We start from the raw sequence: 57,171 nt of genomic DNA, 5'->3' as shown, positions 1-57,171 counted from the left end.
TGCGACGTGTCACAGCCGACATGGGTGCCGGTGAGGCGCAGATTCTCGCGCAGGAACTGCACCAGCAGCGTCCGCGGGTCGACGTTCGCCGTGACGGGATTACCGTTCACAATCATGGAAATCTTGGCCATTCAGGACTCTCTATTATCCGCGCGACAGCGTTGCACTGCAGCGCAGCCCAGCAAAATCAGTCGAAAACCATCATATGGGCGCTCCCGGCGGCGGGCAACCTCGCCCCCGGCCGCGCATGGGTCGGTTGCGGTCAGCCTTGAACGGCCTTGGCGAAGTTGGCGAAGAATTCGTCGGCGAGTTTCTTTGCGGTGCCGTTGATCAGCCGCTGGCCGAGCTGCGCCAGCTTGCCGCCGATCTGTGCCTCGACATTGTAGGTCAACAGCGTGCCACCGTCCTTGTCCGCCAGCGCAACGACCGCACCGCCCTTGGCGAATCCCGCGACGCCGCCCTCACCTTCGCCGGAGATCTTGTAGCCGTTCGGCGGATCGAGATCGCTCAAGGTGACCTTGCCCTTGAAGCGCGCGGAGACCGGTCCGACCTTCATCTTGGCGACGGCGCGGAAGCCACCGTCCTCGGTCTTCTCCAGTTCCTCGCAGCCGGGAATGCAGGCCTTGAGCACCTCCGGATCGTTCAGCTTGGCCCAGACCTGCTCTCGCGGAGCGGCCAGCTGGACCTCGCCCGTCATCGTCATTGCCATGTGCATCTCCCCCGATTGGCGCGGTTAGAGGCATTCAAGTAAAGCACCGAACGTCCAAAAGGAAGGGCGAGCAGCGACCGGAAGCGTTGCAGAAAAGCCGGAGCACCGCAGCAATCCGGATCTCGCCGCCGTTGGGTTTTGATTGGCAGACGGCGATGGGGGTGGTTAGTTCGCCATCGAATCTGCACGATTCCTCCGGCGGCGCGGCCGCCTGCGACAAGGATTCCGCTCATGCCGATGATCGATGCCGACGGCTGTCTGTTGAATGTCACCGTCGAGGGCCGCGACGGCGGACCGACCCTGATGCTCTCGAACTCGCTCGGCTCGACGCTGCAGATGTGGGAGCCGCAGATGCGCGCCTTCACGCAGGTGTTCCGCGTGATCCGCTATGACCGGCGCGGTCATGGCAAGTCGCAAGTGCCGCCCGGGCCCTACTCGATCGAGCGATTCGGCCGCGATGCGCTGGCGATTCTCGATGACCTCAACATCGAGAAGGTGCACTGGTGCGGCGTGTCGATGGGCGGCATGGTCGGGCAGTGGCTCGCGGCCCACGCTCCTGAACGTGTAGGCAAGCTCGTGCTCGCCAACACCACCTGCTACTACCCCGATCCGGCAATCTGGGACGCCCGCATCAAGGCGGTCGAGGACAGCGGACTCGCTGGAATCGCCGACACGGTCATCGCCGGCTGGCTGACTCAGGAGTTTCGTGATCACAATCCCGACGTTGCCGACCGGATGAAGGCAATGCTCGTGGCCACCCCGGTCGAGGGCTATCTCGCTTGCTGCAAAGCACTGCGGGCGCTGGACCTGCGCGAGGACCTGCCGGCCATCAAAAGCCCAACCCTCGTCGTGGCCGGCCGCTACGACAAGTCGACGCCGATCGCGATGGCGGAAGCGATCCGCAGCCGGATCCCCGGCGCCAGCATGACCATCGTCGATGCCGCGCACATCTCGAATGTCGAAGCGGCGGGCCAGTTCAACGATGCCGTGCTGGGCTTTCTGACCCAGCGCTGACGCACCGCGATGGATCAGGGCGTTACGCCTGCTGCGGCGCCGGCGTCGCCGTGGGCCCCATCTTCGGCGGAGCGGATGCGGAGGACGGCGAGGCTTGCGTCGACGGCTTCTCCACCAGCATGACGATGGCCGTGCCGAGCAGCATCAGGAGTTCCGTGGCATGCAAACGCAGTGCCTGGGGCTCCCCGAATTTGGCGGCCATGATCATGCTGAAGAAGGCGAGCATGCTGCCGAAAGCGAGCCCGATCGACAGCGCCTCGACATAGCCGGCCACCTTTCGCACCCGCGGAACCAGGATCAGGACCAGAAACATCGCGAAGAAGCCTGCGACCGTCAGTCGCGCCAGCGCAAGCAGCCAGGCGGCGCGGACGGTCTCGATGCCCGACAACTGCAGGTAGTCGCTGATGAACAAGGCCACCGCAATATTGGGCCGCGCGAACAGCCCCTGGATCGGCGACACCATGATCTGAAACGCGATGATGGTCCAGGCGGGCACGAAGTAGAGCGCCAGCAGCACACCGTTGACGCAACTGAGCCGCCAATTCCTGATCACGCAATCCTTGATCATGTCACGCCCACCTTTCCATCCCACAAACCGCCCGTCCGGCCGACTTCCAGACGAGCTAACGCGCGGCAAACGCGCCCGGCAATTTAAACCATTCGTTTACCTTAACAGGGTGGCGACGGGCGCGAGAGCCATCAACGGTCACCGTCCAAGAGACCCTGCCGGTGACCTCGCCGATCAGGCCTCGACTTCCCGCGTGACAACGGCCTTCCCGGCCATCAACGCCTCCACGAACATCTGCATCGCATCCGACATTGCGCGCCCGCTTCGTCTTCAGCACCGCGATGCGGCTGCTCCGCTGAATGATCGCCGTAACCGACGCCTGCATCGGGGTCACGATCGATGCGCCGGCAGTCCGATCGCGTCGATGGCCGCTGCACCGCAATTATGTGCGCCGCGCCATCATTGCTTTTGACTAGCGTCAAAGTAGCTAGACAATGTGATACTATCTTAAGACGAGCGCTGCTGCGTTTCGCACAGCTCGATCGTGATGCGGCAAGCAGCCGCCGAGCGGGAGTACTGCATGAGACTGGCTCGGATCTTCATCGGCATCCTCCTGCTGGCCGGCGGCCTCTACATCCTGGTCGGCGAGCATTTCGCCGGAACTTCAGGCGACGCGACCGTCAATGCCCGGCTTTACGTCGTGCGCGCGCCGATCGAAGGCCGCGTGACGCTGGGGGTGAGCCATATCGGCGTCAGGGTCAACGCCGGGGAACTCATGGCCGAGATCGTCGACGACCGGTTCGACACCACGCGCCTGCTCAATCTCGAGCGCGACCGTGACGAGCAGAAGATCGCGCTCAAGCGGGTTCCGGCGCAGCGTTCGGCGCTCGAGCAAGCGCGGGCCGCCTTCGCGGCCCAGTCGGCCAACTACAAGACCGGCCGCGTCCGCCAGATCGCGGCACGCATCGCCGAGGCCAAGGCGGCGGAGGATGCCGCGGCCGCCCGGCTGAAGCTCGCTGATCTCACCTTCACGCGGGCCAACGAGCTGAAGGAACGCGGGGTCCAGACGGTCGCCGGCCTCGACCAGGCCAGCGCCTCGCTCGATATCGCCAAGCAGGATTTGGAAAGCGCGAAACAGCGCACCAACTATGTCGAGACCGAGCTCGGCTCCGCGCAATCGGGGGTCTTCATAGGCGACTCCTACAACGACGTGCCGTTCTCGATGCAGCGCATTCACGAGCTCGACCTGCGCCTCGCCGAACTTGCCGTGGACGAGCAGCAGATCCAATCCCGCCTGGTCCAATACGAGCAGCAGATCAACGCCGAACGCGTCCGGATCAACCGACTGACCTCGGCGACGCTGAGGGCCCGCGTCCCGGGCATGGCCTGGGATTTCCTCGTCGACGACGGCGAATATGCCCGTCGCGGTCAGGATCTCGCCAAGCTGGTGGACTGCAACAGTCTCGTGGTGACCGCGAGCGTTCCCGAAAGTCTCTACGCCAGCCTGTCGATCGGCGCCCCGGTGCAGTTCCGTCTGTTCGGAGACGACCGGATATTCGATGGGACGGTGACACGTCTCGGCGGCTCGGGCGCCTCGCAACTCTACGCCAATCTCGCCGTCGGCCCGACGCCGCAGCACTTGCAGCGCTTCGACGTCACCGTTGCGGTGCCAGATCTCGCCAAGCAGCCGGATCTGTCCTGCGCCATCGGGCGCACCGGCCGGGTGATCTTCACCAGCGGACCGATCGCGGCATTGCGCGGCTTCGTCGCCCGGTACGGCTACTGATGCCGACGCTGTCACCATTCCTGTCCGCGTTCGCAGTCGTTGCGATCATCGTAGGGCTGCGCGTCCTGGTGTTGCCCCTCCTGGACCCGAAGATATGGTACTGGCGGACCCTGCTCCTCAGCGGCTCGATCCTGCTGGCCTGGCGCTATGTCGCCTGGCGCTTCACCGAGACCCTTGCTCCGCCCGGCCTCACGCCGGATGGGATCCTCAGCTGGGGCTTCGCCGTTCTCGAAGCGCTCACCGTTGTTTCGTCGTCCTTCGCCTTCCTGATCCTGACCAGGACCAAGGAGCGGACGACGGAGGCTGATCGCCATGCCGGCTGGTGGCTTCCGAGGCCGCCGCCTCGTGTCGACATCTTCATCACCACCTACAACGAGCAGCTCGAGGTCCTGGAGCGAACCATCGTCGGCGCCAAGGCGATCACCTATGCGGCATTGCGCGTCTTCGTCCTCGACGACGGCAGCCGGGCCTGGCTCCGGGATTACTGCACCGAGCACGGCATCGGCTATGTCGCCCGTACCGACAAGTCGCACGCCAAGGCCGGCAACATCAACAATGCCTTGCGGCTGCGCGCGGCGGATGCGGACCGGCCGGATTTCGTCGCCGTTCTCGACGCCGACTTCGTGCCTCATCTTGACTTCGTCGAGCGGACGCTCGCGTTGTTCCACGATCCGGCTGTCGGCCTCGTACAGACACCCCAGCACTTCTTCAACCCGGACCCGATCCAGCACAATCTCGGCATCGGCGCGTCCTATCCCGACGAGCAGCGCCACTTCTTCGACAACGTCGAGCCGGCGCGCGACGCCTGGGGCATCGCAATGTGCTGCGGCACCTCCTCGATATTCCGCGTCTACGCCGTAGAGATGATCGGCGGCGTGCCGACCGAGAGCGTCACCGAGGATTTCCTGCTCACGCTGCGCCTGTCCGCGCACGGCTACCAGACCGTCTACCTGAACGAGGCGTTGTCGGAGGGATTGGCGCCGGAAGGCCTTGCGGAATACGTCACGCAGCGCGGCCGCTGGTGCCTCGGCCTCATGCAGATCGTGCGCAACGTCTACAATCCATTCGGCTCCCATGGTCTCGACTTCTTCCACCGGCTCAGCGTGCTCGACTCGCTGCTTTACTGGACGTCGACCTATCCGTTCCGCCTCGCCGCGCTGATCTGTCCACTGCTCTACTGGTGGGGCGGGGTGACCGTGGTGAACGCCTCGATCGCCGACATCATCCGGTATTACGGCCCCTATTATCTCTCGATCATGTACACGCTGAACTGGCTGTCCAAGGGACTGTTCATTCCGATCGTCAACGATGTCTCGCAGATCGTCGCCGCCTGGCCCGTGCTCCGCGCCGCCGCTCTCGGCCTGCTCTCCCCCGGTCCGCACAAATTCTCGGTGACCGCCAAGGGCGGCGATCGCGCCAAGATCATCGTCCAATGGCCGCTGATGCGGCCCTTCCTGATCCTGATGGCGCTGACGATCGGTGGCATGATCGTGTCGCTGACGTCCGATTTTGTCTTCAATACCACGGGGACCGCGGGAGACGGCGTCATCGTCGTGATGTTCTGGACGATCTACAACGTTCTGGTGCTGTCGGTGGCGATCGCCGTGTGCATCGACCGTCCACGCTACAACCGGCCGCAACGCCAGATCGTCGAGCCGATAACCCTGACGGTCGACGGCGAGCCGCAACGCGGCTGGATCGTCAATCTCGGCCCCGGCGGCGCACGCGTCAGCGGTCCGGTCGGCCTTGCGACCGGCGCCATCGGCACGCTCACTTTGCCCCTGATCGGCGATATCCCGACCAAGGTCGCGGCTCCGACGAACGACGGCTACCGGCTCATATTTACGGTGACGCCGCAGCAGCGCGCCCAGATCATCGAGCGGCTGCACACCGCGAGCGGAGTGCCCGGCGCCGACAGCGGCGATCTCGGCCGCATGCTGAAAGAACTCGCGCGAGCCGTGGCCGATTGAGGAGAAGACGATGACGAGGCGACGGTGGAGCTTACAGACAGCGGTGTTCCTCGGCGGCACGACACTGATCGTCGTGACGGCGCTGGCCGTTGCCATCCTCTATTCGGCGTCGCTGCAGCGGCGCGGCGAGGAGCTCGCGATCGAGCAGCTGAGGACGCGCGGTGAGCTCAGCGCAAACCTGCTGGCGCGACAGATGTACGGCACGTGGATCGACGTGTCGCGGCTCGCCGCGATCATCGACCCCGCCGACGTCGCCGAGGCGCGCCGACAGATCCAGTTCGTGAGCCAGTTCCAGCCGCGCTATGCCTGGCTCGGCATCGCCGACCCAGGCGGCAAGGTCATCGCGAGCAAGGACCGGATGCTGGAGGGACAAAGCGTCGCCGACCTGCGCTGGTTCCGGCATGGACTCGGGGTGCCGACGGCGGTCGATGATCGCGAACCAGAGACCCTGGGCCGGATGTTGCAGGCCGCTTCGGGACCGGACCGCTTGATCGCCATGTCGGCTCCGCTCGTGCACGACGGGGCCCCGACCGGCGTCATCGGGGCCCAAATCGATTGGAAATGGGTGATCGAATCCGTCGCGGCGCTGGCGTCGCGCGACATCGATCTGGTGTTGCTGTCGCGCGAGAGCATCGTGCTGTTCGGCCCGCCGGATCTCGTCGGCAAGCAGTTGACGATCGGCTCGGCGCAGGCCGCAAGCCGCGGGGCCCCGGTCGCGCTCATCGAGCGATGGCCCGACGGCAAGGACTATTTCACCGTCACGTTCCCCACCGTGAAGTACGCCGATCTGCCGAGCTTCGGCTGGTCCCTTCTGATCCGGCAGGACGCCGTTGCCGCGATGCTGCCGACCCGCCAGCTTGTGCGCTCGTTTTGGTTCAACGTTGCCGGTGGCGTGTTCTCGATCTTGGTGCTGCTCAATTTCGCCGCGAAATGGGTGGCGACGCCGATGCGCCGTCTTGCCCAGGCCGCCGAAACCATGGTGAAAGATCCGTTTTCCGGCATGGTGGCTCGGGAAACCCGGTACGATGAGGCGACGCGGCTGCGCGACGCCTTGGTCAGGCTCCAGTCGAAGCTGATGGCAAAAGTGCCTGGTCCGACGGAAGACAGCGGTAGCGGCATATGAGCGGCGCCAGCGACACGATCAGCTCGATGCGCTCGACGCCGAAGGTCGCGGCCCTCGTCGCTCGCGCCTCCTTCGCCATCATTGGCCTCAGCGGCTAGCCCGAGCGGCGGCGAGAGAATCCGAGCTGAAAGCGAATCCTCCAGTGTCCACGCCAACGAGCGGTCCTGCAGACGCGGGTCCTGGTATTGCTGGCCGGGACGCGGGCTGCCCCTCCGTGTCCCTCATCTTGCCGGTTCGGTCTCCCGGCCGGACTTTGGTGCCCCTGGTTCTCGTCCGCCAGCCTGCTCATGGGGTTCTCGCTTCGCTACCGCGCGCAACCAGTGCGAGAGCACCTCCTTCGGCGGTAGGTGCTGCGTTCCGCGGTGGTCATTTGATGGCGATGGCCGGACCCGAGAAAGGCACGGGAACCGCGCCGTCAAAGGAGGCGGGATAAGCCCGCAATTGTGGCACTGCACGCTGTTGCGGCACCCGGTTCCTAGCTGTTAGTACTGGCCCACGCGTCGCCTTGGGCGCGGGTGCGATCTCCAGGCATACCAGCACCTGCTCTGCAAGGCCCCCGCCGCGTTGCGAACCGATATCGGCAGTCTCACTCACGGCAGTTCATGGATTATTTCGCGCAACAGCTCATCAATGGCCTCGTCCTTGGCTCGATCTACGGCCTGATCGCCATCGGCTACACCATGGTCTATGGCATCGTCGGCATGATCAATTTCGCCCATGGCGACATCTTCATGATCGGCGGCTTCATCGCGCTGATCTCGTTCCTGGTCCTGGTGTCGCTGGGCCTGACTGCGGTTCCGGTAATTCTGCTGATCGTGCTGCTGGTCTCGATGGCCATCACGGCGCTCTATGGCTGGACCGTCGAACGCATCGCCTACCGCCCGCTGCGGCACTCGTTCCGCCTGGCGCCGATGCTGTCCGCCATCGGCATGTCGTTCGTGCTCACCAACTATTCGCAGGTGTCGCAGGGCGCGCGCGTCAAGCCGGTGCCGCCGATCATCACCGGCGGCTATACCCTGCACGAGGGTGCGGGCGGCTTCGTCGTCCAGCTCTCCAACATCCAGATCGTGGTGGTCATCACCACCATCGTTCTGCTCGCGCTGTTCACCTGGCTGGTATCCCGCACCCGGCTCGGGCGCGACATGCGCGCCTGCGAGCAGGATCAGACCATGGCGGCACTGCTCGGCGTCGACGTCGACCGCACCATCTCGATGACCTTCGTGATCGGTGCGGCGCTCGCTGCCGTCGCCGGCATGATGTACCTGCTGTATTACGGTCTGGTCGATTTCTTCATGGGCTTCGTCGCCGGCATCAAGGCGTTCACGGCGGCGGTACTCGGCGGCATCGGCTCGCTGCCGGGCGCGATGCTCGGAGGCCTCGCGATCGGACTGATCGAGACGTTCTGGTCGGCCTATTTTTCCGTGGAGTACAAGGACGTCGCGGCATTCTCGATCCTCATCGTCGTGCTGATTTTCCTGCCGACCGGCCTGCTCGGCCGGCCCGAAGTCGAAAAAGTCTGAAGATGGAGTCCGCGTGAGCGCGTCCCTTCCCGCCTCGTCGAAAGGCTCCGAACCGGTCGGAACCGCCTTCATCCTCAAGAAGGCCTTTCTCAGTGCGCTGGTCGCTCTCGGTCTGTTCTCCCTGATGGTCGGCGTCCGCACCGAAGCGGGCCAGAGCGGCCAGCTCGTATACTGGACCCGCTTCGGCGACCTCGCCAGCCTGGTTGCGGCGGTGTTCGTCGGCTCGATCGCGGTCGAGCTGCTGCGGCTGTGGCTCGGACCGCGCGGCGGCCTCGGCAGCTTCGTGCCGCCGTCCGTGCAGAGCGGCATGTCGGTAGCCGGCCGCTATCTCGCGCCGGCGCTGCTGATCTTCACTTTCCTGGTGCCGGTGATCTTCTACAATCAGCGCTATATTCTCGACCTCGGCATCCTGGTCCTCACCTACGTCATGCTGGGCTGGGGCCTCAACGTCGTGGTCGGTCTCGCCGGCCTGCTCGACCTCGGCTACGTCGCGTTCTACGCGGTCGGCGCCTATTCCTACGGCCTGCTCTCGACCACCTTCGGCCTGTCGTTCTGGATCTGCCTGCCGCTCGCCGGTATTCTCGCCGCATTCTGGGGCGTGCTGCTCGGCTTTCCGGTGCTGCGGCTACGCGGTGACTACCTCGCCATCGTCACTCTGGCCTTTGGCGAGATCATCCGCCTCGTCCTCATCAACTGGCAGGACGTGACCGGCGGTCCCAACGGCGTCTCCGGGATTCCGCGACCGACGTTGTTCGGCATTCCGCTCACACCGGGCGAAGGCGGCCTTGCATCGATGCTCGGCATCCCGTTCTCGCCGACGCATCGCATCGTGTTTCTGTTCTATCTGATCCTGGCGCTGGCACTCTTGACCAACTGGGTCACCATCCGGCTGCGCCGGCTGCCGATCGGCCGGGCCTGGGAAGCGCTGCGCGAGGACGAGGTCGCCTGCCGCGCGCTCGGCATCAACATCACCACCACCAAGCTGACCGCATTTGCGACCGGCGCGATGTTCGGCGGTTTCGCCGGCGCCTTCTTCGCCACGCGCCAGGGCTTCATCAGCCCGGAATCCTTCACCTTCCAGGAATCGGCGCTGGTACTCGCCATCGTCGTGCTCGGCGGCATGGGGTCGCAGCTCGGCGTGGCGCTGGCGGCGCTCGCCATGATCGGCGGCTTCGAGCTGTTCAGAAGCCTCGAGGGCTACCGCATGCTGGTGTTCGGTCTCGCCATGGTGCTCGTGATGATCTGGCGGCCGCGCGGCATTGTCGGCCATCGCGCGCCAACCGTATTCCTGGAAAAATCCAAGAGCATCTCTTCGGACCTCGTCAAGGAAGGCCACGGATGAGCTCCGCTCCCATTCTCGCACTTGAAAACCTCACCATGCGCTTCGGCGGCATCGTCGCCGTCAATGCGCTGTCGTTCACCGCGCAACGCACGCAGATCACGGCCCTGATCGGCCCCAACGGCGCCGGCAAGACCACCGTGTTCAACTGCATCACCGGCTTCTACAAGCCGACCTCCGGCGTCATCCGCCTGACCCATGATGACGGCGCGCAGTTCGAGATGCAGAAGCTGAAGGACTTCAACATCTCCAAGCAGGCCAAGGTGGCGCGGACGTTCCAGAACATCCGGCTGTTTCCGGGCATGACGGCGCTCGAGAACCTGATGGTCGCGCAGCACAACGCGCTGATGCGCGCGTCCGGCATGACGGTGCTCGGGCTGCTCGGCGTGCCCTCGTGGCGCGCGGCCGAGCGGAACGCGATCGATGCGGCCGTGTTCTGGCTGAAGCGCGTCGGGCTGATCGACCGCGCCGACGACGCGGCCGGCAATCTCGCCTATGGCGACCAGCGCCGGCTGGAGATCGCGCGCGCGATGTGCACCTCGCCGGCCCTGCTCTGCCTCGACGAACCGGCCGCCGGCCTCAACGCGCGCGAGAGTGCGGCCCTCAGCGAGCTGCTGCTGTCGATCCGAGCCGATCACGCCACGTCGATCCTGCTGATCGAGCACGACATGAGCGTCGTGATGGAAATCTCCGACCGGATCGTCGTGATGGACTACGGCGTCAAGATCGCGGAAGGCACGCCGCGCGAGATCAGGGATGATCCCAAGGTCATCGCGGCCTATCTCGGCACCGACGAGGAAGAGGCCGCAGCCGTGATGGAGGCCGAGGCGTGAGCGCGTCCCTCCTCGCAATCCGCAGCCTGCGTGCCTCCTACGGCAAGATCGAAGCGCTCAAGGGCGTCGATCTCGACATCAAGCCCGGCGAGATCGTCGCGCTGATCGGCGCCAACGGCGCCGGCAAGTCGACCCTGATGATGTCGATCTTCGGGCGGCCGCGCGCGAGCTCCGGCAACATCGTCTACGACGGCAACGACATCACACAGGTGCCGACGCATCAGATCGCGCAGCTGCGCATCGCGCAGTCGCCGGAGGGACGCCGCATCTTTCCGCGCATGAGCGTCGCGGAAAACCTGCAGATGGGCGCCGACGCCGGCGAGACGACCGACGCGGAGCGGGCCAGCATGCTGGAGCGGGTATTCGCGCTGTTCCCGCGCCTGAAGGAGCGCATCGACCAGCGCGGCGGCACGCTGTCCGGCGGCGAGCAGCAGATGCTGGCGATCGGGCGCGCGCTGATGAGCCGGCCGCGGCTGCTGCTGCTGGACGAGCCCTCGCTCGGCTTGGCGCCGCTGATCGCTCGCCAGATTTTCGACGCCATTCGGACACTCAACCGCCAAGACGGTCTGACCGTGCTGATCGTTGAGCAGAACGCCAATCACGCGCTGAAGCTCGCCCATCGCGGCTACGTGCTGGTCAACGGCCTGATTACGCTGTCGGGCACCGGCACCGAGCTGCTGCAGCGGCCGGAGATCCGCGCTGCCTATCTGGAGGGCGGCCGCCACTGAGGCGGAGCCCTCAAAATCCGGCCGAAATGACATTAGTCCTTCGTAGGTGTCGTCGAAAATTGCCGGTGACTTCGCCGTAAAATCAGCCACAATGCGCGCGGTCTGCGGCCCGCCGTTCGGGCCGTTCCGTGTCGACCTACCCCCCGCGAGGATTTCTCATGAAACCACTCAAACTCATCGGCTTGGCTCTGGGCGCATCGCTGGCGCTCTCGACCGCTGCTTTCGCCGAAGACATCAACATCGCCGTGGCCGGCCCCATGACCGGCAGTGAATCGGCCTTCGGCCGCCAAATGCAGAACGGCGCCGAGATGGCGGTAGCCGACCTCAATGCTGCCGGCGGCGTGCTCGGCAAAAAGCTCGCACTGCAGGTGGGTGACGATGCCTGCGATCCGAAGCAGGCGCGTTCGGTTGCCGAAAAGCTCGCCGGCTCCGGCATTCCGTTCGTCGCCGGCCATTTCTGCTCGTCGTCGTCGATCCCGGCCTCCGAGGCCTATGCCGACAGCAACGTCCTGCAGATCACGCCCGCGTCGACCAACCCGCTGTTCACCGAGCGCAAGCTGTGGAACGTGGCGCGCGTCTGCGGCCGCGACGACCAGCAGGGTCTCGTCGCCGCCAACTACATCGCGAAGAACTTCAAGGGCAAGAACATCGCGATCCTCAACGACAAGACCACCTACGGCAAGGGTCTCGCCGACGAGACCAAGAAGGCGCTCAACAAGGCCGGCGTCACCGAGAAGATGTTCGAGTCCTACAACAAGGGCGACAAGGACTTCAACGCGATCGTCTCCCGCCTGAAGCGTGACAACATCGATCTCGTCTATGTCGGCGGCTATCATCAGGAAGCCGGCCTCATCCTGCGCCAGATGCGCGACCAGGGTCTCAAGACCATCCTGATGGCGGGCGACGCGATGAACGATAAGGAGTTCGCCTCGATCACCGGCCCGGCCGCGGAAGGCACGCTGTTCACCTTCGGCCCCGAGCCGCGCAACAAGCCGACCGCGAAGGCGATCGTGGACAAGTTCAAGGCCAAGAACATCGATCCCGAGGGCTACACGCTCTACACCTACGCCGCGATCCAGGTCTGGTCGCAGGCGGTGAAGAAGGCCAACACCACTGACGCCAAGAAGGTGATGGACACCATCAAGGCCGGCGAGTGGGACACCGTTCTCGGCAAGCTCGGCTTCGACGCCAAGGGCGACATCAAGCAGATCGACTACGTCGTCTACAAGTGGGACGCCAAGGGCGGCTACGCCGAGCTCGGCGGCAAGGGCTCCTGATCGAACTCCTGATCCGCTTCGATCATCATCAGCAAAATGCAAACGCCCCGGTCCTGGACCGGGGCGTTCTGCTGAGAGCTTGGTTCGTCGTTGAAGCGCCTGCAGGACAGTCGTACGGAGAGTAAGTAACAGGCCGGCTCAGCCGGCACAGGCCGAAAGCGATGGGGCTCCCTTCGCCGCCACTGCCGCACGGGCCGTTTCGACGGCACGCATCAGTTCGGTCGGGCGGAACGGTTTCTGCAGGTAAACGACACGGGTCAGCTCGTCCGACATCGACGCGCCATCGAAGGCGGTCATGCCGGAGACTGCGACCACCGGCACGTCGGGAACCAGCGCGCGCATACTGCTGACCAGATCGAGCCCGTTGGAATCATCGAGATAGATGTCGACGATGACGGCATCGAACGCCTGGTCGCGGAACAACTGCAGTCCGGACGCAGCAGTTCCCGCTTCGACCACGTCGAACTGATTGACGCGCAGCACCATACAGATCATGGCGCGCACATCCTTCTGATCGTCGACCACCAGAATCCGTGGCATCAACTTCTCCAGAATTTTCCGTTGGACAACCTACAACCTAGAAGGAAATCGAACACAACTACCGGTATATTTATCCCATTGGGGTAAAGGTGCAGTTACTTTAACTATCGACTCATTCTACAGAACGTCGCGATCTGGTACCATACAACCTTTATTAGAAAATAGAAACTTTTCGCGCGCCAGTCACCGACTCCTTGTTTTTGCATGTTGGCTCCCGTTGCGCAGGATTCCCGGAGATGCAGAGCATCGAGGATCACCGCGAAGTCCTGCTGTCGACGTCCACCGCGACGCGCCGAGACCAGATCGCAGCACTCGCTGCGGTTGCGATCTCGACCTTGCTGTTTGCCGCCGCCGCTCCCTTTGCCAAGGTGGAGTTGCCGGCGGTGCCTGCGTTCGTCGCGAGCTACCAGTCGGCGCTGGCGCTGAACGATCTCATCACCGCGTTCCTGCTGTTCTCGCAGTTCGTGCTGCTGCGTTCGCGACCGCTGCTGTGGTTGGCCTCGGGTTACCTGTTCACCGCGCCGGCCTCGCTACTGCACACGCTGGTGTTCCCAGGCCTGTATTCTCAGACCGGCCTGCTCGATGCAGGTCCGCAGACCGCAGTCTGGATCTACATGATCTGGCACGGCGCGTTCCCCCTGTTCGTTCTGGCCTATGCGCTGGACGACCGTCGCCGTCCGACGCCCGTTGGGTCGGTTGCGCTGTCGCTATCGGTCGCCGTGCTCGGCGTGGCGATTGCACTTGCGGCGCTCACCTGGGCGGTGATCGCCCATGATACGGCGCTGCCCGCGCTCGTCCGCGATGACGCTGCCACGCCGGCTTTGAAAGTCGTGGTCGGCGCCATCTGGTGCGTGACATCGGCTGCCCTGCTCGTCCTGGCGCTGCGCAGGCCGCACAGCATTCTCGACCTCTGGGTCATGGTGGTGCTGTGCGCCTGGCTGTTCGACCTCTCGCTCACCTCGTTGTTCAACGCCGCCCGGTTCGACCTCGGCTACTACGCGGGCCGCATCTATGGCTTGCTGGCCGCGAGCTTCGTACTCGGCGTCCTGCTCGCCGACAATGTCAGCCTGCAGGCGAGGCTCACGTGGCTGTTGCAGCAGCAGCGCCGGCAGAGCGAAAGCGAGCGGACACGCTTCATCGCGCGGGAGCGGCTGTTCAGCGCCGTCGTGGAATCCTCCAACGACGCCATCATCACGCTGACCCTGCAAGGCAAGATCACGTCCTGGAATCGCGCCGCCGAACACCTGTTCGGATACGGCGCAGACGAGGCGCTTGGCAACGACATCGGCCTGATCGTGCCCGCCGAACGGCGCAGCGAGGTCGATCGCATCCTGAGCCGGATCGGCGGCGGCGAGAAGATCGAGCATCACGAGACGATCCGCCGCCACAAGGACGGCCGCGAGATCGAAGTATCGCTCGGCGTGTCGCCGATCCTCGACGCGCATGGTGTGGTCATCGGCGCCTCGAAGGTGGCGCGCGACATCACCGAGAGCAAGCGCACCCGAACCGCCCTGACCCGTGAGACCGAGGAGCGCCGCCGCATCTTCGAGACCTCGCAGGACCTGATCCTGGTTGCCAACTCCTACGGACAATTGATGCAGGTCAGCCCGAGCGCGGTGGACGTGCTCGGCTACCGGCCGGAGGAGATGGTCGGCCGCAATGCCAGCGACTTCGTCTATCCGCCCGAGCTCGAGGCGGTCCGTAGCCAGATGCGCGCCTGCCGCCGCGGCCGCGACGTCCACAATTTCGAGGCGCAGCTGTTGCACAAGGAAGGCCGCGGCGTCGTCCTGAACTGGATGGCGAGCTGGTCGGACCCGGTGCAGCGCCACTTCTTCGTCGGCCGCGACCTCACCGAGAAGCGCGCCGCCGAGGCGCAATTCCGCCAGGCGCAGAAGATGGAGGCGGTCGGGCAGCTCACCGGCGGCGTCGCCCACGACTTCAACAACATCCTCACCGTCATCACCGGCAGCATCGGCATTCTTGCCGACGCCGTGTCCGACCGGCCGGAGCTCGCCTCCGTCGCCAAGCTGATCGACGACTCCGCCGACCGCGGCGCGCAGCTCACGCGGCAGTTGCTAGCCTTCGCCCGCAAGCAGCCGCTGCAGCCGACCGATCTCGACATCAATGCGCTGTTGAACGAGACCGCAGCCTTGCTGCGGCCGACGCTCGGCGCGCAGATCGAGATCGAGCGCATCCTCGGCGCCGATCCCTGCATCGCGCTCGCCGATCCGAACCAGCTCGCCACGGCGGTCATCAATCTCGCGCTCAATGCGCGTGATGCGATGCCGCAGGGCGGCAAGCTCACGCTGGAGACCGCGAACGTCACGCTCGACCAAGACTATGCCGACGCCCATAGCGAGGTCATCGTCGGTGACTACGTGATGATCGCCGTCAGCGACACCGGCTGTGGCATTCCGCCGGCCTATCTCGAGAAGGTGTTCGATCCGTTCTTCTCGACCAAGGGCACCGGCAAGGGCACGGGGCTCGGCCTCAGCATGGTATTCGGCTTCGTCAAGCAGTCGGGCGGCCACATCCAGATCTACAGCGAGGTCGGCCACGGCACCTCGATCAAGCTGTATCTGCCGCGCTCGGCGTCCGCTCCGGCGGCCAGCGCGGGCTTGCAGGCGCCGGACGCGCGCGGCGGCAATGAGACGATCCTGGTCGTGGAGGATGATCTGCTGGTACGCCAGCACGTGATCGCCCAGGTCGCCGGCCTCGGCTACACCACGCTGGCCGCCGCCAATGCCGCCGAGGCGCTCGACGTGCTAGAGCGCCATCCGGAGATCGACCTGCTGTTCACCGACGTCATCATGCCCGGCGCCATGAACGGCCGCCAGCTCGCCGACGCCGCACGGGTGCGGCGGCCGGCGCTGCGGACGTTGTTCACCTCGGGCTACACCGAGAACGCGATCGTTCACCACGGCCGACTCGACGCCGGCGTGCTGCTGCTGCCCAAGCCTTACCGCAAGCCGGAACTGGCCCGCATGATCCGCATTGCGCTGGAGGCGTGAGGCTGTAGCCCGGGTGTTGCATTGAGCCCTCGCGCCAGCCGCGCTATCCATCCAGCATCATCACCTGCCGCGAGGGCGACCGTGCAAAACCTCCTCACCGACATCGCGGGTGTACGCGTGGGCCATGCCCAGGACGCAGCGCTCGCGTCCGGCGTGACCGCGATCCTGTTCGATCAGCCGGCGGTGGCCGCGATCGACATCCGGGGCGGCGGACCCGGCGTGCGCGAGGATGCGCTGCTCGATCCTGCGAATACGGTGGAACGGGTCGACGGCATCGCCCTGTCCGGCGGCTCGGCGTTCGGGCTGGAGGCCGCGAGCGGTATCCAGGCCTGGCTGGCGGAACAGGGCCGCGGCTTTGCCGTGCGCGACGCGCTGATCCCGATCGTCCCCGGCGCGATCGTGTTCGACCTCTTGAACGGTGGCAACAAGGCCTGGGGCCGCTACGCGCCCTATCGCGAGCTCGGCTATGCGGCCGCAGCGGCCGCCGATACCAGCTTCGCGCTCGGCAGCGTCGGTGCCGGGCTCGGCGCCACCACGGCCAACCTGCAGGGCGGGCTCGGCTCGGCGGCGGCGACGACGACAGGCGGGATCAAGGTCGCTGCCATCGCGGTGGTCAATGCCGTCGGCAGCGTCACGGTCGGCGACGGCCCGTGGTTCTGGGCGGCACCGTACGAGGTCGACGGCGAGTTCGGCGGCCGCGGCCTGCCGGCCGCGTTCACGCCGGACATGCTGGCGATGCGCATCAAGGGCGGCCCGGCGGCGTCAGCCTCCGAGAACACGACCATCAGCCTCGTCGTGACCGACGCCGTCTTGACCAAGGCGCAGGCCAAGCGGCTCGCGATGATGGCGCAGACCGGCATGGCGCGCGCGATCTATCCGGTGCATCTGCCGCTCGACGGCGACATCGTGTTCGCGGCGGCGACTTGCGCCAAGCCGATCGAGCCGCTGGTCGAGCTGAGCGAGCTCGGCATGGTCGCGGCCAATGTGCTGGCCCGCGCGATCGCACGCGGCGTCTATCACGCGCGACCGCTGTCGTTCGCCGGCGCGCTGCCGTCCTGGCAAGGCCGCTTCGGCGGCTGAGCCTAGGCGCTCACCGCGGTCGTGGAGGACGTCGAGGCCGACAGCATCTTCGACTGCCGCTGGATCAGCTTCTCGATCAGATTGTAGGACGACGTGGCGGCGTTCGACGCGGTGGTAGCCGCTGGCGTCGTCAGCGTCACCTTGGAGCCGTCGGCATAGGTGATGGTGGTCGTCGTCGAGCCGTCGCTGTTGGTCGACGAGGAGCTCGACGCGCCCGACATTGCCTGCATCAGCGCGTCCGCCCCTGCCCCTGACGAATTGCCGGAGCTGCCAGCCTCCCCGGCTCCAGCACGATGATGATGACCACGGCGGCCGCGCGCGCCCTGCAGCGCCGATGTCAGTTCGTCCATGCTGACATTGCCGTCGCTGTTGCTGTCGAGCTTGCCGAACACCTTGTCGGCATTGGCGAGGTTGGTGCCGCCGGCGCCGAGCGCGGTCTCGAATTCGGACTTTGTGATCTTGCCGTCACCGTCGCCGTCGATCTGCGAGAACAGGTCCTGCAGCGGGCTGGTCGAGGCGTTCGCACCCGACGTGCCGGACTGGCTCTGCGCTGCGAGCAGCGCGTTCATCGTCTCCGGCGCGATCTGCCCCGAACTGCTGCTGCCGGAGCTCGACCACGGGCTGAAATTGCCGGAGCTGCTCGAGCTGCCGCCGTTCAGACTGAACACGCCGCCGCCGGCGTTGCCCGATTTGCCGGAACCGGACTTCGTCGACCCAAGCGACTGCAGGGCTTCCAGGGCCGATGAGGCGGCCCCCAATGCAAACCACATGGCGAAACTCCGAGGTGGCCGCAATGCGCGGCGAAACAACGTCGGATCTCTCCGTCGCAATCCCCGTGCCAGCGCCAAACCGCTGATATGTCCGGATATTTCGAGATGTTGCGGATGCCCAAACCCGGCAGTTCATGCCGCGCTCGGCAGATTTTTCCCGCTCGCGTTGCCGCAACCGCGCCCGCATGATACGGCGACAATCCCGATCGCACTGGAACAGCCGCCCATGACACAGTTCTTCACGCCGCGCCCGCTCGTCATTGCGCCGTCGATCCTGGCGTCGGATTTCTCCAAGCTCGGCGAGGAGGTGCGCGCCGTCGATGCCGCCGGCGCCGACTGGATCCATCTCGACGTGATGGACGGCCACTTCGTGCCGAACATCTCCTACGGGCCCGACGTCATCAAGGCGCTGCGCCCCCACACGACCAAGATCTTCGACGCGCATCTGATGATCACGCCGTGCGATCCCTATCTCGAAGCCTTCGCCAAGGCCGGCTGCGACCACATCACGGTGCATGCGGAGGCCGGTCCGCACTTGCATCGCTCGCTGCAGGCGATCCGCGCGCTCGGCAAGAAGGCCGGCGTCTCGCTCAATCCCTCGACCCCGCTCAGCGTGATCGAATACGTGCTCGACCTCGTCGACCTCGTGCTGATCATGTCGGTCAATCCCGGCTTCGGCGGCCAGGCCTTCATCCCTTCCGCGATCGGCAAGATCCAGGATCTGCGCGCGATGACCGCGGGCCGGCCGATCGATATCGAGGTCGATGGCGGCGTCGGCCGCGACAATGCCGGCGCGCTGGCCGCGGCCGGTGCCAACGCCTTCGTCGCAGGATCTGCGGTGTTCAAGGGCGGCACGACGGAGGCCTACCGCAGCAACATCTCCGCGATCCGCAGCGCCGCCGCGTCGGCGCGCGGCGAAGCGATCTGAGGCACGCGGGGCGGGATGCACACGCTCACGCCGCAGCCGCTGACCAAGGCGGCCTTTGCTGATTTCGGCGACGTCGTCGAGACCGACGGCGCCCAACCCATCGAGATCAACCAGGGCTTCGCCCGCCGCTGCAACGGCCTCGCCGCGATCGACGTGACGTCGGGCGGCGCAGACGTGAACATCAGCCTGTTCGAGGCCAAGCCGCGGCCGCAGCCGATCGAGATCAAGCTGATGGAGCGGCATCCGCTCGGCAGCCAGCTGTTCATGCCGCTGCAGGACCGGCCCTGGCTGGTGCTGGTCTGCGACGACCCGCGTGATCCCGCGAGCTACCATGCCTTCACGGCCAGCGGACGCCAGGGCGTCAATTACGCCCGCAACGTCTGGCACCATCCGCTGCTGGTGTTCGATGAGGGCTCGCGCTTCGTGGTGATCGACCGCATCAGCCCCGACAATCTCGAGGAGCTGTGGCTCGAGCAGCCGCTGTTTCTAAGCATCCCCTGAATGGTGGCGCGCGCAGGCTGATCCGTGCGCAGGAGAGACGACGATGGACAAGCCGAACTACTTCGTGCCGCAGGGCGGCCACCCGCCGCAGACCGACCTGCTCACCGGGCGCGCCGTGTTCACTGAAGCCTACGCGGTCATTCCCAAGGGCGTGATGCGCGACATCGTCACCTCGGCGCTGCCGTTCTGGGACAAGACCCGGACCTGGGTGATCGCGCGCCCCCTGTCGGGCTTCTCGGAGACGTTCTCGCAATACATCGTCGAGGTCTCGCCCGGCGGCGGCAGCTCCCAGCCCGAGCCCGATCCCGACGCCGAGGGCGTGCTGTTCGTGGTCGGCGGCGAGATCCTGCTCACCATCGCCGGCAAAGAGCATCCCCTGGGCCATGGCGGCTACGCCTTCCTGCCGCCGGCCTGCAAATGGACGCTGCGCAACGACAGCCCGGCGCCCGCGACCTTCCACTGGATCCGCAAGGCCTATGAGGCCGTTCCCGGCATCCCCGTGCCCGAGGCTTTCGTCACCAACGAGGCGACGATCGCCCCTGCCGCGATGCCGGAGACGCAGGGCCGCTGGGCCACCACGCGCTTCGTCGATCCGCTCGACGTCCGCCACGATATGCACGTCAACATCGTCACCTTCGAGCCCGGCGCCGTGATCCCGTTCCTGGAGACGCATGTGATGGAGCACGGCCTCTATGTGCTCGAGGGCAAGGCGGTCTACAAGCTCAACCGCGACTGGGTCGAGGTCGAGGCCGGCGACTTCATGTGGCTGCGCGCCTTCTGCCCGCAGGCCTGCTACGCCGGCGGCCCCGGCCGCTTCCGCTACCTGCTCTACAAGGACGCCAACCGGCACATGAAGCTGCGACCGTTCAGGTGAGAGGCGCGGTCGCGCAATCGGACCCGGACTTCAATCTCAACTCTAACGTCTCACGTCCCCGACACGACCTTCGCCGGCGCGTCGTCATCCTCCTCATCCGCCTCGCGCACCACGTGGCGTGTGCGCACCACCGTGACGGTGCAGCCCGCCTCCGCGGCGACCTTCGCCGAGACGCTGCCGAGCAGTGAGCGCAGTACGGAATCGCGGCGGGCGCCGATGATGATGTGGTCGACCTGGTTGGCCTCGGCGAACTCGATGATGGCGGCGGCCGGATCGACGGCCTCCAGCACGTGCACCGTCAGCCGGCTGGCGTCGAGCTTGAGCGGCGTCGCCCAGTGCTTCAGCGCGACCATGCGGTCGATGTGCTTGTTGTTGCCCTCCTCGTCCAGGGTGCGATCGATCGTGAGGCGCCCGAGCTTCAGCACGTTGACGCAGGCGAGCCGCGCCGCGGGCAAGGTGGCGAGGATGCGCTGCGCCGTCAGCCGCAGCGCGCCGTTGAGCTCCTCGCCGCCTTCCACGGTGTCGATCGCGACCGCCACGATCGGGCTGGAGGCGATCTGCACCGCGACGTCGGATGATTTCTGTTCCGGCTGCACCAGGCCGCGGTTGAAGCGGCGGCGCCACACCGTGGTGATCGGATCGCGCGTCACCTTCGCCGAACGCGCCGTGAGCTTGACCTGGTCGGGATGGCCGAGATCGAAGGCGAGTTGCGCCGCGGTCGGATAACGCCACACCGGCTCGATCTCCAGGCAGCGCAGCACGATCTCCTGCAGCCAGGGCGGATAGTCCGGCTTCAATTGTCGCGGCGGATAGGGATCGCGCCAGAGACGCCGGCGCATGCCGCGCAGGGTCTCGCTCTCGCCGAACGGCCGCACGCCGGTGGTGAAGAAATAGAGCAGCACGCCGAGTGAAAAAATGTCGCTGCGCGGATCGCTGCGCGTCCCCATCATGCGCTCGGGCGCCATGTAGGGCGCGGTGCCGTAAGGCAGGCGGAATTCCTCCTGCAACAGATCCGGCAGGTGCCTATGGCAGGACAGGCCGTAGTCGATCAGCACCGCCTCCCCTGACGGCCGGAACATGATGCTCGATGGCTTGATGTCGTGATGGATCACGTGCTGCCGGTGAATGTCGGCGAGCGCCGTCGCGATCTTCGCGACCAGCACCCGCGTCTCCTCGTAAGCCAGTGGCAGCTCGGGCAGCCGCTTGTACAGCGTCTCGCCCGGAATTTGCTCGATCACCACATAGGCCTGGGTGGCGAAATCGCCGGTGCCGAAACAGGCCGGCACGTGCGGTCCCGACAGTCTTGGCAGGATCATCTGCTCCATCTCGAAGCTGACGATCGCCGCGGGGTCCTCGCCCTCGGAGACGCGCGGCACCTTCATCAGGATCGGCCGGTCGATATCCGGACGGGTGACGCTCCACAACGTCGCCATGCCGCCGGAATGCACGCATTCGCCGACCGTGAAGCCGTCGATCACGACGCCCGGCTGAAGCTTTGACCTCGGCATGTTCTATCGCCCCATCGAGAGCCGCTGCGCCAGCCAGGGCGGCAGGCCGTTGTCGCGAATGCGCTGCGCCGCAGCCTCGACGTCATAGGGCACACGGCAATAGGTCAGCTCGCGGGTCTTGGTGTCGAAGGTCACGAACGACGCGGCAGGATCACCGTCGCGCGGCTGGCCGACCGAGCCGACCACGGCCAGCCATTGCCGGCCGCGCAACAGCTGAATGGGCATGTTGGCGGTCGGGGTGAAGCTCGTCATCTTCGCGGTCGCGGACATCGAATACAGCGCGGGACGATGGATGTGGCCACAGAACGTCACCTGCGCCTCGGTCGCGATCATGCTGCGGGCCGCGTCGGCCGACGACTGCACATAGCGCCAGCGCGGCGGGCTCGAGGCCTCCGCATGCACGAACAGCCGGTCGTCGTCACCGATGCTCATCGGCAGCTCGGCGAGAAAGCGGCGCTGCTCGGCGCTGAGCCGCCCGCGCGTCCACTCCATCGCAGCCTGCGCCTCGGCATTCATGCTCTCGCTCGCGGTCGAAACGGCATTGTCGTGATTGCCGCGCACCGCCAGCCCGCCACCGGCGACGATCTCCATGACGGTGTCGACCGACCATTCCGGATCGGCGCCATAGCCGACGATGTCGCCGAGACAGATGAGACGATCCGCGCCACGCGCACGCGCCGCCTCCAAGCAGGCCGCAAAGGCCTGCCGATTGGCATGGATGTCGGTCAAAATCGCCAGCAGCACCCGTTTCCTCCGGTTCTCAAGGCTAGCGGCCGTGGTCGCACAAGACTTGAGGAACATCAAACAAGATAGGCGGAGAGATGCGGAATGTCAGCGTTGCAGATCCCCTGCGATGCGCCGGTGCGGCTTTCTTCCCTGGGTAAAGCTGAAGCCCAGGAAGTTGCGGTGGTTCGGTCTGGCGACCGCACTCTTGGCCTTGTTGACCTTGAGCTCGAGGCGCCGTGCCAGGAACGTCCCGATGCTCGCCATCATTCGCGCGCTCGCTTCACGCGGGAGGATACGGCTGCAGCCGCCTACTGCTCGTCCTTCGGCGGCATGCGCGGCGGCAGCAGTGGCGTGAACGAGACGCCGTCGCCGGCGGTCTTGGCGGCCTTGAACTCGCCAGTGGAGGGATCGCCGCCGGCGGTCTCGATGATCGTCTTCGGCAGAATGTATTCGCGCGCGGCATCGATGACCCCGCCGTCGCCGGTGCCGAAATCGGCGGCGCGGCCGCCCTGCGGATGGCCGGCCGCGATCTGGTCGGCGGCGTGCTGGGCCTTGTCGGCAAGTGTGTCGCTGTAGGGGATACGATAGGCGCGCGGCACGCCGCTCGGACGGTTGTCGTCGTCGAGCGCCTCGACCCACAGATAGACCGTGCCGGGATCGCCCTCGACGGAGTGCGGATCGACGATCCGCACCTGCAGCACCTTGAAGCTCCTCGGCAGCCGGTCGACGCTGGCCCAGCCGAGCAGGCCGCGGGCGCCGGCGAAGCTGCCGACATAGAACGCGCTGGTGATGACCACGGCGACCGCCTTGGCCTGCCACGGCAGCCGGGCATAGACCAGCACCAGCAGCAGCAGCGCGCCGATCAGCGCGTAGCACACGGACAGGGTGACGATGACGGTCTGCAGATTGCTCGTCATGGCCTGAGCATCCTGACGCCGGTCTTGGGATCGATATCGGCGCCGTTGCGCCAATTGCTGCGGAACGTCTCCAAGAGCGATTTCGGCCGGCGCTGCACGTCGATCACCTTGCCCTCGGCATTGAGCTTGAAGCGCAGCGCCGTCTTCTCGTCGCCGGAATGGTCGAGCACGACCTTGTCGTCGAAGATCACCTGCGCGGTCGGGTTGAGCTTCTGCACCTTCACCGTGGCCTCGACCGGCGCGCCGCTGACGTTCTGGAAATGCGAGATGTTGACCGTGTATTCGCCGGCGACGACGCCTCTGACGGTGACGATCTCCTCGCGGATCGGCGACGGGATCTTCAGACCGTTGACCAGGATGAAATCGTTGGCGCCGCCGCGGTCGTCGCGGTCGAGCGTGAGGAAGCCGGCCTCGCGATGCCGATACCAGGCAATGTTGCCGACGGGATCCTGCACGAACAGGTCGAGATCATCAGGATGGTTGTCGGGCCAGTCCATCGTGATCAGGAATTCAGCCTTGCTGTCGACCTTGCCGTCCTTGGCGTCCGGCGAGATCGCGAGCACCGCGATGAAGAAGAAGAACGCGACGATCTGCAGCGCCTTGAACAGCATCACGCTGAACGGGTCGAACTGCTCCTCGCGCGGATAGAGTCCGAAATCGTCCATCATGCGACCTGCTCCGGCGCGCGATCCATCGCGCGCTCGAGCCGCGGCGTCACCCGCGTCTCCGTCAGCATGACGGCGTCCGAGAACATCCGTCCCGTCGCCGCATCGAGCATGTAGTACTGGATGCGCACCAGAATCGAGCCGACGAGCCCGGCGAGCGTCGTGTACATGGCAATCGCCATGCCGTCGCTCATCAGCCCCATCGACGATTTCATCGCGAGCTTATCGTTGACGTCGAGGCCGGCGATCGGCGCCAGCATGATGATGAAGCCGATGATGGTGCCGAGCAGGCCGAGCTTCATCAGCGTGTCCGAGGCGAAGCCACCGAAGCCGTTGGAGCCGCGCAGGCGGTCGGCCAAGGTGCGCAGTAGCAGCGTCTGGTCGAGCCGCCCTGCCCCTTGCGTCCGCGCCTTGGTGACGAGGCTGCGGATGTGGTTGGTGACGAGCCCTTTGGGAAGCAACTGCGCATCAGGTTCGAGCGCGCGCGCCGCATCGGGCCCGATCAGCACGGCGCGGCAGCGCCGCGCCGCATCCGCCTCGCGCGCGATTGCTCTGGTGCGCCAGAAGCAATGGCAGCACGTGGCGACGTAGAGCACGGCGATGACGCTGGAGATGTAGGTGCGGTCGGAGGCGACCATCAGGTGGAAATAGCCGTAGCGGGCGAGCACCACGGCGGCGAATATCGTGAGGCCGGTGAAGATCATCCAGAGCAGCAGCGGCCCGCGCTCGGCTGCGTCGCGCGCAGGTTCCACTCGTTCGGCACTGCTGACCACGCTCATGCATGAACTCCCGATGCGCACCGTTTCGTTCGGCGCTTCGCAGAGGAGTTAAGCAGAGCGGCGGAACAGCGTCCAAAGACATCTGCCTCGAGGCTCTCGGGAAAATTTCCCAACCTGTCGCTTGCTGCAGTGCATTTGCTTGGCGGAGCACCATCCCATTGTTACGCTGCGGCAAAAGCCGTGGAGAGGATCGCATGCGTCTCGTGCTCCAGCTCATTGCGCGCCTCGCGCTGATCGTGCTGCTGTGTCTGGCCGCCGCGGCCGTATGGGTCACGGTCGACGCCTATCGCAGCGTCGACCGCGCCACGGCGGCATCGGCCGACCGCGTCTCCCAGGCGTTGGAGGCGCTGTATTGGCGCGAGCTTCTGCTGCGCAGCAACCGGTCGCGCGAGCGGCTGCTGCCGCTGCCCGACTGGCGCACGACCGAGACCATGAAGCTGATCGCGCCCGGCATCTGCGTCCAGCTCAAGCCCGAGGCAGCGTTCGAGAAGCCGCTGTGCGGCCAGAGCAAGGGCCTCGGCGCCGCGCCGCCGCGCTGGTTCTCAGGCGCCGTGGAAGCCATCCTCGGCGATCACGCCGCGGTCGCGCAGCCGATCAGCGCGCGCGCCACGACAGCGGGAACCGTCTCGGCGATCGCCGATCCCGATTCGGCGATCCAGCTCGCCTGGCTGCGCATCCAGGACAGCTTTGGTGTGGCGCTGGCGATGGCGATCGCGATCGGCGTGCTGGCCTCGCTGGCGATCGCGCATGCGCTGGCGCCGGCGCGCAGCATCGTCCAGGCGCTGCAGCGGATGGCCGAGGGCGACCACCGCCCCGCGCTGCCGCGCTTCCGCTCGATGGAGCTCGCCATGATCGGCCGCGCCGTCGGCGAGCTCGGCGACCGGCTGGCGCAGGCCAACGAGCAGCGCGCCGCGCTGACCGAGCGCCTGCTCGACATCCGCGACGAGGAGCGGCGGGCGCTGGCGCGCGAGCTGCACGACGAGTTCGGGCAGAACCTCACGGCGATCCTCGCCTTTGCCTCGACGATCGAGACCGCCGGCAGCGGCCGCAACGATCAGGTCGCCCAGGATGCACGGATGATTACGCAGTCCGTCAGCCATCTGATGGCGTGCCTGCGCGGCACGCTGAGCCGGCTGCGCCGTCCGCTCACCGAGGAGCTCGGACTCGCCGCAGGCCTGATCGCGCTGACCGAGAACTATCAGCATGCCGCGCGGCCCGCGATCCGGCTCGACCTCCACGGCGATCTCGCCGACATCCAGGGCCCGGTCGCGGTCACCGCCTATCGGATGGCGCAGGAATGCCTGACCAACGCCCTGCGCCACACCAGTGCGAGCGAGGTGTCGTTGCGGGTCGAGCGCCGTCAGGGTCCAGACAGTGCGCTCGTGATCTCGGTCGAGGACGACGGCGGCGGCGATGCGACCCTGCTGGCGCAATCGAGCGGCTTCGGCCTGACCGGAATCCGCGAGCGCATCGCCGCGGTCGGCGGCTCGCTGTCGATCGGACCGGCCGCGCGCGGGCTCAGCGTCTCCGCGACAATTCCACTGGCCGCCTGAGACAACCGGGATGCCCGAGCGCACAGGCATTTCGATCCTGCTGGTCGACGACCACCCGGTGGTCCGGCAAGGCTATCGCCGCGTGCTGGAGAGCCAGGACGGGTTTCGAGTCATCGCAGAGGCCGACAGCGCCGCGGCGGCCTATGGCGCGTTCAAGGCGCATGCGCCCGACGTGGTCGTGCTCGACATCTCGATGAAGGGTGCCAGCGGGCTGGAGGCGATCCGCAACATCCGCGCCCGCGACAACCGCGCCTGCATCCTCGTGTTCTCGATGCATGGCGAGGCGCCGCTGGTGAAGGCGGCGTTCGCCGCTGGCGCGAGCGGCTTCGTCACCAAGAGCAGCGAGCCGTCGGCGCTGGTCCGCGCCATCCGCATGGTCATCAACGGCGAGCGCGCGCTCAGCGACGACGTCGCCCACGTGCTGGCCGCTGACAGTCTTGATCCGCAGCAGACCGTGCTCGACCGGCTCGGCGAGCGTGAGATCGAAATCCTGCGCCAGTTCGCGTCGGGCCTGACCACCGAGCAGATCGCCGCCAACCTGCACCTCAGCGTCAAGACGGTGCAGAACTATCATTATCTGGTGAAGGCCAAGACGGGATTGCAGACGGATGCGCAGCTCGTCCGGCTGGCGGTGACCAGCGGGCTGACGAATCTGTAGGCTGCCGTGGGGTGGGCAAAGGCGCTGCCGTGCTGTCGCCGCATGCGAGCCAGCAGTGGCGCCGTGCCCACCATCAAACTGATGAGTTCGCTGATCGACGGTGGGCACGGCGCGCGCGATCTCGGCCCAAGCCGATGTCGTGCAACGCGCCTTTGCCCACCTACGAGCTGTGTGAACCCGCATGTCGCTGCGCTCATGCGGGCTACGCGCGCCTAGCGCGCCTGAAGTCCACGGAGCAGCAGGGTCAGCACGGCATCGACCCGGGCCTGACAGGTGCACTCGCCCCACTCGTCGGCATGAGCGGGATGGTGAAAACTTCTCGTCGCGTCGAAGATCGCCGCGGCCGCGGTCTTGGGATCAGTGACGTGGAACGTTCCCTGCGCGACCCCCTCCGCGATCATGCCCTCGACCTGGGCGATCAGGTGCTGCTTGTGCGCCTTGACCACCGAGCACGCCTCGCGCGCCAGGGTGAGATAGGTCGCGAACATCTCCGGATCTTCACAGACCCGCTTCTGCTTGGCGCCGAACAGCTCGCGCAGCCAGCGCTCCAGCTTCGCCGGCGCGGGTCCCGGCTCGGCCGCGATCTGCGCCAGCGGCGCGCTGACCCGCTCGAGCCAGCGCCGCGCCACCGCCTCGCGCAGCGACGCCTTGCTGGGAAAGTGACGATAAACGGAGCCGTGGCTGACATCGAGCGCTCTCGCGACGTCGACGACCGTCGCTTTGGCGAGCCCGTAACGGCGCAACACGTCCTCGGTGACTTCGAGGATGCGCTCGGATGTCAGAACCACGGCCTCATTCATGCGTGCACCATATCGGTGTCGGACGTATGCGCCTTGATCTGGATCGTCTCGGCCCGATCGGCGGACGACGGCGCGCGGAATTTGGCGGCCTGGGTCTCCAGGTGACGCGCGACCTGGTGATTCAGCCAGTCCTGAAATTGTGAGTGCAACAATCGCTTTTCAATCTTCATCGAAGCGGTCCTTCGCAGTTGAAACCGCTGAACCCATGGTCAGACAGTGCAAGTTGATCTTCAGCATGACAGCGGCAGAGACATACACCATCGCGCTGACAGATTTCAATATCTGTCAGCGCGATTTTTTTGAACGGTATCATAATCCACCTCGATCGCACCGGCCGAGCGGAAAGACCGCCGTTTGTGTCGATCCGGCCGCTCTGGTAAAGCGCGGCGTAAAATGCTGGCGCGGACGCCCGGTCCCGCCCACCTTCCCTCCCGCCTCGGAGCGCCGTCGATGATCCCCCGCTATACCCGTCCCGAAATGGCCTCGATCTGGGAGCCGCAGACCCGGTTCAAGATCTGGTTCGAGATCGAGGCGCATGCGGCGGACGCGCTGGCGCAGCTCGGCGTGATCCCGAAGGACGCGGCCAAGACGATCTGGGCCAAGGCCAAGGACGCCACCTTCGACGTCGCCCGCATCGACGAGATCGAGCGCGAGACCAAGCACGACGTCATCGCCTTCCTGACCCATCTCGCCGAGATCGTCGGCCCCGAGGCGCGCTTCGTGCACCAGGGCATGACGTCTTCGGACGTGCTCGACACCTGCCTCAACGTCCAGCTCACCCGCGCCGCCGACCTGCTGCTCGCCGATCTCGACCGCGTGCTGGCGGCGCTGAAGACGCGCGCCTTCGAGCACAAGATGACGCCGACCATCGGCCGCTCGCACGGCATCCATGCCGAGCCGGTGACGTTCGGCCTCAAGCTCGCTTATGCCTATGCGGAATTCTCCCGCGCGCGCGAGCGCCTGGTCGCCGCTCGGAAGGAGGTCGCGACCTGCGCGATTTCCGGCGCCGTCGGCACCTTCGCCCAGATCGATCCGCGGGTGGAGGAGCACGTCGCCAAGGCGATGGGCCTGTCGCCCGAGCCGATCTCCACCCAGGTGATTCCGCGTGACCGCCACGCGATGTTCTTTGCCACCCTCGGCGTGATCGCCTCCTCCGTCGAACGCTTTGCGACCGAAGTCCGCCACCTGCAGCGCACCGAGGTGCTGGAAGCCGAGGAATTCTTCTCGGAGGGACAGAAGGGCTCCTCCGCGATGCCGCACAAGCGCAACCCGGTGCTGTCGGAAAACCTCACCGGCCTCGCCCGCATGGTGCGCGCCTATGTGACGCCGGCGATGGAGAACGTCGTGCTCTGGCACGAGCGTGACATCTCGCACTCCTCGGTCGAACGCATGATCGGCCCCGACGCCACCGTGACGCTCGACTTCGCGCTGGTGCGCCTCGCCGGCCTGGTCGAGAAGCTGCTGGTCTATCCCGCCAACATGGAAAAGAACCTCGACCGCCTCGGCGGCCTCGTGCACTCGCAGCGCGTGCTGATCGCGCTGACCCAGAAGGGGGCGAGCCGCGAGGACTCCTACAAGCTGGTCCAGCGCAACGCGATGCCGGTATGGCGCGGCGAAGGCGACTTCCGCACCCTGCTTAAGGCGGACGCCGAGGTGAAGAAGTATCTCACCGACGCCGAGATCGACGAGCAATTCGACCTCGGCTACCACCTCAAGCACGTCGACACGATCTTCCGGCGCGTGTTCGGCAGCGCCGAGTGACGGCGCGCGCCGTTACAGCTTCTTCAGCGAGACGGCCGCATTGCCCTTGTTGTTGAAATAGAATCGATACAACAACCAAGGAAACAGGATGGAGGTGTCGTTGACGTAGACGAACACCTCCCCATCGCTGCGTGCGGTGAACTCGGCCGTCCAGCGGCTACTGCCGGGGGCTTCGGGTCGGAAGGTGGGGAGATGCTCCTCCAATCCCGTGCTGCCCACCCGCACGATGGGCGCGAACCAGTTCGACCAGATCAGCCGCTTGAACGGCACGCCCGGTAGCTGCGTCCAGGTCCCGTAACCAAAGCCGGCCGGGGATGCAGGGATGCTGCCGTCGCTCCATCCCTCTCCGACATCGAGCGTGATCTGATACGTCTCGTCCTGCGCCACGCTAAGCGCTGTTGGATAGCAATGGTGGCGCGTCTCGAACAGCGGCCGGATACTTCCATTATGCCATGCCCCGATCTCCGTCTCGTTGACCTCGGTCGGCCTCAGTGTTGCCTTGCAGAACAGACCGGCCGTGTTGGCCGCGCCGAACGCCAGCCACCAGAACAGCCAGAACATGATGCCGGTCGGGAAGATCCACGATTTCAGGACGTAGAAACCGGCGATGTACCAGCCCTGGCGTCGCAGCGAATAAACCGTCGCGCGCCAGCCGGTCACCGGCTTGTGTCGGGATGGATCGTTCCAGGCGATGCGTGCGGCGTCGCGGATCGTTCGCTGCAGTGAGGTGCCCCACGCCGTCAAGCCGAGCGCCACGGCTGCCCCGATCAGCAGGAAGCCGGGCGAATCCCGGAACGCTACGAACCAGGGATCGAGAAATCTTGGCAGGAACGCAGCCGCCGCGTTGACCAGGGGATCGCCCACCACACGCAGGGGGTCATAGAGGAAGCGCGGCCGATAGATGACGGCGTACGGGATCGCCGCGACGAACAGCAGCGCGAACATGGTGGCGAAATAGACCACGCGGCGCAGCCAGACCCAATTCCAGACATCGTCCTGCACCCGCGTCCGCGCGTGCCCGCGATCGAGCGGATGCAGCGCATCGACCGGCGTATCGGTCTCATCCGTGACGCGGTAGCTGGCGGGTACGACCACCGGTGCATAATGATCGGGACCCGACTGGATGCGCTCGAACACCGTGCGGTGAATGGTCGGCTTCACCGGCGGCAGAGGTGGCTGCGGCAGGCTCGGGTGCAGATCGTCAGCAAGAAGCCCGGTCTGGGCCTTGAACGGCGAATGAAGCAGCCACTTGATGCGACTGACATCGTACCGGAGCGATAGCTTGTAGGGCGGCGCTTCATAGATTTCGCGCAGATTGCGCGGCTTGTAGCGGTAATAGGCAGCCAACCCCTTGCGTGAGTCGTTCAGCGTATCGAGCGGATCGATCTCGGGATCGTAGAGCAGCCTGCGCCGCCCGTCGAGATAGACGAGACCATAGGCCTGGGCGCGGTCGAGCATCCAATCGAGCGTCACATAGGAAAGGCCATCCTGCGGATAGCCGCCGCCGATGTCGGAATGCACGCCGGTAAACCACACCTGGCTGATGCGCTCGCGGTCACGTGGCGGCAGATCGGTGCGCAGATGCGGCGGCGGCTCGGCGAGTTTCGCAGCTTCGCTGCGCGGATCGTAATCGATGCCGAACAGCCAGTCCTTCTTGTCACTCCGGCCCGGGACCGCATCGTCCCGTCCCCACACATAGCGCTCGTCCCAGATCACTGGGCGGAAGGCGTCACGCTCCTCCTCGATCGCGAGGGCGTGGCAGGCGCGATGGATCTTGGAATTCATGAACTGGTCCGGCATCGACAGCGGCCAGATCCAATAGTCGATGGCGCGGGTCATCTCCTCGATCGGCCCGCCGTAGGCGTCAACGGTGTCCCAAATGCCGACGAAATGCACGCTCTCGACCTCGATCGCCGGCGGCGCCTCGGGCGCAACGCCCTGCAGCCTGCGCAGCAGCTTGATACCCCCATCGCGCCATTTACGGAGGTCCAGGCCGATCTTGCCGAGATATCTGAGAAGTCCGGTGTTGTAGCGGCGACGATAGCGGCGATAGGCGTCCGCAGCGAAGCGCGCGAGGTCGGCCTCATTGTTGTTGTAAGCGACGAGGCCCTGCCCCGCGATCATCGCCGCCACGATGCGGATCGTGAACGCGCCGCGGCTGAAGCCGAAGCAATAGATGCGGTCGCCCGGCTTGTAGTTGCGGCAGCAGAAGCTGTAGATCGCAATCGCATTCCGCTTCAGGCCGAAGCCGAAGACGCCGCCGAGGGCTGCGAACAGCTTGAAGGAGGACGTGCCGACGCCATCGTCGTAGAAGGCGACTTGTCGGCGCGGATCGCGCAGGTCCAGCAGCTGGAACAGCCGCCAGACATTGGTCTTGAACACGGCCTTGGCGCTGTTGCCGGTCCCGTCCGACAACAGCACGATGTTCTTTGCAACAGGATTGGACACGAGGCCCCCCGACCAGAATGCCGGCAGGGAGATTGGTCCGCAATTGCAAGAAAATCAAGGCGCAATCCCTGCGCGAGCCTGCAGGACACCCGCTCAGTTCTCAGCACCGCCCGTCATCCGCAAGGCAACATCGTCGCTTGATCCGATGCAGACATCGAACGGGGGACGGCGTATCGAGCCCCCGCAGGCCGGGTCGGCGCTTGAGGATCACCGGAGGCGCGACTGACAGAGCGGCACGCATGGAATCACTCAAAAATGATCAGCAGATACCTTTGTGCGGTTGTCCGACATCTCGTCGTCGACCTCTGATCCTTCGACACCGACCAGACGAGCGCCTATGCAGGTCGTCCTGCTCCCCCATCGACGAGACACCCACATGCCGGCGACCTATGATCCTCTGCTGCGACGGATCCATTGGGCAACGGCGCTGCTGTTCATTGCAGCCATGCTGATCGGACTCTATTGCGGCCTGCAGCCGGCCGGGACATCGCCGCGGCGCGAGTTGCTGGAAATCCACAAGTCGCTCGGCGTCACGCTGTTTCTGCTCGCCATTCTCCGTCTGATCGTGCGGGCTCGCACGACGGCCCCGGCAGCTCCGGCCGCCTTCGGCCCGATCGTCCGCGCGCTGTCGCAGCTCAATCATTGGACGCTCTATGCGCTGCTTCTGGTCATGCCCGTCACCGGCTACATGTTCTCGTCGGCCGGCGGCTACTCGCTGCGCTACTTCTGGACGTTCAGCTGGCCGCGCCTGTTCGCCGGCGACAAGACGATCGCGCAGGCCGGCGAGATCACGCACGACGCGCTGGCCTATGTGGTCTATCTCGTCGTCGGCCTGCACATCGCCGCCACGCTCTGGCATGAGTTCGTCAAGAAGGACGAGACATTGGCCCGGATGTGGCCGCGACGGTAACCTCGTAGCCCGGATGAGCGCAGCGACATCCGGGTTCATCGCAGGCAGCGTTGGAGACCCCGGATATCGCTCCGCTCATCCGGGCTACGAGGTCAATGCGCTGCGCCTTCGTAGGGTGGGCAAAGCAGTCGCCGTCAGGCGGCAGCGTGCCCACCGTCGTGCGGCAGAGCAAGCGATCAGATGGTGGGCACGGCGCCTTCACGATCTCGCTCGTAGAATGAGCACGGCTGTGCCTTTGCCCACCCTACACAGCACCAACTACATCGGCTTCGCCGCCGCAACCAGATCGCCGGCGCGCTGGTCCTGCTTCAGCAGCGCGGCGAGTTCGGTCTCGTCGAGCGTCTCCTTGACCAGCAGGCGGCGGGCGGCGCGCTCCAGCACGTCGCGCTTGTCCTGCAGCAGCTTGCGGGTCCGCTCCAACGCTGATGTCACGATCGCACGCACCTCGGCGTCGATCGCATCCCCTGCGGCCTCGCCATACTCGGCGCTGTGCGAGCTGCCCGGCGGCAGGAACGACTGGTTGTCGCGCTCATAGGCGACCGAGCCCAACTGCTCCGACATGCCGTAGCGGGTCACCATCGAGCGCGCGATGTCGGTGACGCGGCGCAGATCGTCGGCGGCGCCGGTCGACAGATGGCCGTAGACCACGAGCTCCGCGGCACGGCCGCCGAGCAGCACCGCCATCTTGTTCTCCAGCTCCTCGCGCGTCATCAGGAAGCGATCTTCGGTCGGACGCTGGATGGTATAGCCGAGCGCGCCGACGCCGCGCGGAATGATCGAGACCTTGTGCACGGGATCGGTGCCCGGCAGACTCATCGCAACGATCGCATGCCCCATCTCGTGATAGGCGACGATCTCGCGCTCCTTCGGGTTGAGCAGCCGGTTGCGCTTCTCCAGGCCGGCGACGATGCGCTCGATGGCGTTGTTGAAATCGTCGAGCCTGACCTCGTCGCCGCCGCGCCGCGTTGCCAGCAAGGTCGCCTCGTTGACGAGGTTGGCGAGATCGGCGCCGGTGAAGCCCGGCGTCAGCGCGGCCACCTTCTCCGGATCGACGTCGGCGGCGAGCTTGGCCTTCTTCAGATGCACCTGCAGGATCTGGATGCGGCCCGGCTTGTCGGGCCGGTCGACCAGCACCTGGCGGTCGAAGCGGCCGGCGCGCAGCAGCGCCGGATCGAGAATCTCGGGCCGGTTGGTCGCCGCCAGCAGCACCAGACCCGTCGAGGAATCGAAGCCGTCGAGCTCGACCAGCAGCTGGTTGAGCGTCTGCTCCTTCTCGTCATGGCCGCCGGCGAACGGGCCCATGCCGCGGGCGCGGCCGAGCGCATCGAGCTCGTCGATGAAGATGATGGCGGGCGCCTTGGCGCGGGCCTGCTCGAACAGGTCGCGCACGCGCGCCGCACCGACGCCGACGAACATTTCGACGAACTCCGAGCCGGAGATCGAGAAGAACGGCACGCCGGCCTCGCCGGCCACCGCCTTGGCGAGCAGCGTCTTGCCGGTGCCGGGCGGGCCGACCAGCAGCACGCCCTTCGGCATGCGGCCGCCGAGACGGCCATAGGATTTCGGATCCTTCAGGAACGAGACGATCTCGCGCAGCTCGTCCTTGGCCTCGTCGACGCCGGCGACGTCGTCGAAGCGGACGCCGGTGTTGGATTCGACGTAGACCTTGGCCTTGCTCTTGCCGATCTGCATCAGGCCGCCGCCGAGCCCGCCGGCGCCGCCCATCATCCGGCGCGACAGCCAGTACCAGACGCCGAAGAACAGCGCGATCGGCATCACCAGCGAGAGAATGTCGCCGAGGATGTTGCTCTCGACGCGGCCGGTGAACGTCACGTTGGCCTTGCTGAGCTCCTTGGCGAACTCCTGGTCGACGCGCGTCGTCGCGAAGCGCGACTGGCCGCTGGGCAGCGGCTCCTTCAGCGTGCCTTCCAGATAGTTCTCGGAGACGCCGACCTCCTTCACCTTGCCGGCGGACAGGAGATCCTGGAATTGACTGTAGGGAATGACGGCGACCTGGCGATAGCTCGTCCACGCATTGTGGATCATCATCGCGACGAAGATCGCGACGATCGCGTACCAGAGATTGAAGCGGGTCTGCTTGGTCATGGGTCTCTCAATCGGGTGATCAGTCGAAAACGAGCGGCCGCAAACGGCGGATCAAGCGCCATCGCGTCAGGCACGGTCCCGCCCTTCGGCCTTGGGGACGAATACGGAGACGGCGCGCGGCAGCACGCCGAAGCGCGCCGGCGTGAAGGTGACGAGCTCGCCATCGGCATTGATCGGGCGCGGACGCCGCGTGCGGATCTCGAAGGATGTGTCGCGCGTGGCCCGCACCTCCTGCCACAGGCCGTGGCGACCCTTGCGGAAGTCATAGGCCATCGCCAGCAGCTTCCAGACGCGGCCGATCTCCAGCGAATAGAGATCCAGATGGGAATCGTCGATCTCCGCGCTGTCCTGGACGGCCATGCCGCCACCGTAATAGCGGCCGTTGCCGACCGCGATCTGCAAGGTCTTGACGCGCGCCGCGCCGTCGGACGACACGATCATGGCCCGGAACGGCCGCGCATTGGTGAGCACCTTGAGCGCCGTGATCGCGTAGCCGAGCCGGCCGAACCTCCGCTTGGTCTCCTTGGTCAGTTGCCGCGCGAGGTCGGCGCTCAAGCCGAGGCTTGCGACGTTGAAGAATGGATGACCATTGACCTCGCCGAGATCGATCTGGCGGCGATGGCCGGCGGCGATCACGTCGACCGCGGCCTCCATGTCATCAGGCAGGCCGAGCGTGCGGGCAAGGTCATTGGCGGTGCCGGCTGGAATAATGCCGAGCGGCAGGCCGGTCCTGAGCAGTGCGGGCGCAGCCGCGTTCAGGCTGCCGTCCCCCCCGGCGACGACGACCGCCTCCGCATCGTCGGCATGGGCTTCGATCCACGGCGCCACCTCGCGCGGACTATGCGGCGCCGAGATCACGAGATCATAGCCGGCCGCACTCAGCCGCGACACGGCAGTGCCCGCGGCCTCGCCGCCGGAGCGGCTGCCGCGGTTGATGATCATCAAGAGACGGCGCGTTGCGACGGCCGAGCGCGACGGCGGCGCCTTCGCGATCGATATCTGGTCACCCCCCGTGGTCACGATTGTCTCCCGTACACGAGATGCCCGTGCGCATCAGCGCACCGGTTCCATACAAAGTGACGAGCACGCGCTCCGGTTCCATCACGATCACGGCCGCCATCCGAGGGATTGCGGGAGGTATGAGCGGGGTCATGATTGTTGGGGTGGTGATGTGGGGGGCGAGAGCCCCAAGGGCTTGATCGCAACAAGGGCTGATAGCAACAAGCGACGCGTGTGGCCGCATCTGGTCAAACTCCTCAGGAGCGCTCCGAAGCGCGCAATACCGCCAGCGGGATCACTGCCAGCGGCATCGGTCATGAAAGAGAGTCCGACATCATAGTCGCATGGACTATCAGAGGGGCCCGGATCTCCGGCCCTCTGGAATTAGTTTGCAGCCGCACGCCCGCAAGACGGCTGCCGCGGCAGCAGACACTCTGTCGCACCTCCACGTTCATCTTGCTGAACGTGGACGCAAGGGGCTGGCTCTTGAAAACCGATCGGGACACACATACGTCCGTTCCCTACCCCTGGTCCGGGCCCCTCTGGTGAAGCTGCCGGTGCGCTCACGATGTCGGACCTGACATCAATTTCACCGGCTAGATAAGAGGACCCGTCGTGGAATTCCTGCTCATCGCGTTTGCCGGCAAGCCCGTCTGGATGTGGCTCGCCTTCCTCGCAATCGTGCTCGCCCTCCTCGTCTTCGATCTCGGCATCCTCCATCGCAAGACGCGCGAGATCTCGGTGCGCGAGAGCCTCGTCATGAGCGCCATCTACATCATGCTCGCCCTGGCCTTCGGCGGCTGGGTATGGTGGCAGCTCGGCGGCGAGGCCGGCACCGCCTATCTCACTGCGTTCACGATCGAGAAGGCGCTGGCGATGGACAACGTCTTCGTCATCGCCATGATCTTCAGCTACTTCTCGATCCCGCGCGCCTATCAGCACCGCGTGCTGTTCTGGGGCATCGTCGGCGTCATCGTGCTGCGCGCGATCATGATCGGCCTTGGCGCCGTGATCGTCGCCCAGGCGAGTTGGGTGCTGTATCTGTTCGCGCTGTTCCTGGTCGCGACCGGCATCAAGATGCTGGTGTTCAAGGACAAGCCGCACGACATCGGCTCCAATCCGGCACTGGCCTGGGTGCGCCGTCGCTTCGACGTCACCGACCGCCTGCACGAGGAGCGTTTCTTCGTTCGCCAGCCGGATGCAAGCGGCAGGCCGACCTGGTTCATGACGCCGCTGTTCCTGGCGCTGATCCTGATCGAGTTCGCCGACGTCGTCTTCGCCGTCGACTCCGTGCCCGCGATCTTCGCGATCTCGACCGACCCGTTCGTGGTCTACACTTCGAACATCTTCGCGATCCTCGGCCTGCGCGCGCTCTATTTCGCGCTTGCCGCGATGGTCGATCGCTTCCAGTATTTGAAGCTGGCGCTGGCGGCAGTGCTGATCTTCATCGGCTCGAAGATCTTCCTTGCCGACCTGCTCGGGCTCGAGAAGTTTCCGCCCGCCCTCTCGCTCGGCATCACCTTCGGTCTGCTCGGCGCGGGTATCGCCTATTCGCTGTGGAAGACGCGGCCTGCCGTCGAGCAGATGAAGTGACGCAGGCCAGAGGACATGAGGTTGCCGCGTGGTGATGAATGATGTCGCATCCAACGATGAGGACTCGTCGGCGCCGCGCCGTCACAACGGGCCGATCAGCCGCCGGCTGCTCGCGATCGCCCGCACGGTGCGGTCCGAGGAGCCGTCCATCGGCGAATTGTTCGACCGGCTGGAGTCGGAAGGTCTCGGCCTGACGTTGCTGCTGCTGACCTTGCCGGCGTTGATCCCATTGCCCGGCCCGTTCGGCATGGTGTTCGGCACCTTGGTGGCTCTCGTCGCACTGCAGATCCTGCTCGGCGCCGAGCGGCTATGGCTGCCCGAGCCGCTGCGCCGCCGGCCGGTGCCGCAGCGGCTGCTGCGCAAGGTGATCCGCGCCGGACTCGATTGGGCGGGCTTTGCCGAGCGCGGCCTGCGTGAGGACCGGCTGGTCTGGCTGACCGGCCGGCCGGCGCGGATGCTGCTCGCGCTGCCGCTGCTTCTGATGGCGGTCACCATCATCCTGCCGATCCCGATGGGCAACGTGATGCCGGCGCTGGCGCTGATCGCCGCCTCGATCGGCTTCATGGCCGGCGACGGGCTCGCAGTCCTGCTGTCGATCCTGATTGCGATGGCCGCGGTCGTGTGGACGGCGGTTCTGCTCTATACGGGTGCCGCGGCCGCCGATTATGCCGCAACTCTCCTGGCACGCTTCGCGGTGCATCTGCGGGCCATGCTGGAGAGCGTCGGTGTCGATCTCGGCTTTGCCGCCGGCGTGACGACCGTGTTTGCGGTCGCAACGGGCATCGCCGCGCTTGCCTTCTGGGTGCAGGCGGTGCGCCACCGGCGCAGCCGGCGCATACCCATCGATCCGACGCAGGATCCGCGCGAACGCTCCCGCGCGCTGGCGCGACGCGGCCGCGGTCTCGTGGCCGCCGCGAGCATTGCGACCACCGCAGCCGCCGTCTTCATCGCCACGCGTTTCATGCTGACCGGCTCGATCTGAGTTCCCGCTGTGGCAGCGCGGCCGGGCGACGGTGCATTGCGCGGCTACGAGGGACATATCTTCGTGAGCGCCCGCCGGCCGCAAGCGCGAGCACTTGTCATTGAAGTAGCAACAAAAAATGCGACCGATAAGCGCAGGCGCGTCGAGCATCGTCAGCCGCCTGCGAGAAATGCCACTGTCCCTTTGTGCCGGCTGCAGCTATACGAGAGATGACTGTCACTAAACGGTTACAGAATCGACACATGCCCGATTCGAACGCAACGGCGTCGATCCACGGCGGTGGCCATGTGGTCGGCGTGCGGGATAGTGGTGACTCGGCGAGCAGCGATCCCGGTGGCGCCGCCGATAGCTTGACTGCACAGCACCTTGCCGATCACGCGGTCACACGGGGGGATGCCGTGGCGCCGGGCGTGGAGGTCGTGACGCCGTCCTTGCCGGATCCCGCGGCCGGCGCCGGCCATGAGATCGAGCTGAAGCTCCTCGTCGCGCCCGATCAACTCGCCGGCTTCAACAACGCACCGGTCGTCACCGCGCATGCGCGCAACAAGGGTTCGCGCAAGCATCTGACATCGGTCTACTACGACACGCCGAAGCGCATGCTGTGGAAGAACGGCTTCACCTTGCGGGTGCGCCAGAGCGGCTCGCGCTTCGTGCAGACCGTGAAAGAGCAGCACAGCGACGACCCGCTCAAGCGCGGAGAGTGGGAGGCCAGCGTCAGCTCGCTGGCGCCCGATCCGGTGCTGGCGGCCGCGCTGCTGCCGGAGGAGCTTCGCTCCGCGCTGGCCGATGCAACGCTCGAGGCGGTGTTCACGGCCGACGTGCATCGTCACGCGCGCATGCTCGACGTGCCCGGCGCGACCATCGAGATCGCGTTCGACAGCGGTGTCATCAACGCCGGCGAGCACCGTGAGATCGTGAGCGAGATCGAGCTGGAGCTCAAAAGCGGCAACCCCGCAGCCATCTACGAGATCGCGCAGCGCATCGCCGATCACGGACCTATCAGACCTTCGATCCGCAGCAAATCCGCGCGCGGTTTCGACCTCGCAGCGGGAGCAGCGCCGGGGGCCGAAAAGCCGCGCAAGCTGCGCCTCGATCCGGCGGTGTCTCTCGACGAGAGCTTCGCCGTCGTCCTGCGCGGCAGCCTGCGTCATCTGCTGCAGGCAATGCCTGCAGCAGACGACGGACGCGATACGGAAGGCGTGCACCAGTTGCGGGTAGCGCTGCGCCGCCTGCGCGCCGCGTTGCACCTGATGCGGCCGCTCGGGACCTCGGCGACGCTCGACGGTCTCGAGGCGGATGCGCGCTGGCTGGCACAGAGCCTCTCGGCGGCGCGCGACCTCGACGTGTTCCTGAACGATACGCTGCCCGAGATCGCCGAGGCGTGCCCCACGGTTGCAGGCTTCGACTCGCTCCGGTCGCTCGCCGAGCGGCGGCGCGAACTCGCCTATCGCACACTGCGCATCGCGCTTGCCGAGCGCCGCTGCGCCGCTTTCGTGCTCGGCCTCGGCGAATGGATCGAGGCCCGCGGCTGGCGCAACGACGTCTCCCCCGACGATCTCCGACGCCTCGCCGCGCCCGCGATCGATTTCGCCGGGCCCGTCCTGTCGGAGCGCCACCAGAAGGTGCTCAAGCGCGGCCGCCGCTTCAAGAAGCTGCCGGCCGAGCGGCGCCACCGGCTGCGTCTCGCACTGAAGAAGCTGCGCTACAGCATCGACTTCCTGCTGCCGCTCTACGGCGCGAGCAAATCGGCGAAGAAATATGCCAGGACGCTCGCCGGTTTCCAGGAACAGCTTGGCCACTACAACGACATGGCGGTCACCGCCGGCGTGATCGAGACCCTCGGCACCACCTCCACCGACGCGGCGATCGCGGCCGCCGCGATCACCGGCTGGCAGACGCATGCCATGGCCGGCGTGGAGCAGCCGTTGCGCGAGGCGTGGCGCGCCTTCACCAAGGCGCCGACGCCGTGGCAGGCCGAGGAGGCGTGACGATCGGACGCGATGACGTCGGTTCATGGAGCGCATTGATCCGGTTCAAGGTGTCTGGTCGAGATGTGTGGGAGCGTGATCTCATGAAGATATCCAGCGTGACGTGTCCGCATTGCCGTGCCGCCTACGAGATCGCGGAATCGACATCCGCCGTTGGCGCTGCCGGGCGGTTCGACTGCGGCGTCTGCGGCACGCCATTGGCAGCGTGGGACGAGCCGAAGCTGCGAGCCTTCCGCCTGGAGGTGCCGCCCGAGCGCAAATATCCCCGCGTGCCGGCCCCCGCCCCGCTCGCCTGACTTCCGTTCCGCAATCCGGAACGCCCGGCGTGGTCCGTCGAGGTGACCGCGCATCCGCGCATGGCGCCATGGCCGGCCGCAACTTGCCTCGCTTTTTTGACCGGGTCATAGTCGGTCGTTGCGCGGTGCTGTCGGCTGGCCTGGCCGCATCACTGCAGCGTTCCGATTCACTTCAGCGAGTCATCCGGTCCTCATGCCCATCCTCAACAGCATCGCCGCGCTCTCCGACGAAATGGCCGCCTGGCGCCACGATTTCCACGAACATCCCGAGCTGCTGTACGAAGTCCATCGCACCGCCGGCATCGTTGCCGACCGCTTGCGCGAATTCGGCTGCGACGAGGTCGTGACCGGCATCGGCCGCACCGGCGTGGTCGGCGTGATCCGCGGCCGCAAGTCCGGCTCCGGCAGGACCATCGGCCTGCGCGCCGACATGGATGCGCTGCCGATCGAGGAAACCTCCGGCGTTCCCTATGCCTCGAAGACCCCGGGCCTGATGCACGCCTGCGGCCATGACGGCCACACCGCGATGCTGCTCGGCGCTGCGAAATATCTCGCCGAGACCCGCAATTTCGACGGCACCGCCATCGTCATCTTCCAGCCGGCCGAGGAAGGCGGCGCCGGCGGCAAGGCAATGGTCGATGACGGCCTGATGACGCGCTGGGGCATCCAGGAGGTCTATGGCATGCACAACATGCCGGGCGTCCCCGAAGGCCATTTCGAAATCTCGCCGGGCGCGATGCTGGCTTCGGCCGATGCGATCCACATCAAGGTCACCGGCAAGGGCGGCCATGGCGGCGCCGGCCCGCACCGGGCCGTCGACAGCATCCTGATTGCCTCGCAGATCGTCAACGCACTGCAGTCGATCGTCGCGCGCAACGTCGATCCCTTGAAATCCGCGGTGATCTCGGTCTGCTCGATCCATGGCGGCACCACCTTCAACGTCATCCCCGAGACCGTCGAGATGCTCGGCACCGTCCGCACGCTCGATCCGGAGATCCGCGACCTCGTCGAGAAGCGCATCGTCGAGGTCACCGAGGCCACCGCCCGTGCCTATGGCGGCTCGGCCGAGGCGATCTACGAGCGCAAATATCCGGTGACGATGAACCACCCGGCCCAGGCCGCCTTCGCCGCCGACGTCGCCCGCGACGTCGCCGGCGCTGAACGTGTCAACGACCGCGCCATTCCGCTGATGGGCGGCGAGGACTTCGCGTTCATGCTGGAAGCCCGCCCCGGTGCGTTCGTGTTCCTCGGCATGGGCCCCGGCAACGAGTGCCACCACCCGGCCTATCGCTTCAACGACAATATCCTCAGCGCCGGCGCATCGTACTGGGTGAAGCTGGTCGAGAAGAGCATGCCGGCGAACTGATGAGCTGATGAAAACGTAGGGTGGGCAAAGCGGCAGCGTGCCCACCGTAGCGCGTCATTCTTCGCAACGAGATGGTGGGCACGGTGCCATCACGATCTCACGCGGCGCGGTCGCACCTTCGCCCACCCCACATTCTGGATTGTTCGCTTCGCTCGCAATGACGGGCGTGGCGGGCACCGGAATTCCTCCAAGCTCCGCCATCGCGAGCGCCAGCGAAGCGATCCAGGGGCGCAGCGCACGAACCGGAATGGCTACTTCGTTCAGAGCCGGAACGTTTCGTTCCGCATCGAAACGTCGAGCACCGCCGGGCCGCTATGAGAAGGCGTCCTTCTCCGCCGCGAGTCCCCCATGCAGCGCCGCTCCGACCTCAGCCGCGAAATCGCCCTCCTGGTTCTGCTCTCGACCTTGTGGGGCGCCTCCTACACCTTCATCAAGATCGGCGTCGAGACCATCCCGCCGCTGACCCTGATCGCGGCACGCACGATGATCGCGGGCTTGCTGCTGGCCGCGATCATCCGCAGCCGCGGCCTCGCTTGGCCGCGTGACCGGACGATATGGCGTCGCTTCATGATCCAGGCCGGCCTCAACAGCGTCGTGCCGTTCACGCTGATCGCCTGGGCCGAGCGCACCGTCGAGGCGGGCCTTGCGACGATCCTCAACGCTACCTCGCCGATCTTCACCTTCCTGCTGACCGCGCTGGTGACGCACCACGAGCCCGTCACCCTGCGCAAGCTGGTCGGCGTCGCCGCCGGACTCGCCGGCACCTGCCTCATCGTCGGCACCGAGGCGCTGGGCGGGCTTGGCCGCGAGTTGTGGGCGCAGATTGCGATCGTCGCCGCCACCATCTGCTATGCTGGCGCCGCGATCATGGGAAAGAGCTTCAAGGGGCTCAACCCTATGCTGCCGGCGGCGGGATCGCTGCTGTCTGGCGCCTTGGTCCTGATCCCGCTTGCGCTGGTCGTCGACCATCCGTGGACGCTGGCACCGTCGCTGCGCTCGGTGTTGGCGCTGGCCGCGCTCGCGACCGTCTCGACCGCGGCCGCGATGGTGATCTATTTCCGCCTGGTGCAGACGCTCGGCTCGATCGGCGCCACCGCGCAATCCTATCTGCGCGTGCCGATCGGCGTTGCAATTGCCGTTGCCGGCCTCGGCGAGCGCCTCGCGCCGAGCGCCTGGATCGGGCTCGCCTGCGTCGTCCTCGGCGTGATCGCGATGACGCTGCCCCCGCGCAAGGGCATGATGGATGGCAGAGAGACGGTCCGCTGACCGCATATCCCGGCAGGGCTCAAAACAAGCGCAACTCACGCCGTCATTGCGAGCGCAGCGAAGCAATCCAGGGCGGCGAGCAAACAAGTCTGGATTGCTTCGTCGCCTTCGGCTCCTCGCAATGACGAGAAAATTGATGCAGCGCCCTTACCCGATCGCGATCGCTACCTTTCCGACATGCGCGCCACTCGCCATGTAATGGAACGCCTCGCGCGCCTCGCCGAACGCAAACACGCGATCGACCACCGGCTTCACCTGATGCAGCGTCAGCGCGTTCGCCAGCGCCTGGAGATCGTCGACCGAGCCGACCGTGACGCCCTGCAGCCGCTGCTGCTGCATCACCATCAACGGCAGCCGCAGCTCCGAGGCCGGCGCTCCGGCGAGCACGCCAATGAAGGCGATGGTGCCACCGATCCGGGTGGCGCGGATCGACTCGTTCAAGGTACCGACGCCGCCGACCTCGACCACGAGATCGACGCCCTGCCCGGTGATCTCGCGCGCCTTCTTGCCCCAGTCCGGCACCTGCTTGTAGTTCAGCGTGACATCGGCGCCGAGCGCCTTCAGCCGCGCGATCTTGGCCTCGCTCGACGACGTCGCGATCACCCGCGCGCCCGCGATTTTCGCGATCAGCAGCGCAAAGATCGAGACGCCGCCGGTGCCTTGCGTCAGCACGGTGTGGCCCGGCCTGATGCCGCCGAGCTTGATCACGGCACTCCAGGCGGTGACGCCGGCGCAGGGCAAGGTCGCGGCCTCGACATCGCTGAGATGCGCGGGCGTCCTGATCAGCGCCTGCACCGGAAAGACACGATACTCGGTCAACGTGCCGTCGACGCCGCCGCCGAGCGCCCCACGCATCTTCGCTTCGCTCGGCTCGCCGCCCGTCCAGCTCTCGAAGAAGCTGCCGACGACACGATCGCCGGCTGCGAACGCCGACACGCCATCGCCGACCGCCTCGACCACGCCTGCGCCGTCGGACAGCGGCACCAGCGGAAATTTCTGCCGTGAGCCGTAGCCGCCCCTCACGGTCAGGAGATCGCGGTAGTTGATGCTCGCTGCCGTCAGCCGCACCAGCACCTCGCCCCTGCCGGGCTGCGGCACGGGCTTGTCGACCAGCGCCAGCGCATCGATTCCGCCGGGCCCCTGCAGCTCGTAGCATTGCATCCGATGTCTCCCGCCCATGCGGCGCTGTCGCTTCGTTCTTCTGCCGGGAATGGTGAAGCGTTTCGTGCCGGCGATCAAGCCGACCGTCGTTCCATGCGACGGACAAACAACGCAAACACGCGCATGCTCCGCGCTGGAGTCCGGAGATCACCGCGACCGCGCGTACCGACCGCCGACACGCCGTCACGCCGTCACATCGCCGCTTCGAACCTGATCCGACAGACCAGACCCTCGTCGCGAAAATCCTGCTCGATGCTGCCGCCGATCGCTGCGAGGCTCGCTCGGATCATGCGCGCGCCAAATCCCTCGCTCCCAGGCGGCTCGATCGCGTGCGGACAGAGCTCGCGCCAGGCCACGGTGCCGCGACCGCCTTCCTGCGCGATCTGGACCTCGAGCCGTCCGCCCTGACCGCGCAGCGCGCCGTATTTGACGGCGTTGGTCGCGAGTTCGTGGAACACCAGCGCGAGATTGCGCACCGCTTCCGGCCCCAACGGCATGTCCGGCCCGTCCACCGTCACGGCGCCGGAGGCGCGATACGGCTGCAGCTCGACGTCGAGCAGCATGCGCAAGGTCATCAGGCGGTGGTCCGACCAGGCGAGACTGTTGGCGCGCGCGACGGCGTCGAGCCGCAGCGCGATCGCCTCCCCTTTGGCGCGATCCTCGCCCGACAGGCTCGATCTGACGATCGCCTGAAACAACGCGAGCTGATTGTTCACGCGATGCCTCAGCTCGCCGAGCAGCAATTCGCGCGCATGCTCGCTGCGCTTCAGCTCCACGAGCGCGCCGCGACAGAGATACCCGAGCCAGATGATCAGCGCCGCGGTGCTCAGGAATCCAACGAGGTTGATCGCCTCGGCATGATCAGGACGATCGGTGAAGCCGACGAGCACCACGGTGGCGGACAGCCAGGCGGCAAAAATGGCCGCGGGAATGCCGCCGAGCAGCGCTGCGAACACCACCGCCGGGTAGAACGTCGCATAGGGCAGCGTCGCGCCGGCATAATCCAGCCCGATCCGGCCCGCGGTCGAAATCGCGACGGCGAGCATGGTGAGCAGAAACGTGGTCGCCGACCACCGTCTGCTCCGAACGATCCAATCTGAGAAACTCCGACCCGCGCGCACGATTGACCCCGAAGGCAAGGTCTATCGCCGGACGCCGGCTGGAACAAGCTGAAGGAACTGCCACCGGGGCGCAAATATTTTAGGAACCTTTGCCGCGCCGTTGCGTTTGGCTACCCCTGTTGCGCCAGACGGAACGCATCATGCCGCGCGGTGGGAGAAGCCACCGCTCCGCCGCCACGGGCACGCACTCCGCGTCGCGTCTGCGCCAGCACGAATGCCGGACGTTGCACGATGAGCTCGTCGCAGGCTCGCCGACGAACTGAAAAGACAACGGTATCGGAACGCTGCACGCGAAAGAGCTTGTATCCGGCGCTTCTCGCTGCGCTAACCCTAGCGGCTTGCCGCTGAGCGCCGCAGCGTCGATCATCGCGGCCATGACGACGAAATCACGCGAGAGACTCTACGGTGCCGGCATCCGCATCGCGCAGGAGCAGGCCGCGCGTGCGCGTAAGGAAGCGGATCGTCTGGCCTGCGACGCTTGGAACAAGCGCATGCTCGGCTACAAGGGGCCGGCGCAGCCGTCACCGCTGCTCGGCGATGCGCTCAACGCCGGCTATTACTATCTCGAAGTACGCTGCCTCGGCTGCGACACCAATCAGACCGTCGCGCTCGACATCATCAGGCGCGCCAAGACGACGCCAATCCATGAGCTCGAGCGCTACATGCGCTGCCAGGATTGCTCGCGGCTTCGCGGTCATCCCTACAAGCGCAGCGCGCTGGTGGCGTTGCGCGAGACCAAGATCTCGGCCGCGCATCCGGCCTCGACATGGTGGCCCGGTGAGCGATAGGCGGTCGAATACCCAGCGTCGCGTCCCCTCGGATCCGGGCAGAGGTACTCCGATCAGGCGCTGACTGCGCCCGCTCGAAAAATACGTGGATACTCGGAACAATCATGACGATCCGTTGTTTCGAAAACTTGCCGGCGCGGCAGGGAAGCGGAACATGTCAGAGTTGATGACTCAGCCGGACAAGCTGCGGGCCGACGCGGCGGAATGCGCCCTCATTCGTGATCTCGCCACCGACCGCGACAAGCGCGAGCTGTTCGCGCGTCTGGCCGAGCATCTGAGCATGCTCGCCGCCGAGGTCGAGCGCGCGGCCCGCGCGCAGGATGGGCGCACAGAGAAAGCGAGCCTTCGCTGAACCGCGAAGCTCTCTGGACGAACTGCGCGGATTCACGCTCCCCTGCTGTCGCTGCGCTTGCCACACAATCGCGCAACTCCACTTCGCTATAGATCGGGATGATCCGCGATCGATTCGCGCAGCGAGCGATCACGCCCCTCTCAGCGTCAGGTGCCGATCTTGCGACGTTTCCTCCCCTGCCTCGTTCTGCCGCTTCTCCTCGCTTTCCCCGCCGCAGCGGCTGAGCTCGCTGGCCGCGTCAGCATCGTGGACGGCGACACACTGGACATTCACGGCGAGCGGATTCGCCTGTGGGGCATCGACGCGCCCGAAAGCGCACAGCTCTGCCGCGGCCGCGACCGCAGGCCGTATCGCTGCGGCGCGCTGGCCGCCAACACGCTGGACGCCTTCACGCGCAGCAAGGTTCTGCGCTGCCTGCCGGTCGATGGCGATCGCTACGGCCGCATCGTCGCGCGTTGCGCCGCCGGCGCGACGGATCTCGGCCAGTTCATGGTGTCGCGCGGGCTCGCGGTCGAGGAGCCGCAATATTCGCGCGGCGTTTACACCGCCGATCAGCGCGCCGCCCGCCGCGCCGGCCGCGGCATCTGGTCGGGCCGTTTCACCGAGCCCCCGCTGTATCGCGGCTGCATGCATGCCGGCGGGACGACGTCGGTGTGCTCGGACGGAGGGATCGGCTGGCGGTGAGCGCGGCCGCATGACGGCGTCGCCTTGTCCACCACACCGGCCACAACACCTCAATTGCCACGCGTCGCCCTCTGGCTGTACGGTCGCGCACCGCAAAGACCAGGCTGGATGAGGACGATGACAGAGACAAAGACGCGCGTGGCGATCCTGTTCGGCGGGCGCTCGGCGGAGCACGACGTCTCGCGGGCCTCGGCGGCCAACATCTTCCGCTCCCTCGATGCCGGCCGCTACGCCGTCACGCTGATCGGCATCACCACCGACGGGCGCTGGGTGCTCGCCGACGCTGCGAATGACGGTACAGGCGCGGCGCTGACCGTACCGACCGACGGCCCGCAGATCGTGCTGCTGCCGGCCGGCCAGGGCCGCGCGCTGGTCATCGGCGACGGCGCCCCGCGCGAGCTCGCCTTCGACGTCGTGTTTCCGGTGCTGCACGGTCCGAACGGCGAGGACGGCACCGTGCAGGGCGCGCTGGAGCTCGCCGATGTCGCCTATGTCGGCGGCCGCGTGATGGGATCGGCGGCGGCGATGGACAAGGACGTCGCCAAGCGCCTGCTCCGCGATGCCGGCCTGCCGATCGTGCCGTTCGTCACCATGACGGAAGCCTCCCCGGTGACCTATGAGGCGGCGGTCGACGCCGTCGGCTCATCCGAGCTGTTCGTCAAGCCGGCCAATCTCGGCTCCTCGGTTGGAATCTCCAAGGCGCGCAGTGCCGAGGAGTTCGCCGCCGCCTGCCGCCTGGCGCTGCGCTTCGACCTGAAGATCCTGATCGAGCGCTGCATCAGCCCGGTGCGCGAGATCGAATGCGCCGTGCTGGAGCATCCCAACGGCGAGGTCGCCGCGTCCGAGCTCGGCGAGATCGTGCCGGCCGACAGCCACGGCTTCTATTCCTACGAGGCCAAATACACCGACGCATCGGGTGCCTCGCTGCACGTCCCGGCACAGGTCGAGCCGGGTCTCGCCGCGCGCATCCGCAAAATGGCGACCGAGGTGTTCGGCGTGCTCTGCTGCGAGAGTCTCGCGCGCGTCGATTTCTTCGTCCGCGGCGAGGAGGTCTACGTCAACGAGGTGAACACCCTGCCGGGCTTCACCAACATCAGCATGTACCCGAAGATGTGGGAGGCCACCGGCCTGCCCCAGCCGGCGCTGATGGACAGTCTGATCGCGCATGCGCTGGCGCGTCATGCGCGGCTCAGGGAGTTGGCGTCGCAGCGCTGACGACGATCGCCGGCCGCTCCTCGGGCCCGCCGGCGCCGCAGGTCAGCGCGGCGCGACCTTGACGCCGTCGGCCACTCGGTCGCTAGGATAGATGATCACGACATCGCCGCTGGCGACGCCGTCGGCCACGGCGGCGAACCGGCCTGAGCGCCGGATGAGCCGGACGGTGCGCAACTCGGCGCGCCCATCCTTCAGCGCGAACACCGACCAGTCGTCACCGCGCTTGAACAGCGCGCCGGTCGGAACGATGGTCGCATCCTCCTGCGTGAAGACGACGATCTGCGCATCGAGCTGATAGGCATCGCCGAGCCGCTGCCATTGGTCGGCCGGCGAGACGATGTCGATCAGCACGTTGACCCTCTGCTCCTCGATTCCGAGCGTCGATATCTTGGTGAACGCCGCCGGCTCGACCCGGCGAACCCGCCCAGAGAGTCGGCCGGCGCCGCCCCAGCGATCGATCGTGACATCGGCGCCGGGACGGATCTCGACCGCATCGGTGCTGAGCACGTCGACGACCACTTCGAGATCATGAGGATCGCCGAGGTCGAGCAATGCCGCACCCGGCTGCACCGTCGTTTCGCTTTCCTGGGTCACCTTCAGCACCAGACCGCCGACCGGCGCGGTCACGCTCCAACTATCCGCCGGCGCATCGGCATCGGTCTTGCTCCCGTAGCGCACCAGCATCGCCCTGAGCTGGCTGAGCTCGTGCTCGGCGGCATGGTCGACATATTCGGCTGCGCGCAGGTCACGCTCGGCGATCCGCATCGCGAGCTCGGCACGCTCCCGCGCCTGCGCCGTCGCAGCTCCGCTGGCGGCCAGGGCCGTGGTACGCGCCAGATCGGCGCTTGCCTGCGCGCTCTGCGCCTGCGCTCGGGCCACGACCGCCTTGGCCCGCTCGACGTTGGCCTCTGCCGCGCCGAGCAGCTCCTCGGCCTCGCGGCGGGCGCGCGGATCGAGCAGCGGCGCTGGCGCCGGCGTGATGGTGGCAACCACGTCGTCCGCCTTGACTTGGTCGCCGGCCTTGAAGCGGATGCGCCCCAGCCTGCCGGCGAGCGGCGCGGCCACGACGTAGCGCTGGCGCACCCGCGTCTTGCCGTCGTCATCGACGGTGGCAACGAACCGCCCCTTGGTCACCACGGCCGTCTCCACCGGAACTGCGCCCGGCATCGCCATCCAGGCGATGACGGCGGCGGCCGCCAGGAACGCTGACACGATGCCGAGGCGGCGCAACACGGGACGCATGCTCATTCCCTGGTCTTGAGGGCCGCGACCAGATCGAGCCGATCGACCCTCCTGCGGACGATGATGGCGCTGATCGCGGCGCTGGCCAAGACCACCGCGGTGGCGATCAGGTAGGTCCGCAGCGCGATCACGCCCGGAATCTGGAAGCTTTCGCTGGAATGCAGGTGCGCGATCAGCGCAATGACGCCGCGCGACAGCAACAGGCCGAGCGGAATCCCGACCGCGATGTCCAGCGCAAACTCGCCGAACAGGATGCCCGCGACCTCGCTGCGGGTGAAGCCGAGCACCCGCAGGCTGGCGAGCTCCCAGGCGCGCTCCTGCAGGCTGATGCGTGCGCTGTTGTAGACCACGCCCACGGTGATGATCGCGGCGAAGCCGGTCAGGATGCCGGCGACGACGAACACGAGGCCCGCGATCTTCTCCATGAACGATGCGATGACATAGGCCTTCATTGTCACCGATTCGATCGCCGGCATGGTCTTGAAGCTCGCACCGAGCGCAGCCAGCGCCGCCGGCTCGACATGGAGGCTCGCCGCCGAGACCGCCGCGCCTTCGCCGGTGAAGCGATTGAGCGTGTCGATATCCATGTAGGACGCCATGCCGACCGCCTCATCGACGATGGCGCTGACCGGAACGTCGCGCCGCCGGCGACGGCCTTCCATCGCCTCCACCGTGACGATCTGCCCTGCGCTCAGCGCCAGGCGCTCCGCAAGGCGCCGGGTCAGCGTAATGCCATCAGGCGCCGCCACGATCGGACGGCGCGAGGAATCGTGCGGCCGGCGCAGTTGGTCCGTCGCGGCCAGCCCGATCACCGAGGTCAGGTAGCTCTGATGCCCGGCGCGCAGGCGCACCGGAACGATGCGCTGACCTTCGACCGCGAGCACGCCGGGCTGGCGTGCCAGATCGCGCAGGACTGCACGGTCGACCGGGTGGACAAAGGTGATCATGGCGTTGCCGCGCTCGACCAGGTTGAACTGCAGCTCGATCATGTCGCCGATCGCATCGCGCCAGAAGATCCCGAGGACCATCATCGGCACCGCGAAGGCGATGCCGATGATGGTGAACAGCGAGCGGAACGGCCGCCCCGCGACGTTGCGCAGCATCATCATCCGCCGCGCGCCGAACGCCCTGCCCGGCACGATGCGCTCGATCCAGGAGCGGCGGAACGCCAGCGGCATCGCGGGCCGCATGGCTTCCGCCGGCGCAAGGCCGACGACCTCCTGAAGCGCCGTGATGACCCCGAACGCGCCGGCCGCGACGCTGATCGCGACGCCGGCGACCGCCGCCCATGGCGCCAGCCGGAATGGCAGCTCGGGCAGACGGAAGAACCCTTGATAGCTCGCAATCATGGCATGGCCAAAGCCAAAGCCACCGGCGATGCCGAGCGCCGATCCGATCAGCACGATGACCAGCATCAGCTTGAGATAGTGCAAGGTGAGCAGCAGCGTCGGAAAGCCGAGCGCCTTCAGCGCCGCAATCTGCTCGCGCTGCGCGGCGACCAGCCGCCCGAGCGCGCCGTTGAGCAGGAATGTGGCGACACCGAAGAAGATGATGGGAATGGTGATCGACATCACCTTCTGCTGGTTCAGCTCGTCCTCGAGAAAGCGGTTCGACGGCTGGTCCCGCCGCGCGATCGCGCCGATCGACCCATAGGGCTCGAGCAGCCGGTCGAGCTCCTCGATGACGGGCTTAGGATCGACGCCCGGGGCGAGCGCGATCACGGCGTCGTTGAATGCGCCCTTCATGTCGAAGGCAGCCTCGGCCGCGCTGCGGTCGACCCACAGAATGGCATAGAGGCGATCGTCGGGGATCGGCAATCCGGGCTTTACCGCGTAGACATATTCCGGCGACAGGGCGACGCCGGAGATCCGGAAGCCCTGCACCCGGCCATTGAGCAGCACACGGATCTCGCCGCCCGGCCTGACGCCGTTGGCGTCGGCAAACGCCTCGTTGACCGCGGCGCTGCGCGCGGCGCCCGGCTCGGGCGCCGTGCCGCGGCGCAGATGCAACCGCGCCAGGGGCTCGTCGCCGGCATGGGTCAGCGACACCAGGCGGGCCGAGACCGGTTGCGAGACGGCAGGCCAATCGACGATGACCTCGCGCACGATGCGCGGCTCGACCGCGACCACGCCAGGAATGGAATTGAGCCGCGGCACCAGCGCGAGCGGCGCCCGCTTCAGCGTGACGAAGATCTGCGGAAACCGGCCGTCGGCATAGAACTGCTCGCAGCCGCCGCGCAGGGACAAATAGGTCGAGACCGAGCCGACGAACACGGCGACACCAGCCGCCACCAGCAGCGCGATCGTGACCACCTGTCCGCGCATCGCGCCGATGTCGCGCCACAGCTTGCGGTCCAGCAGGCTCACCAGCGCACCTCATCGGCCGAGAGGCGCCGCGTATTGCGCGTCTCGCCGACGACGCGCCCGCCGCCGAGCCGCAGCACGCGATCGGCCATGCCGGCGATCGCCGCATTGTGCGTGATGATGATCGTGGTCGTCCCGAGCTGCGCGTTGGCGCGGGCGATCGCGGCGAGCACGACCTTCCCCGTCTCATAATCCAGCGCGCCGGTCGGCTCGTCGCACAACAGCACGTCGGGCGCCTTGACCATGGCGCGGGCCACCGCGACGCGCTGCTGCTCGCCGCCGGACAGCTGCGAGGGAAAGTGGTCGATCCGCCGCTCGAGGCCGACGAGCTTGAGCACCTCGAGCGGATCGAGCGGCTTGTCGGCGATCTCGGTGACCAGCGCGACGTTCTCAAGGACCGTGAGGCTCGGGATCAGGTTGTAGAACTGAAACACGAAGCCGACATGCTCGCGCCGGTAGCGCGTCAGCTCGGCATCGCCGGCGCCGACCAGCTGATGATCGCGCCACTGCGCCTCGCCCGAGGTCGGGCTGTCCAGCCCGCCGAGAATGTTGAGCAAGGTCGACTTGCCCGATCCCGACGGCCCGAGCAGCACCACGAGCTCGCCTTCGTAGATGTCGAGGTCGACGTCGCGCAGCGCGTGCACCTCGACCTCGCCCATCCGATAGGTCTTCGAGAGCTTGCGGGCGCGGAACACCGGGGTGGCGCCGGACCGATCAGGAGGCGCGGCGGGGCCCCCGTCGTTGGTGACGGCCGAACTCATCGGGCTGCGGCTCCTGCACCAAAGGCCCGCATCGAACGTGCGAGACGTCTCACGCCTGAATCCTCGACATCGGATGACATCCCGCCGACCATCGGTCGGTAGCCATCGTCATCCGTTGATGCATGTCAAGCGGGCACATCATCACGTGGCCAACGCGCTGATGTCCACTAAACCGCGGTCGCGATCACATACGCCAGCACGGCTGCGCCGAGGCAGCGCCGCCAGGGATTGACGCCGCGCAGGAGTTCGTCGAACGCCCAGACGAAGAGACCGGCTTTGACGAGACAATCCAGATTGGTGCCTGCCTGACCCGGCGGATGCCAAACCCAGCTCAGAAGGCTGGCCGCCAGCACGATCCACAGCGCCGGGTTGGGCATCTGGGCGATGGTGATCTCGCCGGTCGCGCGATTTCGGAAGAACCAATTCAGAAATCGCGACATCGTACCGCCAGTGGGGGATGATCTTACGATCCTAGAGCTCAACTGCAGCCGAGTACAACCCGGTGGCACGGCTCAGGTTCTGGTGAATCGACGGCCGATTTTCTAGATCGGCGGCGGGTGCTGGGTCGAGATCTCACGATCTCCACGGCTGTCATGCTCCGCGAAAGCGGAGCATCCAGTACTCCGCAGCAGAAGATATTGGACCGAGACGTCACCGCGCACTGGATCGTCGGCCTTCGCGGACGAACACACGGGCGGTCTACAATGTCGATAGTCAACCCTCCTAAGCCCCAACGACCGAACTCACCTGGGCGGCATCTTCTCGAATTTCGGCAGCGCCGGATCGAGGTGATCCCAGGCCTGTCCCGCCGCAGTCCACGACACCAGTTGCGGCTTGTAGCGGCTGGGATCGTCGAGGCTCGCCGGCGGAACGATGAACACATCGGGCATCGCGGGAAATGTCAGGTGAACGTGCGAGCCGCAGGTCGGGCAGAACGCGCGCCGCTTGACGGTGCCGCCGTCGCCGACGCTCTGCCAATGCGACACCTCGCCGTCGACCTTCACCTCCGCCGCGACGAAGGTGAGGTGCGATTGATGCCCGGTGCCGCTGTCGCGCTGACATTGCCGGCACTGGCAATCCAGCATCACGGCCGGCTCGCCCGTGATCTCATAGCGTACCGCGCCGCAGGCGCAGCCGCCGGCATAGGACTGGGTCATACCGTTCTCCTTTGGCATCAGTGCAGCTGTTTCGACGACGCCTCTTCGCCGGCGATCCGGTCGAGATTGGCGACGACCTTCTTCCAGCCTTCGCTCATCTTGCGATAGGCGGTGTCGTTGGTTGGAATTACGAAGCCGGAATGCACCAGGCGAAGGCGCGTGCCCGTGTCCGCCCTGGAAAGACTGAAGGTGACCACCGTCTCCAGCTTCGCGCCGTAGCCGACATTGCCGGCGTGGCCGCCCTTCCACGCGTAGGACAGCCGCTCGTTCGGCACGACCTCCAGCACCTCGCAGTGAATGGTGCCATCCCATTCGCCCGCCGGCGTGGTCTGAAAGGTGAACCGAGTGCCGACGACGGCCTCAAATCCCTTCGGCGCCATCAGCCAGTGACCGATCAGTTCGCCGCTGGTCAGGGCTCTCCAGATGACCTCGGGCGCATGAGGGAAGGTGTCCTCGACCACAATGGCCTGCGTGTCCGCATTCACGGCTTGGTTCATGGATCGATGTCCTTCAGCAGGTTTCTCAGATTGGCGAAGCGTTCGCGCCAGAACACGCCGTAATGGCTCATCCAGTCGGCCAGCGGCTCCAGGCCGCGCGACTCGGCGCGATAAAACACATTGCGCCCCTCGGGGCGCTCGCAGACCAGGCCGGCCTGTTTCAGGGCTTTCAGATGCTGCGAGATGGCGCCCTGCGTGACGGTACTGCCGCGGGTCAACTCGACGACGGTGATCTCGTCGGCCTCGACGATGCGCTCGAACACCGCGCGCCGCGTGGGGTCGGCCAACGCACGCATGACGGTGGTGATGGTCTCAGGCTGGATCATGCAAAACCAATAGCCGCCACTAATCAATTAGTCAATACTAATGTTATTATTCTGCCTGGTCTTTCGCCCTGGCGGGACGACTCCAGCGTGAGAGACCACCCCGGAAAATCCGAATTTTCTTCTTCCGTTTTTCGGAATTCGATGCTATGATGTCGCATCCCGCCTCGATTGAGGGGCGTTTCGCGATCGTCACGAGCGTTGGGTGCGGGATGCGGTGGGCGTGTCGGGTTGCAGCGTGAGCGATCATGCCGACGAACGATCCGATGCGCACGGCGAAATCGTGTGGTCCTGGCATCCCGGTGCTGATGCCAAGCTGGCGCTGCAAGTTCGACGAGCGCGCGGGCGACGGGGGCAAGAAAGCCGGTCCCCGGGGAGATCACGTATAAGCCGTAACGCCATCGCGCGGGGAAGGCCGGATGATCCGGCCCGTACCTGTGGTTCCTGCCGCCTGCATTTTTTTCGCAGGCGGGCCATGGGTGCGACCGGCACCCGGCCTTCCCCGCGCCCTCATTCTCGAGAGGGTGATCAGACGAGCAACACTCGGACGCGAAGGCGGGCGCGAGGATGAGATGCTGTGCCTACACCCTCCGCTGTCATTGCGAGGAGCGCAGCGACGAAGCAATCCAGAGTCGTCGCGGGACTCTGGATTGCTTCGCTTCGCTCGCAATGACGCCTTCATCTCCGCGTCGTCCCGGGCAAGCTGCGACGACGCGACAGCGGCGGCGCGGCGCCGACCCGGGACCCATAACCCGCGGCGGACGTGTCAGGCACGCTGGAGCTGGCAGCCTTCGCGCCAATGTCCGCCGGTGGGTATGGATCCCGGCATGCGCCGGGATGACACTGAATGTGTGGCGGCTGCGGCGGCTCACCGATGCATGTTTGAACCTTCGCCACCGCCGCCGGAACACACCCAAGCGCCTCACTCCCGCCAAACCCCGCAGAAAAACCGCCTGATCCCACCTCCCCGATCCGCTACACTCGCCGCGTGAACCACCGCCCTACGATTCTCGTCTTCGACTCAGGCCTCGGCGGCCTGTCCGTGCTGCGCGAGGTGGTGCGCGCCCGGCCGGACGCGCATTACGTCTATGTCGCCGATGACGCCTTCTTCCCCTACGGCCATCACAGCGAGCAGGCGCTGATCGCCCGCGTGGTGCCGCTGATGGGCGAGCTGATCGCCGCGCACCGGCCCGACCTGATCGTGATCGCCTGCAACACCGCCTCGGTGCAGACGCTGGCGCCGCTGCGGGCCGCCTATGCCGTGCCTTTCGTCGGCACCGTGCCGGCAATCAAGCCGGCCTGCGCGCAGTCGCAGACCAGGCGCGTCTCAGTGCTCGGCACCAAGGCCACGGTGGCGCGCGAATACACCCACGCGCTGATCCGCGACTTCGCGCAAGGCTGCACCGTCACATTGGTCGGCTCGCCGGATCTCGCGTCGCTGGCAGAGGCCGCGCTTAGCGGCACCCAGGTCAGCGATGCGGCCATCGCCGCCGAGATCGCGCCCTGCTTCGTGGGCGACGCCGCCGATCCCACAGGCCGGACCGACACGGTCGTGCTCGCCTGCACGCATTATCCGCTGCTGCTCGACCGGCTCGAACGCCTCGCGCCCTGGCCCGTCACCTGGATCGACCCGGCACCCGCCATCGCGCGCCGGGTCGCCGACCTGCTAGGCCCG

At 66.4% G+C, this 57,171-nt stretch carries 54 protein-coding genes (2 of these 54 only partly in view); 29 read left to right on the top strand and 25 right to left on the bottom strand.

The window, feature by feature from the left end; all coding sequences use genetic code 11:
• Both QX126_RS05790 and QX126_RS05785 read right to left on the bottom strand, forming a co-directional pair.
• Positions 1-131, bottom strand: partial view of a (2Fe-2S)-binding protein gene (locus tag QX126_RS05790; protein WP_006612357.1) — the start only. It extends 355 nt beyond the left edge of the window; 131 of the gene's 486 nt are visible here — the first part of the coding sequence; the start codon lies at positions 129-131; the stop codon falls past the left edge of the window.
• Positions 132-262: 131 nt separating this feature from the next.
• Entirely contained in the window at positions 263-709 is a 447-nt protein-coding gene (locus QX126_RS05785) for a carbon monoxide dehydrogenase subunit G (RefSeq protein WP_315759237.1), read from the bottom strand.
• A gap of 231 nt (positions 710-940) precedes the next feature.
• Between QX126_RS05785 and pcaD the strand changes: the two genes are divergently transcribed.
• Positions 941-1,723 carry a 3-oxoadipate enol-lactonase gene (gene pcaD, locus QX126_RS05780; protein ID WP_315776747.1) on the top strand — a complete coding sequence of 261 codons (783 nt, stop codon included), beginning with the start codon at positions 941-943 and terminating at the stop codon, positions 1,721-1,723.
• 22 nt (positions 1,724-1,745) lie between these two features.
• On the opposite strand, the gene QX126_RS05775 is transcribed toward pcaD, so the two are convergent.
• A complete protein-coding gene (locus QX126_RS05775) occupies positions 1,746-2,291 on the bottom strand; it encodes a hypothetical protein (RefSeq protein ID WP_315737415.1) in 546 nt (181 codons plus the stop codon).
• Positions 2,292-2,811: 520 nt separating this feature from the next.
• Between QX126_RS05775 and QX126_RS05770 the strand changes: the two genes are divergently transcribed.
• The 8 genes from QX126_RS05770 to QX126_RS05735 all read left to right on the top strand — a co-directional run bounded on the left by QX126_RS05770 (position 2,812) and on the right by QX126_RS05735 (position 12,807).
• Entirely contained in the window at positions 2,812-4,017 is a 1,206-nt protein-coding gene (locus QX126_RS05770; protein ID WP_315737414.1) for an HlyD family secretion protein, read from the top strand.
• Complete coding sequence (locus tag QX126_RS05765) at positions 4,017-5,987, top strand: glycosyltransferase (protein WP_315779812.1); 1,971 nt, start codon at positions 4,017-4,019, stop codon at positions 5,985-5,987. Before QX126_RS05770 ends, QX126_RS05765 begins: the two co-directional genes overlap by 1 nt.
• Before the next feature lie 43 nt (positions 5,988-6,030).
• Entirely contained in the window at positions 6,031-7,110 is a 1,080-nt protein-coding gene (locus QX126_RS05760) for a hypothetical protein (RefSeq protein WP_315779810.1), read from the top strand.
• 602 nt (positions 7,111-7,712) lie between these two features.
• Positions 7,713-8,630, top strand: a complete 918-nt coding sequence (locus QX126_RS05755) for an ABC transporter permease subunit (RefSeq protein ID WP_315737411.1) — start codon at positions 7,713-7,715, stop codon at positions 8,628-8,630.
• Positions 8,631-8,643: 13 nt separating this feature from the next.
• Positions 8,644-9,972, top strand: a complete 1,329-nt coding sequence (gene livM, locus QX126_RS05750; protein WP_315779808.1) for a high-affinity branched-chain amino acid ABC transporter permease LivM — start codon at positions 8,644-8,646, stop codon at positions 9,970-9,972.
• Complete coding sequence (locus tag QX126_RS05745; protein ID WP_315737409.1) at positions 9,969-10,802, top strand: ABC transporter ATP-binding protein; 834 nt, start codon at positions 9,969-9,971, stop codon at positions 10,800-10,802. Before livM ends, QX126_RS05745 begins: the two co-directional genes overlap by 4 nt.
• Positions 10,799-11,530, top strand: coding sequence for an ABC transporter ATP-binding protein (locus QX126_RS05740; protein ID WP_315737408.1), 732 nt, complete (start codon positions 10,799-10,801; stop codon positions 11,528-11,530). Before QX126_RS05745 ends, QX126_RS05740 begins: the two co-directional genes overlap by 4 nt.
• Positions 11,531-11,688: 158 nt before the next feature.
• The gene (locus QX126_RS05735) at positions 11,689-12,807 is read left to right on the top strand and encodes a branched-chain amino acid ABC transporter substrate-binding protein (protein ID WP_315737407.1); all 1,119 of its coding nucleotides are present in this window, start codon (positions 11,689-11,691) and stop codon (positions 12,805-12,807) included.
• A 138-nt stretch (positions 12,808-12,945) separates the two neighbouring features.
• Here the strand turns inward: QX126_RS05735 and QX126_RS05730 are convergent, their stop codons facing one another.
• Positions 12,946-13,347, bottom strand: a complete 402-nt coding sequence (locus QX126_RS05730) for a response regulator (protein WP_315737406.1) — start codon at positions 13,345-13,347, stop codon at positions 12,946-12,948.
• A gap of 236 nt (positions 13,348-13,583) precedes the next feature.
• Between QX126_RS05730 and QX126_RS05725 the strand changes: the two genes are divergently transcribed.
• Together QX126_RS05725 and QX126_RS05720 are read left to right on the top strand one after the other, a co-directional pair.
• Positions 13,584-16,358, top strand: a complete 2,775-nt coding sequence (locus tag QX126_RS05725) for a PAS domain S-box protein (protein WP_315779807.1) — start codon at positions 13,584-13,586, stop codon at positions 16,356-16,358.
• Between the two features lie 81 nt (positions 16,359-16,439).
• On the top strand, positions 16,440-17,438 hold the full coding sequence (locus tag QX126_RS05720; RefSeq protein ID WP_315779806.1) for a P1 family peptidase: 999 nt from the start codon (positions 16,440-16,442) through the stop codon (positions 17,436-17,438).
• Between the two features lie 2 nt (positions 17,439-17,440).
• Here QX126_RS05720 and QX126_RS05715 read toward each other — a convergent pair whose 3' ends face one another.
• Positions 17,441-18,208, bottom strand: a complete 768-nt coding sequence (locus tag QX126_RS05715) for an EF-hand domain-containing protein (RefSeq protein WP_315759228.1) — start codon at positions 18,206-18,208, stop codon at positions 17,441-17,443.
• A 226-nt stretch (positions 18,209-18,434) separates the two neighbouring features.
• Here QX126_RS05715 and rpe point away from each other — a divergent pair, with 226 nt between their 5' ends.
• The 3 genes from rpe to QX126_RS05700 are packed head-to-tail and all read left to right on the top strand — an operon-like array spanning position 18,435 to position 20,511.
• Entirely contained in the window at positions 18,435-19,136 is a 702-nt protein-coding gene (rpe, locus tag QX126_RS05710) for a ribulose-phosphate 3-epimerase (protein ID WP_315779805.1), read from the top strand.
• A 15-nt stretch (positions 19,137-19,151) separates the two neighbouring features.
• Positions 19,152-19,637 carry an ureidoglycolate lyase gene (locus QX126_RS05705; RefSeq protein ID WP_315779803.1) on the top strand — a complete coding sequence of 162 codons (486 nt, stop codon included), beginning with the start codon at positions 19,152-19,154 and terminating at the stop codon, positions 19,635-19,637.
• A 43-nt stretch (positions 19,638-19,680) separates the two neighbouring features.
• On the top strand, positions 19,681-20,511 hold the full coding sequence (locus QX126_RS05700; RefSeq protein ID WP_315779801.1) for a bifunctional allantoicase/(S)-ureidoglycine aminohydrolase: 831 nt from the start codon (positions 19,681-19,683) through the stop codon (positions 20,509-20,511).
• Positions 20,512-20,561: 50 nt separating this feature from the next.
• On the opposite strand, the gene QX126_RS05695 is transcribed toward QX126_RS05700, so the two are convergent.
• The 6 genes from QX126_RS05695 to QX126_RS05670 form a co-directional block, all read right to left on the bottom strand.
• A complete protein-coding gene (locus tag QX126_RS05695) occupies positions 20,562-22,019 on the bottom strand; it encodes a bifunctional serine/threonine-protein kinase/universal stress protein (RefSeq protein ID WP_315779799.1) in 1,458 nt (485 codons plus the stop codon).
• 3 nt (positions 22,020-22,022) lie between these two features.
• Entirely contained in the window at positions 22,023-22,763 is a 741-nt protein-coding gene (locus QX126_RS05690; protein ID WP_315776756.1) for a metallophosphoesterase family protein, read from the bottom strand.
• A gap of 87 nt (positions 22,764-22,850) precedes the next feature.
• Positions 22,851-23,012, bottom strand: coding sequence for a hypothetical protein (locus QX126_RS05685; protein ID WP_315779797.1), 162 nt, complete (start codon positions 23,010-23,012; stop codon positions 22,851-22,853).
• Positions 23,013-23,053: 41 nt separating this feature from the next.
• Entirely contained in the window at positions 23,054-23,662 is a 609-nt protein-coding gene (locus QX126_RS05680; RefSeq protein WP_315779795.1) for a hypothetical protein, read from the bottom strand.
• Complete coding sequence (locus tag QX126_RS05675) at positions 23,659-24,330, bottom strand: hypothetical protein (RefSeq protein WP_315779793.1); 672 nt, start codon at positions 24,328-24,330, stop codon at positions 23,659-23,661. Before QX126_RS05675 ends, QX126_RS05680 begins: the two co-directional genes overlap by 4 nt.
• On the bottom strand, positions 24,327-25,106 hold the full coding sequence (locus QX126_RS05670) for a MotA/TolQ/ExbB proton channel family protein (protein WP_315779791.1): 780 nt from the start codon (positions 25,104-25,106) through the stop codon (positions 24,327-24,329). The genes QX126_RS05675 and QX126_RS05670 overlap by 4 nt, the downstream gene beginning before the upstream one ends.
• A gap of 194 nt (positions 25,107-25,300) precedes the next feature.
• Between QX126_RS05670 and QX126_RS05665 the strand changes: the two genes are divergently transcribed.
• Together QX126_RS05665 and QX126_RS05660 are read left to right on the top strand one after the other, a co-directional pair.
• The gene (locus QX126_RS05665) at positions 25,301-26,659 is read left to right on the top strand and encodes a histidine kinase (protein WP_315779789.1); all 1,359 of its coding nucleotides are present in this window, start codon (positions 25,301-25,303) and stop codon (positions 26,657-26,659) included.
• Positions 26,660-26,669: 10 nt separating this feature from the next.
• Positions 26,670-27,317: a response regulator transcription factor gene (locus QX126_RS05660; protein ID WP_315758991.1), complete on the top strand. Its 648-nt coding sequence runs from the start codon at positions 26,670-26,672 to the stop codon at positions 27,315-27,317.
• A 212-nt stretch (positions 27,318-27,529) separates the two neighbouring features.
• Here the strand turns inward: QX126_RS05660 and QX126_RS05655 are convergent, their stop codons facing one another.
• Together QX126_RS05655 and QX126_RS05650 are read right to left on the bottom strand one after the other, a co-directional pair.
• Positions 27,530-28,117 (bottom strand): TetR family transcriptional regulator, encoded by a 588-nt coding sequence (locus QX126_RS05655; RefSeq protein WP_315737392.1) that lies wholly within the window; start codon positions 28,115-28,117, stop codon positions 27,530-27,532.
• Complete coding sequence (locus QX126_RS05650) at positions 28,114-28,287, bottom strand: hypothetical protein (protein ID WP_315737391.1); 174 nt, start codon at positions 28,285-28,287, stop codon at positions 28,114-28,116. The genes QX126_RS05655 and QX126_RS05650 overlap by 4 nt, the downstream gene beginning before the upstream one ends.
• A gap of 280 nt (positions 28,288-28,567) precedes the next feature.
• Between QX126_RS05650 and purB the strand changes: the two genes are divergently transcribed.
• On the top strand, positions 28,568-29,878 hold the full coding sequence (gene purB, locus QX126_RS05645; RefSeq protein ID WP_315779787.1) for an adenylosuccinate lyase: 1,311 nt from the start codon (positions 28,568-28,570) through the stop codon (positions 29,876-29,878).
• Between the two features lie 12 nt (positions 29,879-29,890).
• On the opposite strand, the gene QX126_RS05640 is transcribed toward purB, so the two are convergent.
• Complete coding sequence (locus QX126_RS05640) at positions 29,891-32,326, bottom strand: DUF2235 domain-containing protein (RefSeq protein ID WP_315779785.1); 2,436 nt, start codon at positions 32,324-32,326, stop codon at positions 29,891-29,893.
• 376 nt (positions 32,327-32,702) lie between these two features.
• Between QX126_RS05640 and QX126_RS05635 the strand changes: the two genes are divergently transcribed.
• Positions 32,703-33,236, top strand: coding sequence for a cytochrome b (locus QX126_RS05635; protein WP_315737388.1), 534 nt, complete (start codon positions 32,703-32,705; stop codon positions 33,234-33,236).
• 258 nt (positions 33,237-33,494) lie between these two features.
• On the opposite strand, the gene ftsH is transcribed toward QX126_RS05635, so the two are convergent.
• Together ftsH and QX126_RS05625 are read right to left on the bottom strand one after the other, a co-directional pair.
• Entirely contained in the window at positions 33,495-35,342 is a 1,848-nt protein-coding gene (ftsH, locus tag QX126_RS05630; protein WP_315771060.1) for an ATP-dependent zinc metalloprotease FtsH, read from the bottom strand.
• Positions 35,343-35,408: 66 nt separating this feature from the next.
• On the bottom strand, positions 35,409-36,362 hold the full coding sequence (locus QX126_RS05625) for a lipid kinase (RefSeq protein ID WP_315779783.1): 954 nt from the start codon (positions 36,360-36,362) through the stop codon (positions 35,409-35,411).
• A gap of 594 nt (positions 36,363-36,956) precedes the next feature.
• Here QX126_RS05625 and QX126_RS05620 point away from each other — a divergent pair.
• From QX126_RS05620 to QX126_RS05595, 6 genes are all read left to right on the top strand, one after another.
• Positions 36,957-37,934, top strand: coding sequence for a TerC family protein (locus QX126_RS05620; protein ID WP_315779781.1), 978 nt, complete (start codon positions 36,957-36,959; stop codon positions 37,932-37,934).
• A 28-nt stretch (positions 37,935-37,962) separates the two neighbouring features.
• Positions 37,963-38,916 carry an exopolysaccharide biosynthesis protein gene (locus tag QX126_RS05615; RefSeq protein ID WP_315771056.1) on the top strand — a complete coding sequence of 318 codons (954 nt, stop codon included), beginning with the start codon at positions 37,963-37,965 and terminating at the stop codon, positions 38,914-38,916.
• Between the two features lie 242 nt (positions 38,917-39,158).
• A complete protein-coding gene (locus QX126_RS05610; RefSeq protein ID WP_315779780.1) occupies positions 39,159-40,904 on the top strand; it encodes a CHAD domain-containing protein in 1,746 nt (581 codons plus the stop codon).
• An 83-nt stretch (positions 40,905-40,987) separates the two neighbouring features.
• Positions 40,988-41,200, top strand: coding sequence for an MJ0042-type zinc finger domain-containing protein (locus tag QX126_RS05605; protein WP_315737382.1), 213 nt, complete (start codon positions 40,988-40,990; stop codon positions 41,198-41,200).
• Between the two features lie 193 nt (positions 41,201-41,393).
• A complete protein-coding gene (locus QX126_RS05600) occupies positions 41,394-42,566 on the top strand; it encodes a M20 aminoacylase family protein (RefSeq protein ID WP_315779778.1) in 1,173 nt (390 codons plus the stop codon).
• A 348-nt stretch (positions 42,567-42,914) separates the two neighbouring features.
• Positions 42,915-43,832: a DMT family transporter gene (locus tag QX126_RS05595; protein ID WP_315779776.1), complete on the top strand. Its 918-nt coding sequence runs from the start codon at positions 42,915-42,917 to the stop codon at positions 43,830-43,832.
• Positions 43,833-43,979: 147 nt separating this feature from the next.
• Here QX126_RS05595 and QX126_RS05590 read toward each other — a convergent pair whose 3' ends face one another.
• Together QX126_RS05590 and QX126_RS05585 are read right to left on the bottom strand one after the other, a co-directional pair.
• A complete protein-coding gene (locus QX126_RS05590; RefSeq protein ID WP_315737379.1) occupies positions 43,980-44,993 on the bottom strand; it encodes an NAD(P)-dependent alcohol dehydrogenase in 1,014 nt (337 codons plus the stop codon).
• 191 nt (positions 44,994-45,184) lie between these two features.
• Positions 45,185-46,039 carry an HWE histidine kinase domain-containing protein gene (locus QX126_RS05585; RefSeq protein WP_315779774.1) on the bottom strand — a complete coding sequence of 285 codons (855 nt, stop codon included), beginning with the start codon at positions 46,037-46,039 and terminating at the stop codon, positions 45,185-45,187.
• A 449-nt stretch (positions 46,040-46,488) separates the two neighbouring features.
• Here QX126_RS05585 and QX126_RS05580 point away from each other — a divergent pair, with 449 nt between their 5' ends.
• From QX126_RS05580 to QX126_RS05565, 4 genes are all read left to right on the top strand, one after another.
• The gene (locus QX126_RS05580) at positions 46,489-46,902 is read left to right on the top strand and encodes a hypothetical protein (RefSeq protein WP_315759004.1); all 414 of its coding nucleotides are present in this window, start codon (positions 46,489-46,491) and stop codon (positions 46,900-46,902) included.
• A 166-nt stretch (positions 46,903-47,068) separates the two neighbouring features.
• A complete protein-coding gene (locus QX126_RS05575) occupies positions 47,069-47,254 on the top strand; it encodes a hypothetical protein (protein WP_315737722.1) in 186 nt (61 codons plus the stop codon).
• A gap of 159 nt (positions 47,255-47,413) precedes the next feature.
• Entirely contained in the window at positions 47,414-47,938 is a 525-nt protein-coding gene (locus QX126_RS05570) for a thermonuclease family protein (protein ID WP_409999074.1), read from the top strand.
• Positions 47,939-48,055: 117 nt separating this feature from the next.
• Positions 48,056-49,153: a D-alanine--D-alanine ligase family protein gene (locus QX126_RS05565; protein ID WP_315779770.1), complete on the top strand. Its 1,098-nt coding sequence runs from the start codon at positions 48,056-48,058 to the stop codon at positions 49,151-49,153.
• A 42-nt stretch (positions 49,154-49,195) separates the two neighbouring features.
• Here the strand turns inward: QX126_RS05565 and QX126_RS05560 are convergent, their stop codons facing one another.
• From QX126_RS05560 to QX126_RS05530, 7 genes are all read right to left on the bottom strand, one after another.
• Entirely contained in the window at positions 49,196-50,395 is a 1,200-nt protein-coding gene (locus tag QX126_RS05560; protein ID WP_409999079.1) for an efflux RND transporter periplasmic adaptor subunit, read from the bottom strand.
• A 2-nt stretch (positions 50,396-50,397) separates the two neighbouring features.
• Positions 50,398-52,764, bottom strand: coding sequence for an ABC transporter permease (locus QX126_RS05555; RefSeq protein WP_315779873.1), 2,367 nt, complete (start codon positions 52,762-52,764; stop codon positions 50,398-50,400).
• Complete coding sequence (locus QX126_RS05550; protein WP_315779766.1) at positions 52,758-53,519, bottom strand: ABC transporter ATP-binding protein; 762 nt, start codon at positions 53,517-53,519, stop codon at positions 52,758-52,760. The genes QX126_RS05555 and QX126_RS05550 overlap by 7 nt, the downstream gene beginning before the upstream one ends.
• A gap of 167 nt (positions 53,520-53,686) precedes the next feature.
• The gene (locus QX126_RS05545; protein WP_315779765.1) at positions 53,687-53,959 is read right to left on the bottom strand and encodes a hypothetical protein; all 273 of its coding nucleotides are present in this window, start codon (positions 53,957-53,959) and stop codon (positions 53,687-53,689) included.
• A gap of 303 nt (positions 53,960-54,262) precedes the next feature.
• Complete coding sequence (locus QX126_RS05540) at positions 54,263-54,676, bottom strand: GFA family protein (RefSeq protein ID WP_315737372.1); 414 nt, start codon at positions 54,674-54,676, stop codon at positions 54,263-54,265.
• Between the two features lie 17 nt (positions 54,677-54,693).
• Positions 54,694-55,173, bottom strand: coding sequence for an SRPBCC domain-containing protein (locus QX126_RS05535; RefSeq protein WP_315779763.1), 480 nt, complete (start codon positions 55,171-55,173; stop codon positions 54,694-54,696).
• Entirely contained in the window at positions 55,170-55,499 is a 330-nt protein-coding gene (locus QX126_RS05530; protein WP_315779760.1) for a metalloregulator ArsR/SmtB family transcription factor, read from the bottom strand. Before QX126_RS05530 ends, QX126_RS05535 begins: the two co-directional genes overlap by 4 nt.
• A gap of 985 nt (positions 55,500-56,484) precedes the next feature.
• Between QX126_RS05530 and murI the strand changes: the two genes are divergently transcribed.
• On the top strand, positions 56,485-57,171 hold the 5' portion of the coding sequence (gene murI / locus QX126_RS05525; RefSeq protein WP_315776535.1) for a glutamate racemase. Its footprint extends 111 nt past the window's final position; 687 of the gene's 798 nt are visible here — the first part of the coding sequence; its start codon is at positions 56,485-56,487; the stop codon falls past the right edge of the window.

Origin of the sequence: Bradyrhizobium sp. SZCCHNPS1003 (genome assembly GCF_032381555.1) — a bacterium.
Classification (GTDB): Bacteria; Pseudomonadota; Alphaproteobacteria; order Rhizobiales; family Xanthobacteraceae; genus Bradyrhizobium.
This window is presented reverse-complemented; position numbering and strand designations above follow the sequence as displayed.

Bases quoted from the DNA above. Each gene is read 5' to 3' on its own strand.
- QX126_RS05575 (WP_315737722.1), top strand. From the start codon at position 47,069: ATGACTCAGCCGGACAAGCTGCGGGCCGACGCGGCGGAATGCGCCCTC.
- QX126_RS05650 (WP_315737391.1), bottom strand. From the start codon at position 28,287: ATGAAGATTGAAAAGCGATTGTTGCACTCACAATTTCAGGACTGGCTG.
- QX126_RS05695 (WP_315779799.1), bottom strand. From the start codon at position 22,019: ATGCCGAGGTCAAAGCTTCAGCCGGGCGTCGTGATCGACGGCTTCACG.
- QX126_RS05745 (WP_315737409.1), top strand. From the start codon at position 9,969: ATGAGCTCCGCTCCCATTCTCGCACTTGAAAACCTCACCATGCGCTTC.
- QX126_RS05715 (WP_315759228.1), bottom strand. From the start codon at position 18,208: ATGTGGTTTGCATTGGGGGCCGCCTCATCGGCCCTGGAAGCCCTGCAG.
- pcaD (WP_315776747.1), top strand. From the start codon at position 941: ATGCCGATGATCGATGCCGACGGCTGTCTGTTGAATGTCACCGTCGAG.
- QX126_RS05680 (WP_315779795.1), bottom strand. From the start codon at position 23,662: ATGACGAGCAATCTGCAGACCGTCATCGTCACCCTGTCCGTGTGCTAC.
- QX126_RS05560 (WP_409999079.1), bottom strand. From the start codon at position 50,395: ATGCGTCCCGTGTTGCGCCGCCTCGGCATCGTGTCAGCGTTCCTGGCG.
- QX126_RS05565 (WP_315779770.1), top strand. From the start codon at position 48,056: ATGACAGAGACAAAGACGCGCGTGGCGATCCTGTTCGGCGGGCGCTCG.
- QX126_RS05655 (WP_315737392.1), bottom strand. From the start codon at position 28,117: ATGAATGAGGCCGTGGTTCTGACATCCGAGCGCATCCTCGAAGTCACC.
- QX126_RS05530 (WP_315779760.1), bottom strand. From the start codon at position 55,499: ATGATCCAGCCTGAGACCATCACCACCGTCATGCGTGCGTTGGCCGAC.
- ftsH (WP_315771060.1), bottom strand. From the start codon at position 35,342: ATGACCAAGCAGACCCGCTTCAATCTCTGGTACGCGATCGTCGCGATC.
- QX126_RS05605 (WP_315737382.1), top strand. From the start codon at position 40,988: ATGAAGATATCCAGCGTGACGTGTCCGCATTGCCGTGCCGCCTACGAG.
- QX126_RS05775 (WP_315737415.1), bottom strand. From the start codon at position 2,291: ATGATCAAGGATTGCGTGATCAGGAATTGGCGGCTCAGTTGCGTCAAC.
- QX126_RS05610 (WP_315779780.1), top strand. From the start codon at position 39,159: ATGCCCGATTCGAACGCAACGGCGTCGATCCACGGCGGTGGCCATGTG.
- QX126_RS05705 (WP_315779803.1), top strand. From the start codon at position 19,152: ATGCACACGCTCACGCCGCAGCCGCTGACCAAGGCGGCCTTTGCTGAT.
- QX126_RS05755 (WP_315737411.1), top strand. From the start codon at position 7,713: ATGGATTATTTCGCGCAACAGCTCATCAATGGCCTCGTCCTTGGCTCG.
- QX126_RS05700 (WP_315779801.1), top strand. From the start codon at position 19,681: ATGGACAAGCCGAACTACTTCGTGCCGCAGGGCGGCCACCCGCCGCAG.
- QX126_RS05665 (WP_315779789.1), top strand. From the start codon at position 25,301: ATGCGTCTCGTGCTCCAGCTCATTGCGCGCCTCGCGCTGATCGTGCTG.
- QX126_RS05770 (WP_315737414.1), top strand. From the start codon at position 2,812: ATGAGACTGGCTCGGATCTTCATCGGCATCCTCCTGCTGGCCGGCGGC.
- QX126_RS05785 (WP_315759237.1), bottom strand. From the start codon at position 709: ATGGCAATGACGATGACGGGCGAGGTCCAGCTGGCCGCTCCGCGAGAG.
- QX126_RS05585 (WP_315779774.1), bottom strand. From the start codon at position 46,039: ATGCTCGCCGTCGCGATTTCGACCGCGGGCCGGATCGGGCTGGATTAT.
- QX126_RS05550 (WP_315779766.1), bottom strand. From the start codon at position 53,519: ATGAGTTCGGCCGTCACCAACGACGGGGGCCCCGCCGCGCCTCCTGAT.
- QX126_RS05635 (WP_315737388.1), top strand. From the start codon at position 32,703: ATGCCGGCGACCTATGATCCTCTGCTGCGACGGATCCATTGGGCAACG.
- QX126_RS05730 (WP_315737406.1), bottom strand. From the start codon at position 13,347: ATGCCACGGATTCTGGTGGTCGACGATCAGAAGGATGTGCGCGCCATG.
- QX126_RS05725 (WP_315779807.1), top strand. From the start codon at position 13,584: ATGCAGAGCATCGAGGATCACCGCGAAGTCCTGCTGTCGACGTCCACC.
- QX126_RS05580 (WP_315759004.1), top strand. From the start codon at position 46,489: ATGACGACGAAATCACGCGAGAGACTCTACGGTGCCGGCATCCGCATC.
- QX126_RS05540 (WP_315737372.1), bottom strand. From the start codon at position 54,676: ATGACCCAGTCCTATGCCGGCGGCTGCGCCTGCGGCGCGGTACGCTAT.
- QX126_RS05735 (WP_315737407.1), top strand. From the start codon at position 11,689: ATGAAACCACTCAAACTCATCGGCTTGGCTCTGGGCGCATCGCTGGCG.
- QX126_RS05595 (WP_315779776.1), top strand. From the start codon at position 42,915: ATGCAGCGCCGCTCCGACCTCAGCCGCGAAATCGCCCTCCTGGTTCTG.
- QX126_RS05765 (WP_315779812.1), top strand. From the start codon at position 4,017: ATGCCGACGCTGTCACCATTCCTGTCCGCGTTCGCAGTCGTTGCGATC.
- QX126_RS05660 (WP_315758991.1), top strand. From the start codon at position 26,670: ATGCCCGAGCGCACAGGCATTTCGATCCTGCTGGTCGACGACCACCCG.
- QX126_RS05670 (WP_315779791.1), bottom strand. From the start codon at position 25,106: ATGAGCGTGGTCAGCAGTGCCGAACGAGTGGAACCTGCGCGCGACGCA.
- purB (WP_315779787.1), top strand. From the start codon at position 28,568: ATGATCCCCCGCTATACCCGTCCCGAAATGGCCTCGATCTGGGAGCCG.
- QX126_RS05685 (WP_315779797.1), bottom strand. From the start codon at position 23,012: ATGATGGCGAGCATCGGGACGTTCCTGGCACGGCGCCTCGAGCTCAAG.
- QX126_RS05675 (WP_315779793.1), bottom strand. From the start codon at position 24,330: ATGATGGACGATTTCGGACTCTATCCGCGCGAGGAGCAGTTCGACCCG.
- QX126_RS05545 (WP_315779765.1), bottom strand. From the start codon at position 53,959: ATGTCGCGATTTCTGAATTGGTTCTTCCGAAATCGCGCGACCGGCGAG.
- QX126_RS05535 (WP_315779763.1), bottom strand. From the start codon at position 55,173: ATGAACCAAGCCGTGAATGCGGACACGCAGGCCATTGTGGTCGAGGAC.
- QX126_RS05590 (WP_315737379.1), bottom strand. From the start codon at position 44,993: ATGCAATGCTACGAGCTGCAGGGGCCCGGCGGAATCGATGCGCTGGCG.
- rpe (WP_315779805.1), top strand. From the start codon at position 18,435: ATGACACAGTTCTTCACGCCGCGCCCGCTCGTCATTGCGCCGTCGATC.
- QX126_RS05600 (WP_315779778.1), top strand. From the start codon at position 41,394: ATGCCCATCCTCAACAGCATCGCCGCGCTCTCCGACGAAATGGCCGCC.